At 45.2% G+C, this 57,671-nt stretch carries 51 protein-coding genes, 11 pseudogenes and 3 riboswitches (1 of these 65 only partly in view); of the genes and pseudogenes, 29 read left to right on the forward strand and 33 right to left on the reverse strand.

What is annotated here, in order from left to right:
• Positions 1-67 precede the first annotated feature (67 nt).
• From RE628_RS21120 to RE628_RS21135, 4 genes are all read right to left on the reverse strand, one after another.
• Positions 68-1,021, reverse strand: coding sequence for a TDT family transporter (locus tag RE628_RS21120; protein WP_309154879.1), 954 nt, complete (start codon positions 1,019-1,021; stop codon positions 68-70).
• A gap of 192 nt (positions 1,022-1,213) precedes the next feature.
• Positions 1,214-2,389, reverse strand: coding sequence for a hypothetical protein (locus RE628_RS21125; protein WP_309154880.1), 1,176 nt, complete (start codon positions 2,387-2,389; stop codon positions 1,214-1,216).
• A gap of 121 nt (positions 2,390-2,510) precedes the next feature.
• The gene (locus RE628_RS21130; protein ID WP_375142953.1) at positions 2,511-3,632 is read right to left on the reverse strand and encodes a nitric oxide synthase oxygenase; all 1,122 of its coding nucleotides are present in this window, start codon (positions 3,630-3,632) and stop codon (positions 2,511-2,513) included.
• A 53-nt stretch (positions 3,633-3,685) separates the two neighbouring features.
• On the reverse strand, positions 3,686-3,922 hold the full coding sequence (locus RE628_RS21135) for a hypothetical protein (RefSeq protein WP_309154883.1): 237 nt from the start codon (positions 3,920-3,922) through the stop codon (positions 3,686-3,688).
• A 211-nt stretch (positions 3,923-4,133) separates the two neighbouring features.
• Between RE628_RS21135 and RE628_RS21140 the strand changes: the two genes are divergently transcribed.
• Positions 4,134-4,547, forward strand: a complete 414-nt coding sequence (locus RE628_RS21140) for a YjdF family protein (protein WP_309154884.1) — start codon at positions 4,134-4,136, stop codon at positions 4,545-4,547.
• A 132-nt stretch (positions 4,548-4,679) separates the two neighbouring features.
• Here RE628_RS21140 and RE628_RS21145 read toward each other — a convergent pair.
• Positions 4,680-6,460, reverse strand: a pseudogene (locus RE628_RS21145) (B12-binding domain-containing radical SAM protein).
• Positions 6,461-6,475: 15 nt separating this feature from the next.
• A complete protein-coding gene (recQ, locus tag RE628_RS21150) occupies positions 6,476-8,317 on the reverse strand; it encodes a DNA helicase RecQ (RefSeq protein ID WP_309154885.1) in 1,842 nt (613 codons plus the stop codon).
• 228 nt (positions 8,318-8,545) lie between these two features.
• Here recQ and RE628_RS21155 point away from each other — a divergent pair, with 228 nt between their 5' ends.
• The 5 genes and pseudogenes from RE628_RS21155 to RE628_RS21175 all read left to right on the forward strand — a co-directional run bounded on the left by RE628_RS21155 (position 8,546) and on the right by RE628_RS21175 (position 14,273).
• Positions 8,546-9,994 carry an MFS transporter gene (locus RE628_RS21155; RefSeq protein WP_309154888.1) on the forward strand — a complete coding sequence of 483 codons (1,449 nt, stop codon included), beginning with the start codon at positions 8,546-8,548 and terminating at the stop codon, positions 9,992-9,994.
• A gap of 253 nt (positions 9,995-10,247) precedes the next feature.
• A complete protein-coding gene (locus RE628_RS21160) occupies positions 10,248-10,847 on the forward strand; it encodes an acyl-CoA-like ligand-binding transcription factor (protein WP_309154889.1) in 600 nt (199 codons plus the stop codon).
• A gap of 177 nt (positions 10,848-11,024) precedes the next feature.
• Positions 11,025-12,505: pseudogene (rlmD, locus tag RE628_RS21165) on the forward strand (23S rRNA (uracil(1939)-C(5))-methyltransferase RlmD).
• 24 nt (positions 12,506-12,529) lie between these two features.
• Positions 12,530-13,399, forward strand: a complete 870-nt coding sequence (locus RE628_RS21170) for a PhzF family phenazine biosynthesis protein (RefSeq protein WP_309154890.1) — start codon at positions 12,530-12,532, stop codon at positions 13,397-13,399.
• A 370-nt stretch (positions 13,400-13,769) separates the two neighbouring features.
• Positions 13,770-14,273: a DUF2798 domain-containing protein gene (locus tag RE628_RS21175; protein ID WP_309154892.1), complete on the forward strand. Its 504-nt coding sequence runs from the start codon at positions 13,770-13,772 to the stop codon at positions 14,271-14,273.
• A gap of 62 nt (positions 14,274-14,335) precedes the next feature.
• On the opposite strand, the pseudogene RE628_RS21180 reads toward RE628_RS21175, so the two are convergent.
• Positions 14,336-14,819, reverse strand: a pseudogene (locus tag RE628_RS21180) (GNAT family N-acetyltransferase).
• A 53-nt stretch (positions 14,820-14,872) separates the two neighbouring features.
• On the opposite strand from RE628_RS21180, the gene RE628_RS21185 reads away from it, so the two are divergent.
• The 5 genes and pseudogenes from RE628_RS21185 to RE628_RS21195 all read left to right on the forward strand — a co-directional run bounded on the left by RE628_RS21185 (position 14,873) and on the right by RE628_RS21195 (position 17,123).
• Positions 14,873-15,235, forward strand: a complete 363-nt coding sequence (locus RE628_RS21185) for a hypothetical protein (RefSeq protein ID WP_309154893.1) — start codon at positions 14,873-14,875, stop codon at positions 15,233-15,235.
• A gap of 376 nt (positions 15,236-15,611) precedes the next feature.
• Positions 15,612-15,728 (forward strand): cysteine-rich KTR domain-containing protein, encoded by a 117-nt coding sequence (locus RE628_RS29765; RefSeq protein ID WP_375142955.1) that lies wholly within the window; start codon positions 15,612-15,614, stop codon positions 15,726-15,728.
• Between the two features lie 12 nt (positions 15,729-15,740).
• Positions 15,741-16,187 (forward strand): putative iron-sulfur cluster-binding metallochaperone, encoded by a 447-nt coding sequence (locus tag RE628_RS21190; RefSeq protein WP_309154894.1) that lies wholly within the window; start codon positions 15,741-15,743, stop codon positions 16,185-16,187.
• 110 nt (positions 16,188-16,297) lie between these two features.
• Positions 16,298-16,378, forward strand: a pseudogene (locus tag RE628_RS29770) (DUF4256 domain-containing protein); the annotation flags it as partial.
• A gap of 28 nt (positions 16,379-16,406) precedes the next feature.
• Positions 16,407-17,123, forward strand: a complete 717-nt coding sequence (locus RE628_RS21195) for an MBL fold metallo-hydrolase (protein ID WP_309154895.1) — start codon at positions 16,407-16,409, stop codon at positions 17,121-17,123.
• A 79-nt stretch (positions 17,124-17,202) separates the two neighbouring features.
• Here RE628_RS21195 and RE628_RS21200 read toward each other — a convergent pair whose 3' ends face one another.
• A complete protein-coding gene (locus tag RE628_RS21200; protein ID WP_309154896.1) occupies positions 17,203-18,126 on the reverse strand; it encodes a GNAT family N-acetyltransferase in 924 nt (307 codons plus the stop codon).
• Positions 18,127-18,493: 367 nt separating this feature from the next.
• On the opposite strand from RE628_RS21200, the gene RE628_RS21205 reads away from it, so the two are divergent.
• From RE628_RS21205 to RE628_RS21220, 4 genes are read left to right on the forward strand one after another with little or no spacing between them, the layout of a single operon-like run.
• Positions 18,494-19,024: an alpha/beta fold hydrolase gene (locus RE628_RS21205; RefSeq protein WP_309154897.1), complete on the forward strand. Its 531-nt coding sequence runs from the start codon at positions 18,494-18,496 to the stop codon at positions 19,022-19,024.
• A gap of 27 nt (positions 19,025-19,051) precedes the next feature.
• Positions 19,052-20,248 carry a hypothetical protein gene (locus tag RE628_RS21210; protein WP_309154898.1) on the forward strand — a complete coding sequence of 399 codons (1,197 nt, stop codon included), beginning with the start codon at positions 19,052-19,054 and terminating at the stop codon, positions 20,246-20,248.
• A gap of 57 nt (positions 20,249-20,305) precedes the next feature.
• A complete protein-coding gene (locus RE628_RS21215) occupies positions 20,306-21,112 on the forward strand; it encodes a pentapeptide repeat-containing protein (RefSeq protein ID WP_309154899.1) in 807 nt (268 codons plus the stop codon).
• Between the two features lie 33 nt (positions 21,113-21,145).
• Entirely contained in the window at positions 21,146-22,069 is a 924-nt protein-coding gene (locus tag RE628_RS21220; RefSeq protein ID WP_309154900.1) for an AraC family transcriptional regulator, read from the forward strand.
• A gap of 102 nt (positions 22,070-22,171) precedes the next feature.
• Here RE628_RS21220 and RE628_RS21225 read toward each other — a convergent pair whose 3' ends face one another.
• The 4 genes and pseudogenes from RE628_RS21225 to RE628_RS21240 form a co-directional block, all read right to left on the reverse strand.
• A complete protein-coding gene (locus tag RE628_RS21225; RefSeq protein WP_309154901.1) occupies positions 22,172-22,459 on the reverse strand; it encodes a hypothetical protein in 288 nt (95 codons plus the stop codon).
• Positions 22,460-22,587: 128 nt separating this feature from the next.
• Positions 22,588-23,267: pseudogene (locus RE628_RS21230) on the reverse strand (GNAT family N-acetyltransferase); the annotation flags it as partial.
• 557 nt (positions 23,268-23,824) lie between these two features.
• The gene (locus RE628_RS21235) at positions 23,825-24,460 is read right to left on the reverse strand and encodes a cyclodeaminase/cyclohydrolase family protein (protein WP_309154902.1); all 636 of its coding nucleotides are present in this window, start codon (positions 24,458-24,460) and stop codon (positions 23,825-23,827) included.
• A complete protein-coding gene (locus tag RE628_RS21240; protein ID WP_309154903.1) occupies positions 24,453-25,316 on the reverse strand; it encodes a bifunctional 5,10-methylenetetrahydrofolate dehydrogenase/5,10-methenyltetrahydrofolate cyclohydrolase in 864 nt (287 codons plus the stop codon). Before RE628_RS21240 ends, RE628_RS21235 begins: the two co-directional genes overlap by 8 nt.
• Positions 25,317-25,419: 103 nt before the next feature.
• A riboswitch (ZMP/ZTP riboswitch) is annotated at positions 25,420-25,507 on the reverse strand.
• A gap of 302 nt (positions 25,508-25,809) precedes the next feature.
• On the opposite strand from RE628_RS21240, the gene RE628_RS21245 reads away from it, so the two are divergent.
• Entirely contained in the window at positions 25,810-26,391 is a 582-nt protein-coding gene (locus tag RE628_RS21245) for a 50S ribosomal protein L25 (RefSeq protein WP_309154904.1), read from the forward strand.
• A 62-nt stretch (positions 26,392-26,453) separates the two neighbouring features.
• Here the strand turns inward: RE628_RS21245 and RE628_RS21250 are convergent, their stop codons facing one another.
• Together RE628_RS21250 and RE628_RS21255 are read right to left on the reverse strand one after the other, a co-directional pair.
• Complete coding sequence (locus tag RE628_RS21250; protein ID WP_375142957.1) at positions 26,454-26,654, reverse strand: GNAT family N-acetyltransferase; 201 nt, start codon at positions 26,652-26,654, stop codon at positions 26,454-26,456.
• A complete protein-coding gene (locus RE628_RS21255; RefSeq protein ID WP_309154906.1) occupies positions 26,597-27,187 on the reverse strand; it encodes a GNAT family N-acetyltransferase, cg3035/Rv0428c family in 591 nt (196 codons plus the stop codon). The genes RE628_RS21250 and RE628_RS21255 overlap by 58 nt, the downstream gene beginning before the upstream one ends.
• A gap of 174 nt (positions 27,188-27,361) precedes the next feature.
• Here RE628_RS21255 and mscL point away from each other — a divergent pair, with 174 nt between their 5' ends.
• From mscL to RE628_RS21275, 4 genes are all read left to right on the forward strand, one after another.
• Positions 27,362-27,766, forward strand: coding sequence for a large conductance mechanosensitive channel protein MscL (mscL, locus tag RE628_RS21260; RefSeq protein ID WP_309154907.1), 405 nt, complete (start codon positions 27,362-27,364; stop codon positions 27,764-27,766).
• A gap of 137 nt (positions 27,767-27,903) precedes the next feature.
• The gene (locus RE628_RS21265) at positions 27,904-28,359 is read left to right on the forward strand and encodes a protoglobin domain-containing protein (RefSeq protein ID WP_309154908.1); all 456 of its coding nucleotides are present in this window, start codon (positions 27,904-27,906) and stop codon (positions 28,357-28,359) included.
• Positions 28,360-28,372: 13 nt separating this feature from the next.
• Positions 28,373-29,656, forward strand: coding sequence for a methyl-accepting chemotaxis protein (locus tag RE628_RS21270; RefSeq protein ID WP_309154909.1), 1,284 nt, complete (start codon positions 28,373-28,375; stop codon positions 29,654-29,656).
• Positions 29,657-29,828: 172 nt separating this feature from the next.
• The gene (locus RE628_RS21275; protein WP_309154910.1) at positions 29,829-30,440 is read left to right on the forward strand and encodes a DUF2087 domain-containing protein; all 612 of its coding nucleotides are present in this window, start codon (positions 29,829-29,831) and stop codon (positions 30,438-30,440) included.
• A 102-nt stretch (positions 30,441-30,542) separates the two neighbouring features.
• On the opposite strand, the gene RE628_RS21280 is transcribed toward RE628_RS21275, so the two are convergent.
• Positions 30,543-32,027, reverse strand: a complete 1,485-nt coding sequence (locus RE628_RS21280) for a copper amine oxidase N-terminal domain-containing protein (RefSeq protein WP_309154911.1) — start codon at positions 32,025-32,027, stop codon at positions 30,543-30,545.
• A 204-nt stretch (positions 32,028-32,231) separates the two neighbouring features.
• Positions 32,232-32,275, forward strand: a riboswitch (PreQ1 riboswitch).
• A 95-nt stretch (positions 32,276-32,370) separates the two neighbouring features.
• Here RE628_RS21280 and queC point away from each other — a divergent pair.
• From queC to RE628_RS21305, 5 genes and pseudogenes are all read left to right on the forward strand, one after another.
• Entirely contained in the window at positions 32,371-33,054 is a 684-nt protein-coding gene (gene queC / locus RE628_RS21285; RefSeq protein WP_309154912.1) for a 7-cyano-7-deazaguanine synthase QueC, read from the forward strand.
• Positions 33,035-33,418, forward strand: a pseudogene (queD, locus tag RE628_RS21290) (6-carboxytetrahydropterin synthase QueD); the annotation flags it as partial. The gene queC and the pseudogene queD, both read left to right, overlap by 20 nt.
• A 102-nt stretch (positions 33,419-33,520) precedes the next feature.
• The gene (queE, locus tag RE628_RS21295; RefSeq protein ID WP_309159523.1) at positions 33,521-34,264 is read left to right on the forward strand and encodes a 7-carboxy-7-deazaguanine synthase QueE; all 744 of its coding nucleotides are present in this window, start codon (positions 33,521-33,523) and stop codon (positions 34,262-34,264) included.
• Between the two features lie 54 nt (positions 34,265-34,318).
• The gene (queF, locus tag RE628_RS21300) at positions 34,319-34,816 is read left to right on the forward strand and encodes a preQ(1) synthase (protein WP_309154913.1); all 498 of its coding nucleotides are present in this window, start codon (positions 34,319-34,321) and stop codon (positions 34,814-34,816) included.
• Positions 34,817-35,018: 202 nt separating this feature from the next.
• Positions 35,019-36,001 (forward strand): annotated as a pseudogene (locus tag RE628_RS21305) (2-hydroxyacid dehydrogenase).
• Positions 36,002-36,119: 118 nt separating this feature from the next.
• On the opposite strand, the gene RE628_RS21310 reads toward RE628_RS21305, so the two are convergent.
• Positions 36,120-37,649: an MDR family MFS transporter gene (locus RE628_RS21310; protein WP_309159524.1), complete on the reverse strand. Its 1,530-nt coding sequence runs from the start codon at positions 37,647-37,649 to the stop codon at positions 36,120-36,122.
• Between the two features lie 228 nt (positions 37,650-37,877).
• Between RE628_RS21310 and RE628_RS21315 the strand changes: the two genes are divergently transcribed.
• Positions 37,878-38,141: a DUF3949 domain-containing protein gene (locus RE628_RS21315; protein WP_309154914.1), complete on the forward strand. Its 264-nt coding sequence runs from the start codon at positions 37,878-37,880 to the stop codon at positions 38,139-38,141.
• 141 nt (positions 38,142-38,282) lie between these two features.
• The gene (locus RE628_RS21320; RefSeq protein ID WP_309154915.1) at positions 38,283-39,371 is read left to right on the forward strand and encodes a M24 family metallopeptidase; all 1,089 of its coding nucleotides are present in this window, start codon (positions 38,283-38,285) and stop codon (positions 39,369-39,371) included.
• A gap of 87 nt (positions 39,372-39,458) precedes the next feature.
• On the opposite strand, the gene RE628_RS21325 is transcribed toward RE628_RS21320, so the two are convergent.
• Complete coding sequence (locus RE628_RS21325) at positions 39,459-40,160, reverse strand: queuosine precursor transporter (protein ID WP_309154917.1); 702 nt, start codon at positions 40,158-40,160, stop codon at positions 39,459-39,461.
• A gap of 351 nt (positions 40,161-40,511) precedes the next feature.
• Here RE628_RS21325 and RE628_RS21330 point away from each other — a divergent pair, with 351 nt between their 5' ends.
• Complete coding sequence (locus RE628_RS21330; RefSeq protein ID WP_309154918.1) at positions 40,512-42,200, forward strand: methyl-accepting chemotaxis protein; 1,689 nt, start codon at positions 40,512-40,514, stop codon at positions 42,198-42,200.
• Positions 42,201-42,257: 57 nt separating this feature from the next.
• Here RE628_RS21330 and RE628_RS21335 read toward each other — a convergent pair.
• From RE628_RS21335 to RE628_RS21390, 12 genes and pseudogenes are all read right to left on the reverse strand, one after another.
• Positions 42,258-43,852: pseudogene (locus RE628_RS21335) on the reverse strand (cobyric acid synthase).
• A gap of 294 nt (positions 43,853-44,146) precedes the next feature.
• A complete protein-coding gene (cobS, locus tag RE628_RS21340; RefSeq protein ID WP_309154919.1) occupies positions 44,147-44,773 on the reverse strand; it encodes an adenosylcobinamide-GDP ribazoletransferase in 627 nt (208 codons plus the stop codon).
• Positions 44,770-45,362 (reverse strand): annotated as a pseudogene (cobU, locus tag RE628_RS21345) (bifunctional adenosylcobinamide kinase/adenosylcobinamide-phosphate guanylyltransferase). The gene cobS and the pseudogene cobU overlap by 4 nt, the downstream one beginning before the upstream one ends.
• Positions 45,359-46,438: a nicotinate-nucleotide--dimethylbenzimidazole phosphoribosyltransferase gene (gene cobT, locus RE628_RS21350; RefSeq protein ID WP_309154920.1), complete on the reverse strand. Its 1,080-nt coding sequence runs from the start codon at positions 46,436-46,438 to the stop codon at positions 45,359-45,361. The pseudogene cobU and the gene cobT overlap by 4 nt, the downstream one beginning before the upstream one ends.
• Positions 46,439-46,492: 54 nt before the next feature.
• On the reverse strand, positions 46,493-47,152 hold the full coding sequence (locus RE628_RS21355) for an ABC transporter ATP-binding protein (RefSeq protein WP_309154921.1): 660 nt from the start codon (positions 47,150-47,152) through the stop codon (positions 46,493-46,495).
• An 8-nt stretch (positions 47,153-47,160) separates the two neighbouring features.
• On the reverse strand, positions 47,161-47,289 hold the full coding sequence (locus RE628_RS21360; RefSeq protein ID WP_309154922.1) for a hypothetical protein: 129 nt from the start codon (positions 47,287-47,289) through the stop codon (positions 47,161-47,163).
• Positions 47,286-48,331 (reverse strand): annotated as a pseudogene (locus RE628_RS21365) (FecCD family ABC transporter permease). Before RE628_RS21365 ends, RE628_RS21360 begins: the two are co-directional and overlap by 4 nt.
• Positions 48,328-49,340 (reverse strand): annotated as a pseudogene (locus RE628_RS21370) (ABC transporter substrate-binding protein). The pseudogenes RE628_RS21365 and RE628_RS21370 overlap by 4 nt, the downstream one beginning before the upstream one ends.
• Entirely contained in the window at positions 49,261-49,542 is a 282-nt protein-coding gene (locus tag RE628_RS21375; RefSeq protein ID WP_309154923.1) for a hypothetical protein, read from the reverse strand. The pseudogene RE628_RS21370 and the gene RE628_RS21375 overlap by 80 nt, the downstream one beginning before the upstream one ends.
• Positions 49,533-49,739: riboswitch (cobalamin riboswitch) on the reverse strand. (Overlaps the previous gene by 10 nt.)
• Positions 49,740-49,865: 126 nt before the next feature.
• A complete protein-coding gene (locus RE628_RS21380; RefSeq protein WP_309154924.1) occupies positions 49,866-50,819 on the reverse strand; it encodes a TRM11 family SAM-dependent methyltransferase in 954 nt (317 codons plus the stop codon).
• A 115-nt stretch (positions 50,820-50,934) separates the two neighbouring features.
• The gene (locus tag RE628_RS21385; protein WP_309154925.1) at positions 50,935-51,546 is read right to left on the reverse strand and encodes a histidine phosphatase family protein; all 612 of its coding nucleotides are present in this window, start codon (positions 51,544-51,546) and stop codon (positions 50,935-50,937) included.
• 20 nt (positions 51,547-51,566) lie between these two features.
• Complete coding sequence (locus RE628_RS21390; protein ID WP_309154926.1) at positions 51,567-52,220, reverse strand: TetR/AcrR family transcriptional regulator; 654 nt, start codon at positions 52,218-52,220, stop codon at positions 51,567-51,569.
• Positions 52,221-52,566: 346 nt separating this feature from the next.
• Here RE628_RS21390 and RE628_RS21395 point away from each other — a divergent pair, with 346 nt between their 5' ends.
• Positions 52,567-53,832, forward strand: a complete 1,266-nt coding sequence (locus RE628_RS21395; RefSeq protein WP_309154927.1) for a Gfo/Idh/MocA family protein — start codon at positions 52,567-52,569, stop codon at positions 53,830-53,832.
• A 441-nt stretch (positions 53,833-54,273) separates the two neighbouring features.
• Here the strand turns inward: RE628_RS21395 and RE628_RS21400 are convergent, their stop codons facing one another.
• The 4 genes from RE628_RS21400 to RE628_RS21415 all read right to left on the reverse strand — a co-directional run.
• Positions 54,274-55,167, reverse strand: coding sequence for a cohesin domain-containing protein (locus tag RE628_RS21400; protein WP_309154928.1), 894 nt, complete (start codon positions 55,165-55,167; stop codon positions 54,274-54,276).
• A 178-nt stretch (positions 55,168-55,345) separates the two neighbouring features.
• Entirely contained in the window at positions 55,346-56,413 is a 1,068-nt protein-coding gene (locus tag RE628_RS21405; protein ID WP_309154929.1) for an NHL repeat-containing protein, read from the reverse strand.
• The gene (locus RE628_RS21410; RefSeq protein ID WP_309154930.1) at positions 56,334-57,479 is read right to left on the reverse strand and encodes a two-component regulator propeller domain-containing protein; all 1,146 of its coding nucleotides are present in this window, start codon (positions 57,477-57,479) and stop codon (positions 56,334-56,336) included. The genes RE628_RS21405 and RE628_RS21410 overlap by 80 nt, the downstream gene beginning before the upstream one ends.
• Positions 57,476-57,671 carry the 3' end of a dockerin type I domain-containing protein gene (locus tag RE628_RS21415; RefSeq protein ID WP_309154931.1) on the reverse strand. It continues 1,313 nt past the right edge of the window, so 196 of the gene's 1,509 nt are visible here — the last part of the coding sequence; the start codon falls outside the window, past its right edge; its stop codon occupies positions 57,476-57,478. The genes RE628_RS21410 and RE628_RS21415 overlap by 4 nt, the downstream gene beginning before the upstream one ends.

The raw sequence follows: 57,671 nt of genomic DNA on the forward strand, positions 1-57,671 counted from the left end.
AGTGAAGTGTTTTTCAAACAACTTCTTCACTAGCTCCTGACTATATTTTTGGAAGGTATCTTCATATTCATTGGGCAACCTCGTTGTTATAAGTAGTCTCGTATACCACGCTGTACATAAATTGTGCATATTTAATTAGGACAAATAGAGACACGATAATCGCAATGGACAACTCGACTAAAGAAATGTAATGCAGAAACGGGATGGATAAATAATTCGCAGATAGATTGCATGCGATTCCTGATATGACAAGTGGGAATGTAAAGGCCGCAAAGCTAGGATAAAAGTTCAATCGTAATAAGAATCTTAAGTTAAATATTGAAATAAGATATAGTCCTTGTGAAAGTACTAAAAATATAAGAACAAATATACTATTGGCCTCACTTGTGTATAAGGATAAATAGCCTGCTAAAATAAGTGAACCCGGTGCACCGATAATTGTAATAAGTGGGAACGTAGCTTCTTGATCATATGGGCTGAAAAAAGTTCGCTTAATAATTATCGGGAGTAGTATTACATAGTTCAAAATGGAAAGCCAAAGAAAGAATTGTCCAATCGAGTGATTAAAAGCATTCGCAGTAAATGTAATAACTCCAATGCCTACAAAGGTAATGAACCAGCTGGGCAAGATTTGTTGAACATTCATATTTTTAGAGAATACAAACCGTACGGTAAAATAGATCATTACTACTACGTGTAATAATACGGCCAAATACCAAATGGATGTACTAATATGATTTTGAACAAAAAAAGGAATATTCGATAAATATTTAGCGATCCCCATTAAAGTCATGGTAAATGTAGGAGATACAGAGGCAATCACAATATTCTTTAAGTCATGCATAACCATAGAAGGGATTACAGCCAATTTAACAAGAAGTGTGAAAATAATAAGAGATGCTAGAGAAAAAAACACAAAACTAACCGTATGCCAGTGAATGTTGATAAAAAAGTTTCCTAATGATATGAGAGCTAAGCTTAACCCGCAAATAGGAATGGGGAGTGATTTTAAGAGATTCATTTCAAGTACTCCTTCTTAATGTCTTTATTAGTGTGTTATTAAAATATCAAATTAAATTCCATCTATCCAATATAAATAAGTAATGCTAATCATTAGAATTTATAATGATAAATAAAATCAACTCAAATTTTGAGGCAATAGCGTTATGTAGTTTCGTCAGAATTAAATAGGGGAAAGTCTTTGAGAACAGGCCTACTTCGCCCACTCAAAGGATTTCCCCTCGATTTGTTGCCGCATCGTATTAAATAACCAGGTTACCCCGGTCCACCATTCCGGATCCTCCGCATAGGTCTTATTCAACCATTGAATAGGATGCTCATCTCTCATACGGCGGCTACTTATGTTCTTAACTGTCTTGGCGGCAATATCAGCCGAAACCTCGATGGTTGTGTTATAGCTCTCCCAGCTGCCGAATACGTTGAATGGATTATTCGCTATTTGCTTCGCTTGCTTTTGATCCTTCGGCACGAAGCCCTGCTCCTGTCCCGTAATCGCAAATAACAGCAAAGGATGAATATCATATCGCTTCGCCGATGCAATGATCGCCGACAGATATGGTTCTTCAGCAAGTAAAGAATTTCTATCCTGTAAAAATTGTGCTAACCGCTTCTTGTCTACTTTCACATAGTGAAGATCGTCAGGGATGCCGCCGGCTCTCTGTAAGCTCTCCCGCTCGCGGATATCGCGCAAGACGATCTCCATGACGCTTGGATATGACTGTACTTCAGCCGCAGGTTGCTCGTTCCAGAAGCTGTTCATCCTTATCACAAGAATGGTCACAGCAGCAAGACACCCTAGTGTGACCGACACAATGCTAGCCTGGTAGTGGACAAACCACTTCCAAATGGCTGTTGCTGGTGAATCTAAAAAATCGGCTACAGTAGCCGTCTCAACCGCAGCCGCTGTCTCTTCAGCAGCGCAGCCGGACTCATTCATAAGCTGAAGGGCTTCGGAAGCTTGCGACCTTTCTTTCACTAGCACCTTCAAGGAGATCATATCCGGTGAATGCTGAGACCATTGTTTCAGGGTATCCCTGACTCCTTTATCGTCTAAAGGGATGACCGATCTACTGCTTACCCATACCGTCAGGGCATTCAGTAATTCTTCCTGATTCAAATCCAGAGTCAGGCACTCAGCGAGCGCATCATCCTGATGGATGACCAGCGTATCCCTATGCTTATTCAGCAGCTCAAATCGCAACTGCTTCTTCACTTCATCCGGAAAAGAAGGAAGACGGCTATCAATGACCCGATGAGCCGCATCTGACCAGATCGCCAATCTCTGTTCTGAGTCAAGGTTCACATACTTCTTCTCTATGTACTTCTTTAGCCGAGCCGCTTCACCCTCGGATAAAATATATTCTTGCATATATACCCAGCCTATCCTATGTTCTTCCAGACAGAAAATATCCTTCTTGAAATGGATTCCATTTTTAAGCTGGGGATTCCTGCTTTTTGAACGAAGGTTCACATCCCTCCACGATACGGAGCTAATAGCATTTGTCTTGCATATAGAAATTGGGAGAGACGTACGAATTATCGTACTGCTTATGCCAGATATGCGTTGTTGCCGGTGACATCGGTGGGATTAACCAGGTCCAGTTCCCTGTGACGGCGCGTTCCTGCTTCGCTTCCCTTTGCTCGAACAGTGCGAACTGCTCTGCCGCTGTATGATGATCGACGATGCTCACACCTGCTTCACGGTAGGAATGCAGAACAGCAACATTCAATTCGACCAGGGCTTTATCTTTCCATAAGGAGCGATTGGATGTCTTGTCTAGTCCCATCGCCTCAGCCATCGCGGGTAACAAATTGTACCTACCTTCATCGGCGAGATTGCGGGCACCAATCTCGGTCCCCATATACCAGCCATTAAAAGGTGCAGCCGTAAAATGCAAGCCTCCGATCTCCAAACCCATTTCCGAGATGATCGGAACAGCATACCACTTGATGTTCAATTCGTTGAAGCGAGTATATTCAGGATGCCTGATCGGAACCTCCAGTATCAAACCGTCAGGCAGGGCAAACACCTGCGGTTGTTGCTCATTTACCTGCACAACAATAGGCAGAAGATCGAAGGGAGTCCCTCTTCCCATCCAGCCTAATTCCTTGCATTGATTCGTAAATGAGACGGAGGCTGGATCGCCGATGACTTCTCCCTCTTCAGCATAGCCTGCATAACGAATCAACTGATGGTTCCAGATACGAATATGGAGATCGGTCGTTCGTTGATGGAGTATCGTAATGGCTGGGCGAATTTTCCCGCCGTTCGTCGCATAATCGATATGCTGCAGCAAAGCCTCCGAGATTTCCTCTGCTGTGGACAAACTTCGTGCATCGATCACATTCAATGAGTCCCAGAACAACCTGCCGATACAGCGGTTGCTGTTCCTCCAAGCCATTTTTGCCCCGTGCTCTAGTTCTTCATAAGTTAATTCATAAGTTCCTATGCGCTCAATCTCCGCTTCAATCACAGCCAATCTACGCGTGGCCTCTTCTTGCGATTTATTCAGCTCGCCATAGCATTGATGGATGAACTCCTCAGCTTTCACATAAAGGAGACGATCACTCTCTTTATCCCGCTTCTTGATCTCCGTATCCGTGATGCTCAATGATGACATCTCCTTTTACCAATTTTCAACTACTCGCACCCGATCTTGGTCTGTTAATTCAGTCCTTCGATCGTTCCCTCATTCAAAATGAAGAAACCTTTTTGAGCGAACGCGATAATCTTACTCACGCTGATTCCTGTTTGCCGGGATATGTCAATCACCATCGTATCCGGTTTAACCTCAACGATACTTCGTATTTTGAAATAGTCTACCTCACAGCTCTCACACATCTTTCGGCTTCTTCTCTCGGATAAATTACCGCAGAAATCACAAATCTGATAGTTCCCCATGAAATCTCCTTTATAGTGTGTATCCAAATAATTTATCAGTAATGAAAATGATCTTGAAATGAAAGACACATTTATGAATAATGAAAATAGAGTGTAAAAACACTGCTCCGGTCGGTAGTCCGGACGTAAGAACAGTTAGTTCTGTTTCTTATCAGTAACCTTCCCCCTTGGGATGTCCATCACTCTGAAACAAATCAAAGGGGGCGGTTGCATGAAGCTAACCGTATTTTTTAATAGTCAGTTTTGGGTTGGTGTTGTTGAGAACCAAATCGGTTCCAATCTAAAAGCCTGTCAACATTTGTTTGGCACTGAGCCCAAAGATACTGAGATTCTAGACTTTGTATGCCACAAAATGCTGGATCTCGTCGCTGCAAGTAGACATGGTGTGGAAGCATGTCCAAGTATCGATAATAAGAGAATCAACCCCAAACGGATCGCCAGACAGGCGGCAAAGGAAGTCCACATGAAAGGAATCTCCACCTGGGCTCAAGAGGCGATAAAACTGGAGACAGAAGCAAGAAAGAAGGAACGCAAGACCCAAAGCAAAGAAAGACTGGAGGAGTTAAAGGAATATAAATACTCACTTAAACGTCAGAAGGCCAAAGAGAAGCAACGTGGAAGATGATTATCTAAGGCCCTTCCCTCCTGTGAATAGGTTATCATGTTGAAAAAAGGTCGCTCCAAAGCGGCCTTTTCCAGTTCGCGTTCAGATCAGTCTCTACTAAATTTCAAATTCGTCTCCCCTCTTGAAGTCATTCTACTCCCACCCAACTACCGCCGTTAAGGGCAGCGAGTAGTACACCGGAAGCTGATCAGCTTCCTGCTGATAGAGAACGACAAGCAACGAGCCGTTACTACCCTTGGCTTCCGCGCCTACGACAGATTCGCCTCCCAGAACATCGGTAAGCGAGAACGGAAGCTCCTCAATGACCGCATATTTCATAAGCTCACGCTCATCCATATTCCGGGCGGCTAGTTCTGCAGGAAGCTGTATCTCTCCTGAGGTTAGAGTCTTGAAGTAGTTATTACGCTCATGCTTGTGCAAGCGATCTTCCCACCATATTTTACGAGGCTTATACTTATGCCCCAAATAATAATCGAGCTTCATCAGGCCAAGTACGGTCTCCGGCTGTTTGAGCCCATGCTGGGCCAAAAATTCTTGCAGCCGCGAGAACAAATCCTCCAGCTGATGGCCGATCCGCTGCCAACCTCTCTCTTCCCAATAGTCTCCAAACTCCTGGAAGAAATCGAACGGGGACGTAAACTCATTCGTAATCAAGTATTCGATTGTATGATCCATCCGGTGATCGTTCCAGTACTTCTCCAGCACGTCCTCAAGTCGCTTGAGCCTGATCACATCGCTAAAAGGCAATATATTATTGCTCAATATTTCATAAGGCGCATGGTCCATGAATGTATATCCGTACTTGTCAGCATCATTACGAAGTCCGGTACCACGCAGCATCTTCAGGAATCCAAGCTGCAATTCCTCGGGACGCATCTCAAATACATCGTTGAACGTCTTGCGGAATGTCGAGTAGTCCTCTTCCGGTAGCCCGGCAATCAAGTCAAGATGCTGATCGATCTTACCGCTGTCTTTAATCTTGGTCACGGTACGCGTCAGCTTGGTGAAATTCTGCCGCCGCTTCACCAGCAGATTGGTCGGATCGTTCGTCGACTGCACGCCGATTTCAAAGCGGAAGATTCCTGGAGGTGCATTCTCCGCTAGGAAATCTAGCACTTCCGGTCTCATAATATCGGCGGTAATCTCGAACTGGAACACACAGCCGCGATGATTATCGATCAGGAATTGGAACATCTCCATCGCATATTCACGGTTAATGTTAAAGGTCCGGTCGAGGAACTTGATGACTTTCGCCCCGTTATCAATCAGATACATAATATCCGACTTCACCCGTTCGATATCATAATATCGCACCCCTACCTCAATGCTGGACAAGCAAAATTGACAGTTGAACGGACAACCACGGCTTGTCTCAAAATAAATAATCCGTTTACTGATATTCGGAATATCCTCGGGAAAACGATGCGGAGACGGGAGCGTGTTCAGATCTGATTTCGGTCTACCCGGATTGACGATCACCTCGTCGCCCTTGCGATAAGTTGCGCCGAACACGTAATGCAGCTTGCGCTCACCAGCGAGCTCCTGCAGCAAATGATGGAAGGTCTCTTCCCGTCCCCCATCACGATCGCGTCGATGTTCGGACAGCGCTTCATCCAGTACTCTGTATCGTAGGACACCTCGGGACCACCGAGCACGATGAACGTGTCGGGCAGCACTTTTTTTAAAAGGTCCACAAGCTTGAGCGTCTCTTCAATATTCCAAATATAACAGGAGAACCCGATCACATCAGGCTTCCGCTGATACAGATCAGATACGATATTCATCGCCGGATCCTTGATCGTATACTCTGCCAGATCGATATCGAACTCATTGCCGCTGTAAGCTTTAAGCAGTCGAATTGCCAGCGAGGTATGAATAAATTTTGCGTTTAATGTAGCTAGGACGACTTTCATGCTCTGTTCACAACCCTATTCCATATTTTGAAAAAACTCTAAAAAAGGTACGCCATATTTGCGGAACTTCACTTCGCCGACGCCCTTTATTCTTAGCATATCCGTCTCTGAGGTCGGACAGACTACGCTCATTTCCCGTAGGGTCGCATCATTAAAGATAATGTAGGACGGTACCCGTTCCTTCTCTGCCAGATCGCGGCGGATCAAGCGCAATTGCTCGAATACCGTCTCGTTAACTGCTGATGGTCCATCGTCGTAATTGCGGCCTTTTCGCTTTGTACTGCTCGATCCCGTAGCCGCCGTCTGTGATGGCTCCGGTGCGCGCAGCATCACCTGCTGCTTGCTCTTCAGCACTTCAATCGCTAGCGGTGCCAGCTTCACAACGGGGTACTGGCCTTCGGACAGCGATAAATATCCCTCGGCGATCAATACGTTGATCAGCTCGGAAATCTCCTTCTCCGTCCGGCGTCGCATCATACCATAGGTGGATAGTTGCTCGAAGCCGTACTGGAGCACCTTCTTGTTCTGGGATCCCTTCAAGACAGAAGACACCAGTGCTACCCCAAATCTCTCCCTCATCCGGTGAATGCAAGAGAAGATAATCTGCGCATCCGTGGTGACATCCACCAGTTCGCGCTCATCCCGGCAATTACTACAAATGCCGCAGAGCGAATGATCATGCTCCTCGCCAAAGTAATCAAGCATCCCCCAACGCAGACATTTCGTTGAATAGCAATATTCAATCATTTGCTGCAGCTTGCGATACTCATTGTGCTTACGGACCTCATCCTGAGGATTCTGCTCGATCAGAAATTTCTGAGTCATAATATCCTGGGCACTGAATAATAGAATACATTCACTCGGTTCACCGTCCCGCCCGGCACGACCCGCTTCCTGTACGTAAGCTTCCATGTTCTTAGGCATGTTGTAGTGAATTACATAGCGGACATTGGATTTGTCGATCCCCATGCCAAAGGCGTTCGTCGCTACCATCACGCGAATATCATCATAAAGAAAAGCCTCCTGGTTCTCCTCCCGCTCCTGATCAGGAAGTCCAGCATGGTAGCGGCCTGTTGGAACTCCCGATTCTCGCAACCGCTCATACAGATCATCCACGTCCTTACGTGTCGCGGCATAGACGATCCCCGGTTGGCTGCCGTGAGTATGGGCGTAATTCAGCACGAATTCCCGCTTATTCTCACCGCGCAGCACCGACATGGCCAGATTGTCACGGCCAAGACCCGTTACGAATACCGAAGGATCTTTGAGCTTCAATAATCCGGTCATATCGTCCATGACCTCCGGCGTAGCCGTCGCCGTGAAGGCTGCGACGATCGGGCGGCGCGGAAGGTCTGCCACGAATGGCGTTATCGCCAGATAGCTCGTCCGGAAATCATGCCCCCACTGCGATACACAGTGCGCCTCATCGACCGCCAGCATCGAAATGGTGAGCTCCTTCATTTCCTCGCGGAACCAATCAAGCTCCAGCCGTTCGGGAGCAACATAGAGCAGTTTCAGCTCGCCACGCTTTGCAGCGCGAATCCGTTCATTAACTTCCTTGCCGGACAAGGTGCTATTTATATATGCAGCGGATACTCCTGCCGCAAGCAATGCATCCACCTGATCCTTCATTAATGAGATCAGCGGCGAGATGACTAACGTAAGCCCTGGCAACAAAAGTGCCGGAATCTGATAGCAGATCGATTTCCCGCCTCCGGTCGGCATTATACCAAGCGTATCCACCCCTGACAGCACGCTCGCTACGATCTTACGCTGGCCCTCACGAAAATCGGGATAGCCGTAATATTTTTGCAGCAGTTGCTTGGCCTCTTCCATACTATGAAGCTCTGTTCTCATATCATATCTCCTTATTGCCGTTCATGCCGCGCTAGGTAGCGTGGCCTAGTTTCTATAAATTAAGTTTACTGGGCTTTTAGAAAATGAGCAACCAAGCAATCCTCGCTTCAACCTTTCATCAGCGGCCCCGAATCTTATCAGAATACGGATTCCATAAATATTTTGACATTAACTATCAAAAGATATAATCTGTCATTAGATTCTCAATATCGAAAGGTGGTAACTGTCATGATTAATCAAAGAAATCGAAGATGGTGGGTGTTGGGTGCTCTCGCAGTGGGAATCCTTGCGGTCGGGCTCGATATGACAATTCTTAACCTCGCCCTGCCTGTTCTTGCTACCGATCTGCATGCAACGAATAGGGATCTGCAATGGTTCGCAGATGCGTATAACCTAATATTTGCTGCCATGCTTCTGCCAGCAGGTTTGTTAGGTGACCGATTGGGGAGAAAGAGACTGCTGATTATTGGCTTGCTGGTGTTTGGATTAGCTTCTGCTGGATGTGCTTACGCTAGTTCATCCTTGGAGTTGATCGTAGGACGTGCGCTTCTAGGCTTGGGTGCTTCATTATTGGTACCATTATCTATGTCGATCATACCTGTGTTGTTCTCTGAGGAGGAGCGTCCTAGAGCAATTGGCGTATGGATGATGGCGAATGCGCTTGGCATACCACTGGGGCCAATTGTGGGAGGCTGGTTGTTAAATAACTACTGGTGGGGCTCCGTATTCCTTATCAATATCCCATTAGTCATCATTGCCTTAATTGCCGTTTCAATCTTGTTGCCTGAATCACACCGCGAAGTAAATCCAAAAGTAGATACAATTGGGATCCTTGCTTCGAGTCTTGGTTTGGTCAGCTTGACATACGGAGTCATTGAACTTGGTGAAAAGGGATGGGAAAACATCGCAACATTATCTACAATCATTGGCGGGATATTGTGCTTAGTCGTTTTCATACTATGGGAAAAACGCAGCAAACAGCCACTTATTGATCCATCTTTATTTCAGTCATCTAAATTTACATGGGGTTCGATATTGGCTGCCGTCATATCCTTTATCATGTTTGGAGTATTGTTTGTAACACCGCAATATTTCCAAGCCGTTCAAGGTGTTAACGCATTAAATTCCGGATTACGCTTATTACCATTAGTTTTTGGCCTATTAATTGGAGCCCCCGTATCCGATAAACTACAATTCAAGCTGGGTAGCCGATCCACTATAGCTCTTGGTTTCTTAATACTGTCTGCCGGTCTTGTATTTGGGGCTAATACTGGCATAAATAGCGGGTACGGTTTTACCTTAATATGGGTTGCTATAGTTGGTTTAGGGATTGGATTGGCCTTACCCGCGGCAATGGACGTCGCAATGTCGCCATTATCAGCGGAACGCAGCGGCGTAGGCTCAGCATTAATTATGTCATTACGACAAGTAGGGGGAACGATGGGGATTGCTATTCTAGGGACAGTCCTTAGCACCAGCTATCGAAATAACCTTAAGTTGCACGGATTTCCGGAGGATGTTACAGAAATTGTGCAACGAAGCGTATCTGCTGGTACAGCCGTGGCCCAGAAAATCGGTTCGACAGCTCTATTGAATTCAGTACACGTTTCCTTCATTACTGGAATGGAAAAGATGCTGCAAATATGCGGGGGGCGTCAGTCCTTGGCTTATTGCTAACATTAATCTTTATCCAAAAGAAAACAGACTCCAGCAAAATGCTGAAGCATGAACAAAATTCGATTGGGGAATAAACAATTAAGGGGGAGTATCAACTATTGTCGGAACTTGCCTACCCTTCTGAAGACATGCTAAACTTATCGGTATGACATTGCTCGATTTTCATGTCCTTTGTTTGGCAGGACTATAATATAGAAGTTTTAGACGAAGTGGAGAAAGAGTTCGAGCAAAATACCTTTGGGGAGTGAACAGGGTGTCGGCGGATAACCATAAAACCATTGGGTTGCGAGAACGCAAAAAAGCGAAGACCATGGCCGCAGTTCAGATGCACGCGCTGCGTTTATTTAAAGAATTCGGTTACTACGAAACTACCGTAGAGCAGATTGCTGAGGCCGCGGAAATATCACCAAGTACTTTTTTTCGATACTTTGCAACTAAAGAAGATGTGGTTACTACTGATAATTACGATCCCCTTCTTATCTCAGCTTTTGAAGATCAGCCCACTGATCTTAACCCGCTTCAAGCTATACGTAATGCAATGAAATCTGCAATGGCTCAAATGTCTGACGATGAGTTTACGACAATGAATGAACGGAACCAACTTATCATGACTGTACCAGCACTCCGGGCAGCATCATTAAATAATATGGCCCAAACCATGGAAATGCTTGCTAAAATTATTGCAGAAAGAATGGATCATACGCAGGACGATTTGGCTATTCGAACGTTAGCCGGCGCCGTTATGGGAGTCAATATGTCAGTAATGCTTTATTATGCTGAACATCCTGAAGCAGATTTCGCAAAACTGCTGGATGAATCTCTAACCCTGCTGGAAAAAGGATTGCCACTATAAAATTATATAAATACAGGAATAAAGTCCAAACCTCGTTAATTGGGTTTGGGCTTTTTAATGTTCTTGATGTTGATTTACATGTGTAGTTTAAAATGACTGATTAGCGATTCATTGACCATGGACATGCTACACTGTATCATTTGCATTAAACAAACTGAAGCAGGATGGAGATATTAGATGAAAGGCAAACCTTATCATAAAGCAAATACAACCTCAAAACCGAATTCAAAAAGTGAGCCAAGGCAAAATACGAAGCAAAAGCGGCCTGCGCCAGACCGAGTCACCAACCGCGATTCAGCGGAAGAACTGAGTGCGGGAGACCGTATCGTCGTGACGATTAAACGCCTTGGGATTAATGGCGAAGGGGTCGGATATTACCGGCGGAAAGCGGTATTCATTAACGGGGCCTTGCCAGGAGAGGTCATCAAGGCAGAGGTCACTAAAGTGGAGCCGAGATTCATCGGAGCCGAGATCAAACACATTGAGAAGCGCTCAGCTTACCGCGTCGACGCCCCTTGTCCGGTATTTAACATCTGCGGCGGATGCCAGATTCAGCATTTATCCTATGAAGGGCAAATAGCCGCTAAGGAGGACATCGTTCGTGAAGCCTTCTCGCGCTATGCAGGACTTGAAAAAGTACGGATGAAGCCAATCCTTGGAATGGATCATCCCTGGGGATATCGTAACAAGGCACAGCTTCAGCTTGGAATGGGTCCAGATGGTATGATAGCCGGTCTATATGCGGCTGACTCTCATCAATTGATCGACATTACGGGCTGCCCAATTCAACATCCAAGGGTAAATGAAGCCGTCGATCAGGCCCGCAAGGTTCTGCAGCGGTTGCAAATTCCCGTTTATAAGGAGAAAAGCAATCAGGGGCTGGTTCGTACTATTGTGGTTCGCTTCGGTTTTCAGTCCGAGGAACTGCAAATTACACTCGTGACGAGCAGCGACAAGCTGCCAAAGCAAGAGCAATTAATCCAGGAATTGCGGCTTGCGATTCCTGGACTGTCTAGTATCGCGATGAACATTAATCCGAAGAATACCTCGCTTGTGTTCGGAAATCGAACTGTAAACCTGTGGGGTGAAGATAGCATTCAAGAATCGCTTGGCGATCTGGAGTTCACTCTGTCCCCTCGCGCCTTCTTCCAGCTGAACCCGCTGCAGACGGTGAAGCTGTATGAGACGGTACGCGCTGCCGCCGGGCTCACCGGCAAGGAGACGGTCGTCGATGCTTACTGCGGTACGGGCACCATCGGACTGTGGCTGGCTCCATACGCCCGCGAGGTGCGCGGAATCGAATCGATCCCGGAGGCGGTCGAAGATGCCAAGGCCAATGCACTTCGCAACGAGCGCTCTAATGCCGCGTTCTACGAAGGTTACGCCGAGGAGCTACTACCTCGCTGGGTGAAGAGTGGCTTCTCCCTGACGTAATCATCGCTGACCCACCGCGTACCGGCCTTGATTCCCGCTTCATCGAAGCGGTGCTGCGCACGAAGCCGAAGCGCTTCGTCTACGTCTCTTGCAACCCGTCTACCCTAGCCAAGGATTGCAAGGAACTCCTGGACGGCGGCTACTCGTTAGAGTGGGTACAACCGGTGGACATGTTCCCGCAGACGAGTCATACAGAAGTAATTGTCAAATTAGTTTATTCTTAAGTGAAGTTTGGAGGTTGGGGATATATGAAAATAAACGTATACACATTAAATTCTTTTGCTAAAACAAAAGAAGGGGGAAACCCAGCAGGCGTTGTTATGAATGCAGATTCATTATCTGAGGAAGAAATGAAAAAAATTGCTGCTGTTCTTGGATTCAGTGAAACTGCTTTTGTATTACAATCAAACGCGGCAGATTTTAAAGTGAGATTTTTTACACCAAATGAAGAAGTGGACTTATGTGGTCATGCTACGATTGCCACCTTCTATGCAATGTCAAGTCTAAATTTGTTAAAACAAGGTAAGTATGAGCAGGAAACCAGAGCAGGAATACTTGGCATTGAAATTCATAACGATAATTTTGTTATGATGGATCAATCTATTCCTATATTTTCGGAAGTTATAGATAAAGAGGAAGTAGCAGATTCCTTGAACATCAGTACTTCCCAAATTACAGAAGACTTGTTGGTTCAAGTTGTATCAACAGGGCTTCGGGATATTATGGTTCCTGTAAGAAGCATTGAGATTTTAGATGCGATCAGACCGGATATGAAAAAAGTAAAAGAAATCAGCCAGAAGTACAATGCTGTTGGATACCATGTTTTTTCTTTGAAATCATTACATGGTGCTAACGCCTATTGTAGAAACTTCGCTCCCTTATATGGTATCCCGGAGGAATCTGGCACAGGAACATCAAGCGGTGCACTTGGTTGTTATTTGTACCATTATGGAAAAATCAATGAGGAGCAAGCTTCACATATTATTTTTGAGCAAGGTTATTCTATGAAAAGGCCATCTGAAATCCGAGTGTCTTTAGCTATAAAGGAAAATAATATTTTTGAAGTCAAGGTCGGAGGGAAAGCCATGAATTTAACCTTAATGGAAGTCGAAATATAAAATAAGAGCAAAGCGCCTTTCCTCCAAGGCCCCGCCAGGCTCAAGCGGCATCTTATTTATACACTCAAGACATGTGGAGTGTACAGTGTTACTTAAATGGGCGGGGGATTGAATTCCCCACTTGATTTATGCCCCGAAGGAAGCGGGGCGGATGATATTGTAGTGAATCTAAAGCCTGATGCACTCCTATGTGAATCAGGATTTAATTATTGGCTCTTTTCTTAAAGATTGTTGCTACTCATTTATTTAAAAAGTTGTTATAATTATTAAATCAGTGTGTAGAGATATTGGTGTTAGTTTTACTAACCACCAAAAATATATGTCGCATGATACGTCTACCATCTGAAATTTTTATTTCGGAGGGTAATTCATGCATAAAGAAGAAAGACTGCCTCAAAACGCAAAAGAGGGCCTATTGTTTTCATTAATTGTTTCCATTATTTCAGTAAACACGATCGCCCCGACTATTATGGGGTTAGAACGTGGCTTCAGTAAAATCAATTATTTGGAAACGCTAAAGATTATTCCGTTTATGTGGATTATCGTTATTTTGTTAGTCCGATTGGTTGCGGCACCGGTAGTTGGTAAAGTGATGCCAAAATTCGTAGGACAAACAGATGGATTTAATGCCAGAGTTTTATTGAATACTTTATTGAACGTTACGGTCTTATCTATTCTTCTAACAATTATAGGAACTTGGGTTGGTACGAAACATATAAGCCTTGAACCTTTTCAGAACTTCTTTCACATTTGGTTTAGAAATTTTGGCGTAGCATTATGGATTGAGCTATTGGTTGCTCAGCCAGTAGCAAGATTTGCAATGAAAAAATTACACGCAAGACAGGCTAACAGAGTAAAGAGTGTAAATCCATAATACCTACAACAGAACCCACCAATTAACGGTGGGTTCTGTTGTATTAATCTGTCGGCTTGTTTTTATTCAGGCATCTCTTCAAACTTTTTAACCATCTTGAAATTAATGAGCAAAACTCCCCTGCGTTCTACGGTTTGAGATTGAATCGTTTGGTATCCATGACGTTCAAAAAAGGTCTAGCGGTAATACTTGCATTTGTACTAATTTCATCAAGTTTAAGACTCTTTGCCTCTCTTTCAAGTACTTGTACTAAAGCTGAAGCAGCCCCTCGTCCCTGAAAGTCTTTATGAATATAAAGTCTGTCTAAGTAGCCTGTGACAGTCATGTCGCAGAAACCGATGATTTTACCATCAGATTCTGCGACATACGTTATGTTATTGCTTAAGGACTCCTCCCAGTTTGCAATTTCCGCTTCTTTTCATCCTTTGGTGCCCAAGCTTCAAGTTGCTCTTGAGAGTAATCCTTTGCATTTACTGTATGAACTGTTTCATAGAAAAGGTTAACAATCTGAGATGTGTCAGAGTTTTTGAACTCTCGTATTTCCATGACCTCTCCCCCTCCTTAACTCACAATTTATTTGTATATAATAACTCAATTTATTGAAAAATGGGTTATGGGAAATTGTTGGTGGTGAAAAAGGAAAAGCTGGATTTATAAAAGCTATGGTATGGCATTTTCAAGAATATGATAAATACCCCTTCTTATACAATTCGGCTACTCCTGACTTCTTGGCTTTTATGAATAAGCTGCCTACAGACCGTATAGAAAAACTTAAATTTTATAGTGTATCTTTCTTCTACGATACTATTGAGCTTGCTGACCTTACTCTTAAAGTTGATAAAGAGAAAGCTTACGCTGTAATAAGCACCTTGTTATTAACAGTGACTTTAAAAGAAAGATATGACCGTATTAAAGTATTTGAATTTCTCTTAAATAGTGTCATTGAGGAACTGTTTGAATAAAGACTAGGAGGTTTAGTAAAAATGATAAGTGAAATATTTGGAAATATAATCGACTATTTAAAAAGTACCGCGCCAATAGCTATAATTTCGGACACGATAATTTGTGTAATATTGCTTATTGTAGGACTGTTATTATTATCGAAAAAACAGCAACAAACTAGAGTTAAGAAAATTGGTGGGTGGGTTTGTGTGTCCTTTTCCACTTTAGCATGTCTAGGGGCTATATCTAATTGGATTTTCTCGTATTTAGTATTCTAAGGTGGTGAATATCTATTAATATTCCAAGACCAAGTACGTGCGCAATAAAAATCAGTGCATTTACGAATGGATTAGTAGGCATAGGTTTTACGATATTCGGGGTTTTATCACCCCATAAATGGACATTATTATTAGGAGTTTTAGGTCTTATAAGCTGTTTAATAATGATTCGTCATACATACTTGAAAACTTCCCTCTATTCTGTCCGAAGTGCAAACAAGAAACAAGAAAATAAGGAGTGATTTTATTGGACTGTTGTTCTCATACGCCATCCACTCAGGGTTCATCAACTTTGATCTGCCCTGTCTGTGAGCAAAAAGGCAAAAGCGTTAAACTCATTACGCTCAAGGCATTACTTAAACCATCAGCATTAGAAACAATCAATCCAGAATCGCCATACACATTTTGCTCTAATCCATCATGTAAGATTGTTTACTTTAGTGATAGGCAAACTTATAGTAAAGATGCTCTCAAAGTATCGGTATTTCAGAAAGATAAGGAGCTTAACGTTCCTGTTTGTTACTGTTTTGGTTGGACAAGGGAACGCCTAATACAAGCCATTGAAGAAAATCAGCGCCCCAGTGATCATATTCGTGAGCAAATGCAAGCCAATCGTTGTGGTTGTGAGATTAATAACCCACAAGGGGCTTGTTGTTTGGGGAATGTCACCACATTCGTTCGGGGTATTGATTAGAGTTTACATAGATAAATCATCTCTAACGAAACTACTTGTGGTTAGTAGATAGCGAAATGTGTTTACTTCTTTGCCGATAGAAATAAGGATAAGGGGATTCTCAATCTGCGTTCATAAGTCTCTTCATTTATCATAACGGTGCGGATTGTTACTATGCTGGCAGAGGGTTCCGTGGCTCGCTAAGGGTGTAAACTTGTTTTTAATTGGAGGATCTATTATATGGAGTTAAGACACATAACAGATAATGTATTTTATACTATGTTCAGCAAAGAGTCTGACAGGCCCGTACTTGGCTATATAAATGGGCAAAAGCGTTCCTTGATGGTAGACTCAGGCAATTCTAAGAATCATGTAGAATGGTTCAATGAAGCTGCACGAAATGAGGGTTTAAGAACACCGGAAATTATTGCGATTACGCATTGGCACTGGGATCATACTTTTGGGATGCATGCGGTGAAGGGGACTACCATTGCCCACCAAACAACGAATGATAAATTAGCGGAAATCGCAAATTGGAAATGGACAGATTCTGAAATGAAAAAGAGATTAGACGCAGGGATTGAGATTGAATTTGCGGATACCTGTATTCGGAATGAGTATCCCATGTTATCGGAAATACGTGTGGTGACTTCCGATATCTCTTTCGACGGTTATATGGAAATCGATCTAGGTGGTATTACTGCAGAATTGCATCATGTACCCTCACCGCATAGTGACGATTCTGTTTGCATCTTTATACCTCAAGAACGAGTGTTATTTATAGGCGATGCGGTTGGAGTGGATTATTATAATAATTGCTACTTAGATAAAGATAAATTACGATCTTTAATTACAGCGATTGAAGGATTTGATTTTGATACTTGTGTAGTAGGACATGCTGAACCTGTAAGTAAACAAAGCATTGTTAATATCATGAACTCTCTTATGGAACGTTAAAAGCTGCATTTTTCATCGCTGTATTCCCATCAATAGCGGATATAAGTAAAGAGGGGCGAAGTCCCCTCTTTTGTTTTGTCTAATTCAGTTTTATAAAGTGCCTTATTTCTTCATGATCCGCGCTGAACCCAACCGATTCATATAGAGACAAGGCAGATTTATTTGTAGTTAATACCATGAGATTAGCACATTGTAGCTGATTCGCTTTGAAATATTTCAAAGCTTGCGTAAGCAAATACTTGGCAAAGCCGTGCTTTCTCCATGGTTCGCGGACAAAAACGTCCTCTATTTCACCATGCTCAGCTTCTTGCCATGCCATCAGACCGCCAACAATAGTGTCTGTTTGACGTATGACCATGGATGTCCATAGTTTGTTATTCTTGTATTCAGATAACCTATTAAGACCAAGCGGAGTATCAGGCCAAATTTCAGCTTCAATATCAAGGTAATTTTTTTCCTCGTCAGGGGTCTCCATCTTCCAGTATGAGAATTGAACCCCCTCTTGTAGCTTTAACTCAGGAATCGGTTCATTCAAATCTCGTTGCATACGGTACAAACTATTCAGATGAAGGTAGCCTTTTTGAATAAAAAACTGATTGTTTGCTGTTTCTGTTGAATCATTACCAACACAAAGTATTGATCCATATTCTTTAGGCAGAGTTTCCTTTAATTGATTTGCTCTATCGAAAAGATACTGATAGACGTTGTCGAGCAAAGAAATGTCATTTTCTCTCTCGGGAACGGTTTTAAGATTGATATATATAGAGTGATTGTTCTCTTTTGAACGACCGGGAGGTACAACGTTAATGATGCTAACTTGCCCCTTAGCGACCATCTTTCCAGCTTCAAATGCGCAATAAACGTTACTCCAGTTATCCTCGTCCCCAACCCACCAAAATACTGCATTATCGTTTGCTGTTACTGATTGGTACAACTCGCCAAGCAATGGCATGTCTTCATGCTGGAAATTACGTATGAAAATTTCTGTTGATGATTGGCTCAAAATAATACCCCTTTCAGATATAAGGGATTTCGCAGTTTAGAGGGCTAGCTATACGAGTTCCCCTTCATAAATTTGCCCTTTGCTAACAATTGTTTACTCACAACAAACGCCTCCTTTAACTTTATTACGATTGACGTTAACATACCTTGTCACTTGCATCAAAATAATTTACAACTATAATTATTTTCTCCAATGGCTTACATATATTTATTCATTTACACCAGCTTGAATTAATAATGACTATCACCATATCAGTGTCCCAAACTCTAACAGCGATCATTAGTTATTATTGTCAATATTTCCCGCATCATGTACATTGGTAGAGCAGATACACATATTTAAAATCAATAAAAGGTGGGCAAATTCAATGACTGAAGAGCAAGTAGTTATTGGTGCTGAAACAAAGTTCCCTCTTAATGGAATATTGACACTTCCTAAAGAAAATGACCGATTGCTTCCTGCTGTCGTCCTGGTTCACGGCTCTGGTCCTAATAATATGGATGAAAAAATTGGAAATAATTATCCATTTAAAGACCTCGCTGAGGGCTTGTCCGAACAAAGAATTGCCGTGTTACGCTATGACAAGAGAACATTCGTGTATAGCAAAGAAATGGGTGAACATCCAGCTAGCAGTTTTCTCAAGACTTTGAATAAACCCGTATTCATTTTGCAAGGAGATAAGGACTTCCAAGTATCAATAGAGAAGGATTTTAATAGTTACAGAAGTCTATTGAACGATATGACCCATATAACATTTAAGAGATATGAGAACTTAAATCACTTGTTTATGCCTTCCGTTTATGGAGAGAAACTGAAAGCCAAAAAAGAGTATAAGGTTGCACAACTTGTTGATAAACAAGTTATAGATGACGTTGCAAACTGGATTCTTTCAATATAGAAAATACCAATAGAAGGGATACTCTTAATGGATACATTATTCAGTCAATTCATCGACGGGATTGCGATGCAAATTGTATGGGCAACCGTTGGTGCTGTGATCGGAATCATTATCGGTACATTTCTGCCTTACATCGCAAGATCGTTGAAGAATTATTACAAGCGAAGAAAGGTGAAACAGCGGATCGAACGACAATTTAATCTGGATCAGCTAAACATTGTGACACTCGCCAGCGGCGTTCCGGATATAGAATATCGAAACATTAAGATTAAGCTGACAGATAAGCGACTGATTGTACCGTTTCCCGCAGAACTTCGAGCGATGTTGGATCCGGATGTAGATGCAACTTTTGGCAAAGCCTGCTCTTTTGACGGAGGAAGCAGTTATGAAGATATAGCAGCAAAGACAGGAATCAAGGAGTTGCCCGAACTGATTGGTAGACACAGTCGAATCGTTGCCCAGCATTTTATTCACCAAACAGAAGGTTGCTACTTCAATGGCACCAAATATGGTGTGTATCAGCTTGACACGCATAATCGAATTGGGATTGTTGAATCACCTGAAATCAAAATGCAGATGTTTCTTACCGACTACTTTACACACAAAGTGTTCCGCTCCATTTATGAGGAGCTGAGAGCAGAGCAGCACGCCATAAGCATGGTTACCTATGAGAATTTGAATCAATACAATTGCTTTACGACTTCATTTGGTTTAAATGTTTTCTTATTCGTTGATTCCGTTCATGGGGAGTCGATTGTGTTTAGTAAGAGGTCTGTATTTGCCACTGGTTCAAAGAATAAGCATAAATATAATGTCACCGTTATGGAAGGCATGTCGCAGACGGACTATGATGAATACGATAAAGCTATTCGAGTTGATCTTTGTTTGGACCGAGGCCTCAATGAGGAGATTGGCTTGCCTCTCGCTTATCGAGATTTATATGACACAAAGATTCATTACTATGATCTGTTCTTGGAGAGAAACAACTTTGAACTTGGTATGACAGCGTCCGTCCATTTGGATACGATTTATGAGGACACGATTAAGGATTTGCCTGCCCAGGACAAGGGACTTGAAATTGCCGAAATGCAGGTCGTCCCCTTTAAACGAAAGGCACTGGAGAAGTTTGTTCAGGAGTCGTCCTTTATTCCACAAGGGCTCTATGCATTGAAGATGATTTGCATGCGTGCAGGAATCAATATTCAAGTTTCGCAGATCAAATAGATTACATACGGAGATACATACGGAGATACATACGAAACTACATAGGAAGTGTTCTCTATGAATATCAAATTACAGTCTGATTGTGAACAATGCTTTGGATTATGTTGCGTGGCATTACCGTATGCGAAATCAGCAGATTTTGCATTTAGCAAAGCAGATGGGGTCCCTTGCCGTAACTTGGGTCCAGATCATCGCTGCAGCATTCACAAGCATTTAAGAGAAAAAGGATTTCGTGGATGCGTCACCTATGAATGCTTCGGTGCTGGACAACATGTCTCACAGGAAATTTTCAAAGGAAGGGACTGGAAGGTTAATCCCGAGCTGTCTAAGGAAATGTATGGCGTATTTCCTGTTGTTCAACAATTGCATGAAATGCTCTACTATTTAGATCAAGCGTTAGATTTGGAAGAGACACGCCACATTAAGACTGAGCTGCAACGTATTTATGACATGACGCTATCTTTAGCGAAGCTTGATACCGAGGATATTCTACTACTAGATGTACCTGCTCATAGAGAAATGGTTAATCCCCTGTTGCTAAAAACAAGTGAACTCGTTCGAAAAGAATTTGCCCAGCGTGGCAAGACAAGCATGCTACACCTGGATCTCATAGGAGCAAATCTACAAAGCGCTAACCTCCAAGGGATGAATCTGAGAGGCGTGTTATTGATTGCATCGAATTTAAAGAACGCTGATCTAAGAAAAGCGGATTTTATAGGTGCCGACTTACGAGATGCTGACTTATCGGATGCAGACCTTACTGATTGTATTTTTCTGACCCAGGCTCAAGTGAACTCGGCGAAAGGCAATAAAGATACCCGGTTACCTCGTTACTTGAAGGCTCCAGATCATTGGATAACGTAGTTTTTTATTACCGAGACACCGGAGGTGAACACGTTGAACCATGATTATGTAGATAGAATGAACAAGGTTGTTCAGTACATCAAGGATCATAGCGACCGCAAACTTACTCTAGATGAACTGGCCGAATACGCCAATTTCTCGAAATATCATTTCAGTAGGATCTTCACTTCGATGATGGGCAAGACTCCTATTGCTTATGTGAACGAGGTACGTCTGCTTAAATCGATCCATTACCTAACAAGCACAACCGCGAGCATTACGGATATAGCGCAGCTCTGTGGATTCGAATCGATCACTACTTTTAACTCCGCCTTTAAGAGATATTATAACAAGACCCCAAGCGAGGTCAGAGCAGACTGCAAACATCGCAATTTCTTGCAAGAATACAGCAATATTCCGGCAGAGCTTCCAGCTCCCCTTAGTTACTATAAAAGTAACGAAAATAGCTTTTTAAGGAGGATCTGGAGTATGAATATATCAGTGAAAGAACTACCGGAATACGAGGTTGCCTATGTAAGGCATGTTGGCAGCTATCTGGACACCCATTATGCATGGGCAAAAATCGGGACTTGGGCAAGTGAACATGGTCTTTCCCCTGCCTATCAATATTTTATTGGAATTTCTCTGGATGACCCCGGTGCTGTAGGCGAATTCGCCTGCCGCTATGATGCATGTATTACATTGCCCGACAATTTCGAGAAGCAAGCGCACAATGGCATTAGCTTCAAGAGGCTGCCCGGCGGACTGAATGCCTTGTTTCAATTCTATGATACAGTCGATAAGCTCGGTATAACCTACCAGAGTGTATTTGGGAAATGGCTACCAAATAGCGAATATGAGCCCGACGAGAGGCCGTGTCTAGAGTTCTGCATGAATGACCCTGCAACCGATCCGGAAGGAAAGTGCAAAGTCGATTTATATATCCCGATAAAAAAGAGGGCGACCCCTATCACTTAGAAAGGAACCGCCATTCTTAACCTCGATATGAATGAAATTAACGCTAGTATGTATCATAAACGTTTAGGATCTGCAGCCCAGCGGTAGATGCTAAGCGTTTTTTTAATCCTCATCCGACCAGCGGTCGAGCTTCTTGCCAATCTTCCTCGCCCTCTCAATAATACCACTCACGAAGCCCAATCCATGACCGATGACGCTCGCTCCTATAATCACACCAAATCGTTCAACGGTTTGATCACTCACACTTAATTTGATACCAATAAAAAAGAGTGCCCCAAAAACGATAAACAAGGTGCAAAAGCTAAGTGTCGGAGAATTCATGGACAGATTAGCATACACAAAAAATGCAATGATTGCAATTACATAGAAAATTACCGGTATGTCCGACATAATCTCCTCCATAATGATAAATATAAAATTAGCAAAGTTGTTTCAAATTATTAATTGATCCTAAATTCGTAGCCTATGTACCGATATGTAACCTGAAATCCAAGGCGTTCTGCAACCGTAACCGAAGGTTTGTTTACCTCCATGCAATCCCAATATGGAACCTTACCCTGGTTCAGACAGTCTTTAACCAAACAGTGAGCTATCTTTTGCCCCAGCTTCCTCTTCTGATGTTCTTTGACTGTCTCGATATCGATACAGTGGATGTTCTCAACCACGAAGCCTGAGAAACATACGCTAACGACTTCTTTTGGTAAACGATACAGTAGCCAATACCTTTATTGATGAAATCCTCAGGAGTAGACCAGAATTCATCAATTTTTGAGCGCAGAAAATCAGTGTTTATAGTTGTCCTATTCGCTAGAAGGTCAGCGCTTATTTTTACCACTTCATACCCTTCTTCAAGCTCAGGCTCATTACTGTTGTGATAATCATCCGGTTTCAGCCGATATACCCTCTGATTCCAGTTCCCTAAATTTCGATGTGCAAATATTCTTTCAATCGTACTATGCCACTTATCATGATTGCCCAGTGCTTCGAACCACTCTAATCCTACTTGCTGCGCTTCGGGAATGATAATTGAATCTATAAAATGGTTCAATTCTTGATTGAACCGCTCATTGCTCTCATAGCCAATAAAGATGAAACCATCGTTATTTCCTAGCCAGATCATCCCGGATGTCGGAGACCTTAGGTCATCAACAAATATCCTCCCTGGATTAACTCCCTCAACAACGGCTGCTGCCTCCATTTGTCCTTGTGGATTAAGCAGATGCCTGCATTTTATGAAATCACTTCTATCCAGTTCCCATATCACTAGACTTCCCGCCCTTTTCTTTTATTCAATACATATGAAAATCCCCAATAAATACTGGCGATTACTACAGACGTTAGCACATTGTACAGGAGACCGTTAGGTATTTTATGGTTATAGTTCTTCTTGACATATATAGACGCACAAATATCGTGGCTGGTGAGTTGAATTGAAATCTAACGGATATGAGAGACGTTATTAGGGCGAAAAAGTGACATTTGAAATTCTAACGGATATGAGAGAACTTAATACGAGGAATTACAGTAAAATAAGGTGGTCAGCTAGCAAATAACGGCGCTGATATCCGTTACAATCTCAAAATGGCCGAAATCTTCAAAATAAGGGCTGTGGCATCCGTTAGAGCTCGAACCTCATGGTCAAGCCAAAGAAGGCAGACTGCATAAATGCAGGCTGCCTTCCCAAGTTTTGCAAACAATTTGCACGCTACTGCTAAGAAAGGCAGCGCACGTTGCAGATGGGTCGACCCTGACGGATCATCCCTGAATCCTCTCCTGAATAATCAGCGACGCTTGATTCTTCAAATCGCTAATTTCCTGCATTAATGAGGACACCTTATCAGCATACTGTTGCTTCAATTCCAGATCCTTCAACGAGGCTAAATTGATTTCAACAGTCAACAAAGCCGATTGGGCGGCCGCTTCGAATAGGATGGCGCTGATACCGAGATCGGAGATGACATTTTTGTTCGAGGTCTCTGCGATACCATAAGCACATTCAATACCAGTTCTGCACACTTCCATAAGCTGAACCGGGACTTCGATCGCATTGATCGTGGCTTCATAGATCGCCTGCTTGCGGGCTAGCTTTTCTTCCTCTGTCTCCTTCGGCAGCTTCAGAGCTTCCATATAGTTGTTGAAAGAAGCGATATCGCCATCAAACAACTCCCTGCACTCCTCATTCAGGTGATTCATCGTATGGATCACTGCGAAAATTTGCGGCTCGATATCTGCGAACTTCTCCCCCTGCGACAAATTTCCCACCATCGAGGTCATCGCAGCGCCGAGTACAGCTACAAGTGCAGCGACACTACCACCGCCTGGCGTAGGACTTGAGCTACTCGCTTGATTAACAAAACTATCAATTGAATCTTCCCATGTTATTTTATTCATAAATGACTGCCTCCCCTAATTGGATCTCAACGGCCTTCAGCAAATTCTCGTATAAAATAGCAGTCGTTAATGTACCAACACCGCCCGGTACAGGCGAAATGGCTTGAACATGGTCGGCCACGTCAGTAGCAACATCGCCTACCATCTTCCCATCCTCCGTTTCATTAATCCCCGCATCAACAACAACCAAATCGGCATGAACCATGTGCTTGTTCACAACTTCAGCACGGCCGACAGCCACGAATGCGATCTCGGCGTGACTCAAATGCGAAGCAATGTGCGGAGTACGAGAATGACATACAGTTACTGTTGCATTCTCTCGCTGCAGTAAATGAAATAACGGTAGTCCAACTGTCTGCCCTCGGCCAACCAATGTAACATTCTTACCTTCCAAGCTATAGCCGTAATGCTTAAGCAGCTTGATGCAAGCCTGCGGTGTAGCAGGATAAAGCCCAGCTTCGCCGGTCACTGTAGCTAATTTATTCGCTGGTGTTACGCCATCTACATCCTTCAGCGGAGAGATCGCACGCTCGATTTCAGCCGCAGAAATCTGTTTAGGCAGGGGCAACTCCAGCATAATGCCATGTACCTTCGGATCTTGGTTCAACTCGGCAATCAGTCGCAGAACCTCCTCTTCCGTTACATCCGCACGAAAATCATGAAGTGTGAACTGAACGCCCAGCTTCTCGGCGATTCTCTGCTTCGCCTTGGCATAATAGGCAGAGGCAGGATCTCCTTCAACCAGAATCGTTGCTATCTGAGGCTGAATCCCCTTAGTCTTCAGTTCCTCCACTTTCTCCCGAATCATCGCATATACTTGATCCGCCGCCTCTTTTGCTTTCATTAGCAATGTCATTTTAAGCATCCTCCCCATCATTATGTTGGACTTATCTACTTAACCGCAAAAAGCAAAAAAAGCATCAGCGAACGGCCCGTCAAATTGACGAGACGATCGAAGATACTTTTCCCCAGGCGAACGGAAACGAATATCAGCCGTATGCTCCCTCGTGGTTAATTCCACTCGCTTCGCCAGTCACATACAGCACTATTTCTTTCATATTAGCAAAAATTTGAACGAATGAAAACCTGCACACCATAAATCCAAATTAATCCAACACGTGGTCGACAGAACCATTTTTCTATGTTATCGTACCTATTAATAAGGCATTTCGTTCCACGGGGAACGAAGTGCCTTAGCGCGTATTTATGCGACTTTTACATTAAATGTATTAAGGAGGGTGATGTGATGGTGCTCATGCTTCCCCAGCTACGGGGGCGAAATCCGTAGTCATATAGACGATAGATTTTGAGGGCATTGAATACCAACTATTTCAGAGGAGTGTAGTATAATGAGAACATGTTTTCAAGTTGAAGAACGTATACCTATGAATCGAACGGGATTGAAGCATCTAAGGAATTCGGGACGGCTTCCTGCTGTAGTATTCGGCTCTGGCACAGATAATCAGAATATCCATCTGTCCACCAAGGAATTTGGAAAATGGATAAGACGAGGCAGCGGCGGTATTATTGAACTGAATCTTGAAAATCATGACTCGATTCCTGTTCTTCTGGAAGCGATTCAGCGCGATCCGGTAACACAGGAATATATTCATGTGGATTTCCTGCGTGTCAAGAAAGATGAACTTGTACGGACTAAGGTCAATATCGAGTTCGCTGGTACTCCGAGAGGTACGAAGCTGGGTGGAATCGTCCAAACCCAAAGTACCTTCATTGAAATCGAATCCTTCCCGGATAAGATTCCAGGTTCGATTGTCGCAGATATCAGTCATCTTGAAATCGGGGATTCCTTCCACGTTGGCGACATTGAGCTTCCAGATGGGCTCGTCCTGATCTCGGCCACTAATGAGTTACTTGTCTCAGTAGTTACTCCGAAGGTCCATGAGGATATCGAGGAGACCGTCGAAGCTTAATATATAAATCAGGAATATTACAATATATGTATACCAGCCCTTCGGATTTCCGAGGGGCTTAGTTATTTTACCCTATACCAATACTTATAAAGCTCCTTATACCCAATCTTCTCATAGAGTCGTAGAGCGGGCGCATTATTAGCAACCACCGCCAGATAGCTGTGCCTGGCACCATGCTGCTTGCCCCATTGTAACAAATGGAGAATCATCTGTTCAGCATAACCCTGATTCCGGTAATCCAGGTCCGTAACAATATCGAACAAACCAAGATATCTCTCTCAATCACTGCGTAACCGCAGGCCACGGCCCTTCTGTCGACATACAAGGTGATGAAGCCCTTACGGGTTTTAATATTACCTAGAAGTCTCTCGATCGTCGGTTCATGCTGCTCTTTAACCTGACTCATTCGGCAAAAATCACTGATCCACTCCGAGTCAGCCTCTTCATTTAACTTTACCGATTCCAGTCGTGGCTGTCTAACATGCCCCAGTTCCAGAACCTGAACACTCGTGATATCAAGCTGTGAATATCCCTGTTCTGCTAACAATGTATCCAAATGATCCGGGTGCACAAATGGGGTTATTTTATAAATTACAGGTAGCTGCTCATTCGCATACATTTTCTCGCACTCTACTATTTTCTGCTGTATATCATAGGTAGAGTCATAGATCGGACTTATCGAATTGGCCCTCTTCGTATAACCATTCGCGAACCGCAGTAGCCATCCGTCATACAAGAGTGTCGATAACGACGGCCAATGATTCAAGTATAATTCCTCGATTCGTTTGCTATCCATCGATATCCCCCTTTCATTCATTTGAATTATAATACTATTATATGAATAAACATTCAACAAAATGAAGCATCTTCTCTCCCTGAAAACTTGCATATTCTAACATTTGCTGTTATATTACCAAGGATGGATTCTTAAATAGGAATCATTATTTTTAAACAAGCAGGTGAATGAAAAATGAGTATTCTCAAAGAATTTAAAGAATTTGCCCTTAAAGGCAATGTACTTGATCTAGCGATCGGTGTAATTATCGGTGGCGCTTTTGGTAAGATTGTCGCTTCTCTTGTAAGTGATATCATTATGCCGCTGGTAGGTATCCTTCTTGGTGGTGTCGACTTATCCGGATTAGCATTGACGATTGGTGATGCCCCATTGACTTACGGTGCATTTCTACAGACAGTTATCGATTTCCTAATCGTCTCAGCCGCTATCTTTCTGTTCGTCAAGGCTATTAACAGATTTAAGCGTAAGGAAGAGACTCAGCCAGCACCGGAGGAAGCTCCTAAACCATCAAATGAAGAGGTATTGCTAACAGAAATCCGCGATTTGCTCAGACAGCAAAATAACAAAGCGGCCGAATAACGATCAATTTGATAAGAGAGAGGATACTTGCCATAATTAGGTGAGTATCTTCTTTTCATTTCGATGAAAAGTAGGTTATTAGTAGAAGCAATAAATAGGTGAATAGCAAAATTACATATGAAAAGGGGTTATTTATCATGTTCCGTATGCGCCAAAAAACAGCTCCCGGAGCACCAACACCTATTACCGAATCCAATCTCACTTCTGTTTCATCACTTCAGCAGAGTCTATACTTTCTGCAAATCGATCAGGCAGACCTAGACAATCTTCGTAAAATTACGAAATTGATAGATAATCTGGCAAAACCGATCACAGATCGCCACTATGATCTGCTATTTCAAATTCCCGAAATGCTCCATATTATCAATGATCACAGCACAAAAGAGCGTCTGTCGGTAACATTTATTGACTATTTGAAATCCATACCCCGTATTAAGTTTGACGAGAGCTATATAGCTTCACGTAAAAAAATCGGATTGATCCATAATCGTATTAAGCTTTCTCCAGAGTGGTTCATCGGCTCGTATACAAGAATTTATGAAATTTTGGTTCCTGCCATCGTCCGTGAATTCTCGTCAACCGAAAGCCGGTAAAATTATCATCTCCTTGCAACGAATCATTACACTAGATTCCCAGCTTGTGCTAGAAGCCTATAACGAGGCCCATGACTTCCAATATATTGAGACGAACAGTCAAATCATCGAAGAACTGATTCAAATGGATAAAGTTAAACCGTTAATTGATTCCGTTAGCCTAACTCTGCAGGAAACCATTAATATTAGTTCCGCTACCCAAGAATTAACTGCTTCAATCAATGAAGTAGCCGATCAATCGGTTCAATTGAGCGACCAATCCGATGAAATGATGAAACAAGCTAAGCGGGTACAGCATACGATCCGTGAAGCGCTAAATGATTTTTCGGTCTCTGCGCAAGAAGTATCTGATGCGAGCCAGCAATTCGAAGAGTTCCTGCAATACATCTACAATATTACAGATATCATTGACCTGATTCGCAATGTCGCCGACCAGACTAATTTATTAGCCTTAAATGCATCTATAGAAGCAGCCAGAGCCGGAGAGCAAGGGCTTGGCTTCGCTGTTGTAGCAAGCCAGGTCCGCAAGCTGTCAGAGGAGACGAAACAAGCGGTTGGGCAGATCACGCAGGTCACCTCGAAGGTCCTCGAGACGGCAAATACGATTGGTGAGGGGACAAAATTGATGGGGTCACAAATTGCTAAGCGTGTAGAAGTCACGAACGGTGCAATTAGCGGTCTAGATCAGATCATGGATCAAATCGAGAGTTTCAGTGAGTTTACGGCCAACGTCGCTTCGATTGTTGAGCAGCAAGCAGCCGCTACAAGCGACATAACAGATCGAACCACCATTATGCTCGGCCATCAAGAAGAAATTCAGCAGTATGCGATGGCGACGGGAAGTGATATTTATAATGTTAGCAAAAAGGTAAATTCCCTCCGTATGGAGTCGCTTAATATTAACTCGCACCTTAGTGACATCCAAATACTTCGCACCGTTAAAACCGATCACTTGCTTTGGCGCTGGAGAGTATATAATAGTCTATTAGGTCTCCATCATGATAATAATGAATCAGATAAAGACGGGAAGCTATGCCGATTAGGCAAATGGTATGAGCAGAATAAGAATAATCACAAACTGGCCTCCCTCCCTTCCTTCCAGGCTTTGGTCGAGCCGCATGCGCGCGTACACCATTTGGCTGAAGAAGCGTTGGAATCCATTCGGATTAACAGACGAGATCAGGCGGAAAGCCTTATTATCGAGCTTGAGCAAGCTTCACAGAATGTAGTTCATGTATTGGAACAGCTTAAGCAGGAAATGATTAATCAATTTCGCAGCGTATCCAAAGATGCTTGATCCAATCAATTTCTTCTTAGCCAATGCAAATATTTGATATGAACGGTCTGGCAAGAGCTTTTTGCCAGATCGTTCTATTTTTTTGACGTGTTATTAACTTCAGGCTTTTAATCTAATTAGACATATGTTAAATTAGACGTATGTTAAATCAATTATGACAGAGGTGATTGTTATGCAACTAGATAAAGTCGTTGCTTATCATAAGGCACTTGCTGATCCAACCCGGATAAAAATATTGATCCTGCTCGCTGATGGTGAGCTTAACGGGCAAGTCCTAGCCGAGAAACTATACGTCACTCCCGCTACAATTACACATCATGCAGCTAAACTACGGGCGGCAAGTCTCATTAATGAACGCCGTGAGAAGAATACGATATATTTCTCATTGAACCACTATTTCATCAACGCCTACGGAACAGCAACGACTGATTTGATCTACAGAAATACCAACCGCCTGTCTAAAGGAGATGTAAATCTGATGGAAGATCGAAATCAAAAACTCAAGCAATCCGTCCTATCCAATTTCTTCACAGCAACAGGAAAATTGCAGCATATTCCAGCTCAGCTAAAGAAAAAGCTTATTGTGCTGGAGCACATGATCAGCCAACTTACGCAAGGGTATAGCTATTCTGAGAAAGAAATCAATGAATTCATCAAGCAATACCATGATGACTTCGCTACGATCAGGCGGGAGTTCATCATGCATCAATTCATGAGCCGTGAGAACGATATTTACATCATGAACCCTCCAGAAATGTGGATGAAATGGGAGACGCTGAGCTAAAGTGGGACCTTCATTTCAAACCGCGCCCAAATGCTCCGAAACAAAAAACAACCATAATCCCCTAAACAGGACTATGGTTGTTTTTTGTTTTAAAAACCTCTACTATTTACGATCAATAATAATCCAGCCATCTGCATCCTTCGTTACTGTAGCACCTAGTGATTCAGCGATAAAACGAAGCGGTACATAGGTAGTGCCGTAGGTATCAACGAATACAGGTTGCGGCAGTGTAACTGGGTGACCGTCGATTGTAGCCTTGTCGGAGCCAACGGTTAGCTTAATTTCCCGACCATTGAGGTCATCGGTAATCACGATTTCTTTGGAGCCCTTGGTCCATTTCACTTCTGCATCTAGTAGTTCGGACACATAGCGGAGCGGTACAAAGGATACATTCTTATTGGAAACAATACCGTCGTACTTATCCTCTGGATCAAGCCAAATGTTCTTCTGCGTGATCTTCAAATCGTTCTTGAGGGTCTTATACATCAAGGAGTCTGCTTCGAAATTGCGAAGCATTTGTCCAGGTGTAACATCTCCCTCTGTCATATCGAGAACTCCTGCGCTCGTATCAATCTTGTCGATCTTGACCTCAGTACCAATATTCCAGAGCTCGCTCTCTGTATGAAGCTTGATAGCTGAGACTGGTAAACCCTCACTTGCCGGAAGAGCAATAGCAAGATCCAGATTTTGTTTGCGAATATTTTGTTTGCTATCGAAGTAGAGATCCATGCTAAACGTAGAACTTTTACCGAGAACCGTCGTCAGCTCTGGAGTTTGCTTCAGGGCTTTATCCAGACTGGCATCATAATTGTTCAGGAACTCATTCAGGCTCTCAATCAATTGACCATGGATTGCTCCAACTGTAGCGCCTTTGGAGTCAACTGGAAGACCTGTTCCTACATCAATGCCCTCTTCTTCCATCGAAGTGTAAAGCGGATAGAAAGCATCGTAGAAAGCGTTGATCAGTTCCTTGAGACCCGCTTCATCTTTCACTACTTCTGTCAAGAATGGCTTAACCATTGCCAACAGCTCTTCACCATTCACTTCTACGTGAAGATTGGTCAAAGCCAACGATTCTCCGTTCACTTTATCTTGAACCTGCTTCACGGAGAGCTTCGTCGGATTTGGAGCATGGTTGATGGCGAATTGGACAACCTTCTCGGAGAGGCCTTGAATATTCTCCTGATATTGGCTCATATCAGGGTATCCTATTTCACTATTATCCAGTGATATGTAGAGCGGTTGCTTAGCCCCTTCCAGCTGAATAACCATTCCATCTTTGTCCATGGACAATTGATAAGGCAATTCCTTGCCTTGGAATCCGATAAACCCTTTCATCGATGCAGTATTTTTATCTTGAACTTTACCGCTATCGATAGTAATAGACAATGAATTAATCAGATCTATCATCTTCTGGTCTTCAGCAGTAATGCCGGCCGTAGGTATAAGTTCGATCGAGAGCTTCTGTTTCGACTCGCTGGATGATGGATTCATACTATTTGTGAGCGCTTTGTTGATATCAAGCCCCCAACAGCCTGACATCCAGTCAGCATAACCAACAGCAGCGCCATTGGGATCGCTAACCATTTCATTTTTTTGATCATTATTATGTGTCCCCTTCCTAGTTAATATATTCCATTATGTTTCAACGATCTTTACTTGTAAATAGATTTTCGAATTTTCCGTGACCATATGCTAGATTCCGATTTTATTACAGTCTCTGCTGAACTAAATATGCTATAATAGCTGGGTATCATCAATAAAATATGAAGAAGTTCATGCAGCATTTGCATGAGAGAGGTTCGCGAACTCCCTCTATAAAAAACTAATGGCGCCCAGCCTCTTGTTTAGCATGGGTTTGTTTTTTGTAACGCAGTTCAAGAACTCTCTTCTTCCGATTCAAAATTCAAGAAGAATGAGAGGTTTTTTTATGCTCAAAAACGAAAAAGCCGTCGTCGTTTTCAGCGGCGGACAAGACAGTACCACCTGCCTGTTCTGGGCACTACAGCAATTCCGCGAAGTGGAGGCCATCACCTTCGATTATGGCCAGCGCCATAAGCTGGAGATTGAATGTGCCAAAGAAATCGCTGCCGAGCTGGGTGTAAAGCTAACCGTACTAGACATGAGCTTGCTAGGCCAAATTACACAGAACTCGCTCACGAACAGCGACATGCCGATCGTCCAAGAGGAAGGCGAGTTACCAAGCACTTTTGTCGAAGGACGTAATCACCTATTCCTGAGTTTTGCAGCAGTATTCGCTAAAGGTCGTTCCGCTCGGCATCTTGTTACCGGTGTATGTGAGACTGATTTCAGTGGTTATCCCGATTGCCGAGACGCCTTCGTGAAATCGCTCAATGTGACGCTTAACCTGGCTATGGACTACAACTTCGTCATCCATACTCCGCTGATGTGGATCGACAAGGCCGAGACATGGAAGCTGGCCGATGAACTCGGAGCTTTTGATTTTGTTAGAGAACGTACACTGACCTGTTACAACGGTATCATCGGTGATGGCTGCGGGGAATGCCCTGCCTGCAAGCTTAGAAGAGCCGGACTAGAGAATTACTTGGCCATGCGCCAAGGGAGATGTCCTCATGACCCGGGTCCCTGGTGAATTCCGCATTGTAGACCGTCTGCAAAAATATGGACAGGATATACAGCGTGAACAGCTGAAATACCATCAACACCGCGTGCTGGTGAGCAAGGAATTCACCTTCGATGCGGCTCATCATCTGTATGCCTATGAAGGCAAATGCAAGAACCTCCATGGACATACGTACAAAGTGGTATTTGGTATCAGCGGCATGCCAAATGAAATCGGCATTACCGTTGATTTTGGAACGATCAAGACGATCTGGAAAGAAGAGATTGAATGTTTCCTGGATCACCGTTATTTAAACGAGACGCTGCCGCTAATGAATACGACGGCTGAGAATATGGTCGTCTGGTTATTTGAACGGATGGAGAAGGCCCTGCAATCCGAAGCCTACCGCTCCACTATTCTCGGAGGACGTACGGAATTCGTCCGGCTGTACGAGACGGGACTAGCTATGCCGAAGCAAGACGGGAGTGGATGTATGATGAATAGTGCACACCGTTCCTTGATTCCCGTTCTAGAGATCTTCGGACCGACCGTTCAAGGTGAAGGCATGGTTATCGGTCAGAAGACCATGTTCGTACGTACCGCCGGCTGCGACTACCATTGCAGTTGGTGCGACTCTGCCTTCACTTGGGATGGAAGCGCCAAGAAAGCGATACGGTTGCTGACTGCGACAGAAATTTGGGAAGAACTGCGGCAGATTGGGCAAGACCGTTTCTCCCATGTCACCCTATCCGGTGGTAACCCGCTTCTACTGCCACAGCTCCAATCGCTAATTGATTTGCTGCATCAACAGGGTGTAACTGTCGCTGTCGAGACACAAGGCTCGCGTTGGCAGGATTGGCTAGCCGAGGTCGAACAAGTCACAATCTCCCCGAAGCCGCCAAGCTCTGGGATGAACACAGACTGGTCTAAGCTGAGCGAGATCGTGTGTAACCTTAACAATCGTCCCGCTTCCTATAGTATGAGTCTGAAGGTTGTCGTATTCGATGATCTTGATCTGAATTATGCCAAAGAGGTACACCAGCGTTATCCCGAAGTACCTATGTATATACAAGTAGGAAATCCAGATGTGCATCGTATGGACATCAATAGCCATGCTAGTGATCTGCTTGAGCGCTATGAGCACCTAATTGATCAGGTCATGGATTCGTCTGAGCTCAACAACGTTAGAGTGTTGCCGCAGCTACATGCCTTAGTATGGGGGAACAAACGCGGCGTTTGACAAATAACACCAGAATACTTCATTACATGATTCATTTTAAGGAGGATGTTCTCTATGTCAGGAAGACAACAGGAAGAAATGCAGGATATTACCCTGCTTGGCAACCAAGCCGTTAACTATCCGCTGACCTATACACCGGAAATTTTGGAGAGCTTCGACAACAAGCATCCGTACCGCGATTATTTTGTTAAATTCAACTGTCCAGAATTCACAAGCCTCTGTCCTATTACCGGGCAGCCCGATTTCGCCACGATCTATATCAGCTACATTCCCGACCTGAAAATGGTTGAGAGCAAATCGCTCAAGCTGTATCTGTTCAGCTTCCGCAACCATGGCGATTTTCATGAGGATTGCGTCAACATCATTATGAATGACCTTATTAAGCTGATGGATCCTAAATACATTGAAGTGTGGGGGAAATTCACCCCGCGCGGCGGCATCTCCATCGATCCGTACTGCAACTACGGACGCCCGGGTACGAAATATGAGTCCATGGCTGATCACCGATTGATGAACCATGACATGTATCCCGAGAAGGTCGATAACCGATAATTTAGAGAGAAGCCCCTCGTGGATTCGTAGCATCCCGACATTCAAAACGAGCCTTAGAATAAAATTCTAGAGGCTCGTTTTTTTATGGTATCTATTTGATTATCAAATCAACATTTTGTATCCAATCCTCACCGAGTCTCATCTCATTGCAATATTTTGCTACAATATAGATAAAATTCATTAACCGGGAGGATTCTCAGCTATGAAACCACGGGTTTATATTGCCAGGGAAATACCGAAAGATGTCGAAGCTTACATCGGAGAACATTGTGACTACTCGATTTGGGACCAGCCGGGATCAATTCCTCTTGAGTTGCTGTACCAGAATATCGGCAACGCCGCAGGGTTGCTCACTTCCGGAACAAGTATCAACAAGGAACTACTGGAGCATGCCCCCCAATTAAAAGTCGTCAGCAACATCAGCGTAGGCTACAACAACTTCGACCTTGAGGCGATGCGAGAACATAAAGTTCTCGGTACCAATACCCCGAGGTGCTTGATGATACCGTCGCAGACTTGATCATCGCTCTAATGCTGTCCGTAGCCCGCCGTGTACCGGAACTTGATAAGTATGTCAGGGCTGGTCGATGGCAGCGTGATGACAACGAACAGCTATTCGGCCTGGATGTTCACCATAAGACGTTGGGAATCATCGGTATGGGTAATATCGGACAAGCCGTAGCCAGACGGGCAAAATGGGGATTCGGGATGAACCTGCTGTACCACAACCGCGGTCAGAATCTTGCTGTCGAAACTGAATTAGGCGCTGAATATCGCTCTAAGGATGAACTACTGCGGGAGGCCGATTTTATCGTACTGATGACGCCTCTTACTCCAGAGACCCAGCATTATATCGGAGCACGTGAATTCGCGCTAATGAAGCCTACTGCTGTGTTCATCAATGCATCACGCGGGGCCACAGTCGATGAATCCGCTATGATTGAGGCGCTGAACACCAGGCAAATATACGGCGCAGGACTGGATGTATTCGAGCAAGAACCTGTTGCACCCGACAATCCGCTATTATCCATGGACCATGTTGTAGTCCTGCCGCATATCGGTTCGGCAACAGCTAAGACAAGACTGAACATGGCGATGCTTGCGGCGAAGAACCTCGTTGATGCCCTCTATGGTAGAAGACCGGCACAATTAGTCAAAGAGCTGCAAGATATATACGAACCGTAAGAAGATGATCGAAAATAAACAAGCCCGCCTATTCCGCGCACCTCCGATTCGCTTTTAAAGCTTCGGTTAGTGCGGCAGTCAGGCGGGCTCTGCTTATTTATAGAGGTTGTTCATTACATTATCCATGCTGGTTCGTAACCTCAGCACTCTTCGCCGCTTCTTTTGGCTTAATGCGATCCTTCGGCATCATGATAACAACAACTACAGCTAATGCAGTTGGAATCAAGGCCCACATAAAGGTATGAGTGATCGAAGAAGATAGCGCACCTGTTATTTTTTCTAAAATCGGTGCCGGAATTTGAGCTCTCTTCTCCGGACTAAGCATATCCCGTGTGTCTCCGAAGCTATGTCCAGATTGCCCCATTCCTGCAAATGCATCAGCCATATTACTCGCCAGCAGATTACGCTGAACAATCCCGAAAATCGTAATGCCAAGCGTCATGCCCAGCGATCTCAGGAATGAGTTCGTTGAAGTCGCTGCTCCGCGCTGCCGAGCATCAAAATGATGTACCGCAGCCATGCCAAGTACGGAGAACGAGAACCCTACGCCAAATCCGGTCAAAATACTATACACAGTCAACAGCATACGAGATGAATCGCTAGTCAGTGTACTCAGAGCAAAAATACCGCCCAAGAAGAACACCGCAGAGATCATCATTATACTCCGGTAGGACATTTTCGAAGATAAGATCCCACCCAACATACTGCCAAATACAGATCCCAACATCATCGGCATCAGAATAATTCCTGAATTCGTCGCTGATCCACCGTATACCCCTTGCACATAGATTGGAATATATACCGTCGCAATAATAAACACACTACCATAGAACAGCGCAAGCAAGCTGCTTGTAGCATACAATGGAATTTTAAACATCGAGAACGAAATGACCGGTTCCTTGGCCCGTACCTCCACTAGCAGGAAGGAAACGAACAATACGGCAAATCCAACAAATAAGCTGATAATCACAGCAGAATTCCAGGCATATTTTTGCCCGCCCAGTTCAAGTGCAAACATCAGACAGATAACAGCACCAACCAGTGTAAACGCTCCGCCCCAGTCAATCCGTTGTTTCTCATGTGTCAATGATTCATGATAGAACACGATAATCAGGCCAAGCGCAATAATACCAATAGGTACATTAATATAGAAGACCCAGTTCCAGCCCCAATGGTCCGTAATGAACGCACCGAGCAACGGGCCGAAAATGCTCGAAGTCCCGAATACAGCCCCCATTAGTCCCGTCATTTTACCACGCTTCTCGATCGGGAAGATATCGTAAATAATCGTAAAGGCAATCGGCATCAGTGCTCCGCCACCGATCCCTTGAATCGCACGGAAAATGCTAAGCTGAACGATACTTGTTGCAATCCCGCACAGCACTGAACCGAGAATAAACATCACGATACCAAAAATAAAAAATCTTTTCCGTCCGTACATATCGGACAGCTTGCCGAAGATCGGCGTCCCTGCCATAACTGCTACCATATATGCGGAGGTGACCCATACGAACTGATCCATCCCGCCTAGCTCGGAGACGATCGTTCCCATCGCCGTTGTTACGATCGTATTGTCCATGGCTGACATTAAAATGCCGAGCAGCAAGCCGAACAATATGAACTTTGTCTTGTCCTTTTTCTCAGCGATCACAAAGCGACCTCCTATGACTAAAATTTAAATAACAATATAATTGTATGAAGGAATGCAACAAATGTAAATAACTTTCAAACATTTTTTGTCAATCTCTATGACCTATAACATGATGCATTAGAACTACATCCAACTATCCCCGCACATCCCATCATCTCCCTAAAAAACGCAGTATCATTGAAATATTTACCAATTATGCTAAAATGAAATCAGGAGGGATCAACTATGGAAAGCTGGATTATATGGACAATTGGCAGTTGTCTCGTCGCCTATTTCATTTTCATGGTTGTCATTCAGTACCAGTACCTTGGTGAACTTCGCAAGAAGCAGCATAAGAACGGTGAAGAGCAGAATGCGTATTATGAAAAAATGTCTTTCGAAGAGGAGCAACTGCATTATCGCATGCAAAGCTTCTGGCCTGCCGCAGCGGTTGCCGCACTCATCTACAAAATGGTACGGCTGTTCAAGAAGAACAGTACAACGGCTTAATACGATAGATATTTAGAAGAGATGCTCGGGATACTAACCTGGGCATCTCTTTTGTCGCCAGATTCCTTCTGCCGAACTATCGTTAGCGATTCAATTAGCCTATAATAGTAATGAATAGTATTAGAAAGGAAGTAAAAAACCATGAACCCTAAATGGTCCGGACTTGAACAAAATATGAAGCAATCTGGGATCGACACCATGCTCATTACTGATCCCAAACATGTATATTACTTAACTGGCTTTCTGAGCGACCCTCATGAGAGATTCCTGGGAGCTGTGCTGCAGACAGGCCACGAGCCATTCATGCTCGTTCCCGCCCTCGATGAAGAGGCTGCCCGCGCGGCGTCGGATATTACCGACATTATCACACATCAGGATACGGATAATCCTTATCAAATATTAGCAGCAAAAATAAAAGGAAATATCGGTACAATCGGACTCGAAAAAGAAAACCTGTCCATGGCACGTTATGAAGCGCTGCAGGAAGCGCTCTCCTTCTCAGCAAGCTTCGATCTAGGTCCTTGGCTTCGAGAGCTACGGATGCACAAATCTCCTGAGGAAGTGGGCAAGCTTCGCCACGCCATTTCCTTAATCGAGCAAGTATTGCAGGAGGCGCTCAAGCAGGTGAAGGAAGGCGTTTCTGAGAATGAACTGGTAGCTGAAGTCGAATATCAGATTCGCAAGCTTGGGGCAGACGGACCTTCCTTCGACTCGATGGTATTGTTCGGCGAGAATGCTGCACTTCCACACGGAGTACCGGGCAAAAGACAGCTGCGTCGCGGTGATTTGGTCATGTTCGATATCGGGGTCTACGCAGACGGTTACGCTTCAGACATTACCCGTACCTTCGCTTATGGGGAGATCACGGACGAACAGACTCGGATCTACAATACTGTACTAGCTGCTAATGAAGCGGCAATTGCCCAGATTCGACCTGGGGTCACCTTCGCCTCCATTGATAAAGCTGCCCGAGATTTGATTACCGAGGCGGGTTACGGAGAGTACTTCTTGCATCGCCTTGGTCATGGGCTCGGCATCGATGTCCATGAATTCCCGTCCGTACATGGCTTGAATGAGCTCACGCTCTCAGCTGGCAACGTATTTACCGTCGAGCCAGGCATCTATGTCCCTGGTATCGCCGGCGTCCGGATTGAAGACGATGTGCTTGTTACCGAATCCGGCGTTGATGTACTGACTCAATTTCCGAAGCAGCTTACTTTTATCGACTGAGTTTATAGCTAGCAAGAGCTGCTGCACTCTATCTCCAACAACAAAACCTCCAAGTCCGCACAATTGCGGTCCTGGAGGTTATTTGTTTTATTTCACATGCTCTAGTTCCGGCTCACCATCTGGATGGAAGTTGCGTGCAATGTATAGAAATGGCGTTCCCACCGCAGTCAGCGCGAATTTAATAATATAAGTAGTGAACAGGATTTCCAACCAAACGTCAAAGCTGTATTTGCCAATGAAAGCAATGGTACAGAAGATCAACGTATCTACAAAAGAACTCACCATCGTACTTCCGTTATTGCGGATCCAGAGTTGATTGCGCAGCGGGTAGAAACGACGGATCCAAGCGTACAGTCGGACATTGAGAAACTGACTCACAAAATAGGCTGTCAGACTTCCGAGCGCTAGCCTTGGCATCAGACCGAAAATCGTATTGAGCGAATCCTGTGCTAGATCACCCGGCTGCGGCTGGAATACAAGAACCATCTGCATAAGAATCGTCGTCATAATCAAAGTGAAGAAACCGAACCATACCGCCTTCTTCGCCTCTTGACGACCATACTTCTCATTTAGTAGATCGCTCGTCAAATATAGGCTTACATACATCGTATTGCCGAGCGTCATCACAATCCCAAACATATCAATCGTCTTAACGACTTGAATATTGGCTATGACGGTAGCAACCCCGATCCATGCGTATAGCCCCTTCTTTCCGAACCAGCGATAACAGATTAGGAAGAAGGTCAGATTCACGAGCATATATACAAGACCCCAGAAAAAGTTAAACATAGCGTTCCTCCTAGTTTTGGTTACGCGGGATGGTTACGAACCGCGGCTGATTTCAATCAGCATTTCTTACAATAACATAGCTCTCCGCAAGTTGCCACCCTATTATTCCTTCCATTATAAATGTTGTTCAAAAAGTTCACTTTTAATCCGAAGTAGATCAAGAAACAAACTCGTCATCTCACCCTGAATTCACTTTCTTGAAACAATGAAAGCGCTATTATATAGAAAATAAATAATATCATTGTTTATACGTTTCATTTTGTCTTACAATACTTTTATATGTCCTTTTAACCATATACATAAAAACAAGAAGAAAATCACTAGATTGATAGGGAGAATCAGAAATATATCATGAGAAAAATAAATCAATCCATTGGTCGCAAATTTATGCTGACTTTTGCGGTCATCACAATCCTGTCGTCCATTTTGTTCAGCGCAAGCTTCTATTTTATCGCTATGGGCATTATTAAAGAGAATGTACTGCCTCAATTCGATGAGGTTCTGCATACAAGTTCTAAAGATATTTACAAAGGACTCGATAATTCTCAGGCCCTACAGCTTATTAAAGGAAACGAAAATTCACGTTTTGCTGTAGAGTCCTATCTCACCAAAAAGGTTGACGAATTCCATCTACATACCGCCTATATTCTCGATATTAAAGAAGATAAAGCAATCGTGATTGGAATTAACAAAGATTCAATTATGAAGGTTGGCGACGAGCTTAGCATCCAGGATGGTATGAAGGTTCAAGATCCTGGAAAATTGAGTATCAGTGATCTGTATAGTGATCAATACGGTGTACACAAAACGGCGTACATTCATCTGTCTGGAAGCACAGCAGTTCTGGCTGTAGGCATGGACGCAAACTTCGTCAAACAGAAGGAAGATCAGATTCTATGGACAGGAACTGGGCTCGCTGCCGTTGTTATCGTCTTGGCTCTGATCGCAGCTTATCTGAATAGTAGACGCATTGTTAAACCAATTAAGAGATTGGCTGTAGTAACTAAGCAAATGGCCCAGGGCGATTTAAGCCAACAGATTACGATTACCGGCCATGATGAGATTGCTGAACTCTCAGCCAGCTTCCAGACGATGATTACCGAGCTAAAAGAAATGATCACCAAAGTTCAAAATAGCTCCCACGGTGTAATCCAAGGTTCTGATCAGATTTATCAGTCGGTGAGTACCTTCCAGCAATTGATCGAGCATTCCGGCAACTCGATGCAGGAAGTTGAAAAAGGCAGCACCGTAATCGCAGGAGCGGCTGAAGAGAATGCCCGCGCCATGGAAGAGATATCACAAGGGGTCCAGCATATCGCCAGTTCCTCGGCAGAAGTCACAGAGCGAATCAGTCAAGCTTCGGAGGAGGCTGACAACGGTAATGAATTGGCCAAGTCGGCAACCGAGCAGATGCGCCAAGTCGAGCAAGCCGCAGCAGCATCGTTGACGCACATTTCAACATTGAATGAACGTGCTGCATCTATTATTCAAGTTGTGGACCTAATCACAAACATTACGAAGCAGGTTCATATTTTGGCCCTGAATGCGGCGATTGAAGCAGCACGGGCTGGAGAGCACGGTAAAGGCTTCTCCGTCGTCGCCGATGAAATCCGTCTGCTCGCAGAGCAGACGAAGGATGCGACTACGAAAATCAGCGAGTACCTGCTAAGTATCCAGGAGGAAACCGTAAACTCGATGCAGACGATGCAGCGCGCTGCTCATGAGATTAGTTCGGGTACGGAGCAAGTAAGCCAGGCAGAGATAGCGTTCAGTCATCTGACCGAATTGATCTCAGAGATTAACTCCAGCGTTCAGTCCGTCTCGGCGGCAACCCAGCAAATCTCGGCCAGTACGGAGGAAGTGACTGCTTCTGTTGAAGAATCAGCTACTATTACCGGGAAGTCACTTCGCAGAATCGAGGAGATCTCCAATAACTCCAAGCAGCAAGTTGATGAAATGAAGAACCATGTCCAAGTGATTGAACAACTCCATCAACATGCTCTTTCCTTAAGAGAATCCGTTGATAAGTTTAAAGTTTAATTCCTTCTTCATAAGAAGAACCGCCGGAATGTGCTTCCGGCGGTTCTTTTATCAAAGTCAAGACTTCTCAGCGAGGCCTATCATTTTATAAATTTTATTCATATCCAGATGTTCCCTCACATGAACAGCTAGTCGGTCATACGCCTTCTCCCGCCTTACAGCAGCGGAAAATGTCGTAGCTAGAGGCTCCATTCCCTTAGCTGCTCTTATGCCATCCAGCCAAGCCCTTCTATAGCTATCACTATTGAACAGACCGTGCAAATATGAACCGAACACTCGCCCATCGACACGACATACTCCTTCTGTCCGTTCCCTTCCATCATCGCTTTGAACCAGGAATAAAGGCACTACGCCCTGCTCTTGACCCGTTCTCTTCACTGAGCCATCTGCTCTAGATGTTTCTAACGTAACACCTGCTAGGCTTGAATACACCGTCTCCCGGAGTGAATTTCATATCCACCGATAGAGATCACAGGCTCCGTAGAATGTAAGATGAGCGGGGCATTGGGTAGAACATGTCCCACGGTGCGGACTGTCGTTTTGCCAGGAAGAAATGTCGTCGTCAGCGGCAGCCAGCCAAGTCCACTCGATTGCTTCACTTTGCCGGACTCAACCGCCTCTGGATCAAGGAGAGTATCTCCAAGCATCTGATAGCCACCGCAAATACCTACTAACTGTGTATGGACACTTCGCTTCATATTCTGCTCGATCGCTCGGTCCAGTCCCTGTTCCCGTAGAAATGCCAAGTCGCTAATCGTATCTTTGGAGCCTGGCAAGATGATCACATCCGGCTCTCCGAGCTCCGATGCTCTCTGGACATAACGAACAGACACGTCCGGCTCTACGGCCAGCATATCGAAATCCGTAAAATTAGAAATGCGCGGATAACGAATAACGGCAATATCGATATCACGGCCCTGCTTAGGCGTAGATGCGTAAGAGTCAAGAATAACTGAGTCCTCCGCCTCGATCTCCAGATCAGGCAGGAAGGGTAGTACACCAAGCACAGGGATGCCTGTCCGCTGTTCCAGCCAATCAAGCCCTGGCCGAAGCAGTTCCAGATCGCCTCTGAATTTATTGATGATGAAGCCTTTCACCCGGGTTCTCTCCTCGGGCTCCAGCAATTCAAGCGTCCCGACCAGAAAAGCAAACACACCTCCGCGGTCGATATCGCCCACTAGAATGACCGGAGCTTCCGCCCACCCAGCCAGATTCATATTTACAATATCGCGCTGCTTTAAATTGATCTCCGCCGGACTGCCCGCACCTTCCATTACGACGAGTTGATATTCATCTCTCAGTCGATTCAAAGCATCCATCACAACCGGCTTCGCCACAGGCAGGAAATCCTCGCGATATTTCATCGCACTCAGATGCTGATAAGGCTTACCGTGAACGACGATCTGCGAGTGCATATCTCCTGTCGGTTTAATCAGGACAGGATTCATATCTGTCGTCGCCTCGATTCCACAGGCTTCAGCCTGTACTCCCTGGGCGCGCCCAATCTCCCGGCCATCGGCGGTTACATAGGAATTAAGCGCCATATTCTGTGATTTATAGGGAGCCGTTCTGATTCCGTCTTGGACGAAGATTCGGCATAAGGCAGTCACGATGACACTTTTGCCGACATCAGAAGCAGTACCCTGCAGCATAAGTACAGCACCTTTATTCCTGGAGTCTGTGCTATTCCTTTTTGCTTCTATTTCGGTAGTATCATATTGCTTCATTAATAAGTCCTCTTCCTTCATCGATCGAACCTCCACTTCACTCATTGAAAAAGCAAGCAGGCCAGCAGCAGCAATACCACTTCCAGCCCTTCATTCATAGCGCCGTAGGTATCCCCGTTAAGCCGCCCAATCTTGCACTCATCCGGCTGGCCATCCAAGAACCGACGCCCCAAGCGAGTAGAGGGGCAAGAACATAATAAAACATGGGAATTGTGATATTCATATCCCCCACTGCGGAACAGCGGCAAGCAGAAGTAGCCCTGCCGACAACACAAGGGCCAGCAAGGTTGCAAGTAGCGTATCCTTACCGCTCTGTCCCCGGAATCGTCCGGCTAGGCCTTCCCCGCCGCGCGCAGTCGGCCAGTGGCGCATAGCGAGCGACATAAACCAACGGCTCCACACAGGGGCCGTCATCATAGCAGCTCCGGTTACATACAACCCACGGCTCAGAAGTGTCGCGAGCAGCGACATTTTGAAGAGTAGCAGCAGCACGCAGGCCAACACTCCCATTGCTCCAACCCGACTGTCCTTCATAATCTCCAGCATCTTCTCACGAGGACGATAGCTCAGGAACGCATCCGCAGAATCCATCCAGCCATCCAGATGAAGCCCACCAGTCAGCCAGACCCAAGCGATAAGGAGAATGACCGAGACTGGCAGCACAGGCAGTGCCAAGCTAGCGACCACGCCAATGATCCAAATAACAAGGCCGATCGCCGCTCCGACGAGCGGATAATATTTGGCGCTTCTTTTCAGCAGCTCCGGCGTAAAATCAAGCTCTGCCCGTACTGGAAAACGCGATAGAAATTGAAAAGCGGCCAGAATCGGCCGTCCTTTTTGTCTCATAATCGATACTCCCTGCTCTTAAGTTCAATCGGAATTCCCGCTGTGACGAGAAATACCTGCTGCGAAATCTCAGCCATTCTGCGATTCATGATTCCTGACAGATCCCGGTAGACTCGCCCAAGCGATATTCAGGCACGATGCCATCCCCAACCTCATTCGTCACCAGCACCAGATCGCCGGAATAGGCCGAGACGACCGTAACTAAGCGCTCGATCTCATCCAGTACCTGCTTCTCAGCCTCCGGCCCGTCGCCGGACGCGAGTAATACATTAGAAAGCCATAATGTGAGACAATCAACCAGTACAACCGGTTTGTCTCCCACAGGCTCCTCGATAAAGGAAGAGATGCTAGTATTCGATTGTCCCAGATCACTTAATAGTGCTGCAAGCCGCAGCGGCTCTTCTCTCGTCTCCCAAGGGAATCCACTATCCATCCGGACACTCTGGTGCAGCCTGATCCGCTCACGCATCTCATCGTCGAATGCCTGAGCCGTAGCAATATATATCCCTTGCTCCGCATGCTTCATACACCATCTCTCGGCAAAAGAACTCTTCCCACTGCGAGCCCCACCGGTCACCGTAATGATCATACGGTTGCCCCCGGCTCTGAAGCTTCACCCGTAGAGACTCCAGCGCTCTCAAAGGTTGCCATCTCGGACATCACACGGCAGATCGCATCGATCAGATGTAGCGCCAGTACGCCGCCGGTGCCTTCGCCTAACCGCATGTCCAGGTGCAGCATCGGGGCAAGCTCTAGTTCGCCGAGTAGTTGCTCATGCCCCTGTTCATGCGAGGCATGCGAAGCAATCATATAATGTACAATCTCTGGAGCAAGGCGCTGCGCGATTAATGCTGCTGCACTAGAGATGAATCCGTCAATTACGACCGGACAATGATGAGCGGCAGCCGCCAGAATCACTCCAGTCAGTCCAGCGATTTCAAGTCCGCCGACCTTAGACAACACATCCAACGGATCGTTCGCATCCGGCTGGTTAACATCAATAGCCTTCTGTACGACAGCAATCTTATGCTGAAGACGTTCGTCATTGAGACCCGTTCCCCGACCAACACATTCCTGTGGCGATTTCCCGGTTAGCACACTCATTACAGCTGCACTAGCTGTCGTGTTCCCGATTCCCATCTCTCCGGTAACAAACAGCTTTGAACCACGTTCGATTGCGTCCTCAACGGTTTCGATTCCCGCCAGCAAGGCCGCTTCCGCTTCCTCACGGCTCATCGCCGGACCTATGGCCATATTCGCTGTTCCATAGCGGATCTTCTTCATGACAAGCTCCGGGTGTGACAATTCGGCGTTGACTCCAATGTCCACGCACATCACTTCAGCTCCAGCTTGACGAGCCAGTACATTTACTGCCGCTCCGCCGGCCAGGAAGTTATGTACCATCTGCGGCGTTACCTCCGCTGGAAAAGCACTGATCCCTTCCTCACACACACCATGATCAGCGGCCATTACGATAACAGAACGCTTAGATAGGTCGGGATGCACTTTCCCTGTGATTCCCGCGAGCTTCACTGCCAGGTTCTCCAGCTTCCCGAGACTCCCCGGTGGCTTGGTTAACTGATCGAGATGCTCTGCCGCTGCTGCCGAAGCAGCTTGGTCTGGTGCTGAAATCTTGGCGATAATTTGTGCGATTAAATGATTCATGTGTATCCCCTTCCTGTTGTAATGGACTCTATCATCTAGTTTCGTTAGGACAAATTACTTATCATTTATATAGGTAGTTTCCTTACGCAGCAATAACTGTGGCTCTCCATAATCCGGATGCGCAACGATGTGAGACTGTACGTGGAATACCGATTCAATCAATTCGGAATTAATGATTTCTGCTGGTGTACCTTCTGCCACAATTCTACCCTGATGAAGCACAAGCAAGTGATCGCAATACAGAGCTGCCAGGTTGAGATCATGCATGACAGATACGACCGTCAAGCCCGCTTCACGCTGCCAGCTGGCAACCAGCTCCATGAACTGCGTCTGATGCCGAATATCCAAATAGGTAGTCGGTTCATCAAGCAGAACGATCTCAGGCTGCTGGGCCATGACTTTACCCAAGGCAACCCGCTGCCGTTGTCCTCCGCTCAATACATGTAGCGGACGCTCAGCCAAATCGTTCAGTTCGAGCTTATCCATAATGCCTTCCATGAGACGCCGAGCGGCTTCACTATCCTCTCTACCGCGCCAATTCTGGAACGGAAAACGCCCCATCTCAATCACTTCCCGGACAGGGTATGCGATTGGTGGAAGCCCATCCTGCTGCAGTACCGCCAGCTTACGCGACAGCTCCTTGCGGCCATAGTCAGCTAGCAATCTACCACCTAGACTAATCTCTCCGCTGTTCGGCTTCTCTACTCCGGACAAAAGACTGATCAGCGTTGACTTCCCGCTGCCATTCGGACCGATAATCCCCAGAATTGTCCGCGCTGGACCTGCCAGTTTACGTCCTTGAGTACAGACAGGCTTCCATATGATTTATCAATATGCCGTACTTCGATCAACGCATCTCCACCTCTCTCTCCTTCTTCTTGCGGTACAACAAATAAGCGAAGAAAGGTGCTCCGACGAAGGCGGTGACAATCCCTAGCGGTATCTCAATCGGCGCCAGTAGCGAACGTGCCGCAAGATCGCTCCACATCATGAAGATGCCCCCGCCGAGCGCGGAGAGCGGAATAATCAAGCGATAATCGGGCCCCGTTATAAGACGGATAATATGCGGTACCACCAAGCCTACAAAGCCAATCACCCCGGATACCGAGACAGCCGCTGCCGTGAGCAGGGTGGCGACGAACAGCACCGATAATTTGGTAAATTCCACATTGAGTCCTGTATGGGTTGCCTGCCGCTCACCAAGTGCGAGCAAATTCAGCGTCCTAGCCCGGCTCCAGAGAAATATAAGCCCAAGCCCCATATATGGCAACAGGATGGCCGTATACGACCATCCTCGCAAGCTTAAGGACCCCATGGTCCAATATAAAATTTCATTCACCGTCTTCTTAGACATCGCTGTTAGAAAGAGACGACAGCCCCCAAGAAGGACTGCATAACAACGCCAGAGAGAATTAAATTCTCGATCGGTATTTTACCGTTCTCTCGAGCTAGCCACATCACAATCCACAGCGTTAATGAACCCGTCAGAAATGCGACCGCAGGCAGTGTGAACACTCCGATCACCGAATACTGCCAACCGAGAAAGATCAGTACCGCAGCTCCCAACGCTGAACCCGATGACACACCGAGGGTGAACGGGTCGGAGAGCGGATTGCGCAGCACTCCCTGGAAGGCAGAGCCCGCTACCGCGAGCGAAGCTCCGACTAACAGGCCAAGCATCACTCGCGGCAGGCGGACCTTCATCACAATCTGTTCGGAGGCCGTGCTCCAATCCGGCGTGATATGATCTCCAATCCACGGAATATGATGTGCAAGAATGGCGATTATCTCTCCAGCCGGCAAATATACCGAGCCAACCCCGATACAGATCAAGACGGTGATTGCGAGCAAAGCAAGACCTATGATTCCGTATCCGGCCAGCTTCTTCCTCATGGCTTCATCAATTCCGGATAGATCGCCTTGGCTACTTCAATCAGTCCTTGGGTTACGCGCGGTCCCGGACGGCTGAGCAAGTTGTCATCCAATCCAATAACCTGGTCATTCTTCACCGCCGTAATTTGATCCCAACCGCTGCGTTCTTTAATAATCTCCGCCAGGGTTTTGTTATTATCAATGACACTCTTGGCATACAGGATAACATCAGGATTTGACTTAATAATATTCTCTTCGTTGATTTGACTCCAACCTTCTATATCGGAAGCTACGTTAACGCCTCCAGCGAGCGTAATCATCTCGTCCATGAACTCACCTTTACCAACAGTCCAGCCTGGCGAGAATTCGATATATACCTTTTTCTTATCTTCTTCTTTAACCGATTTAACAGCTTCAGTTACTTGATTCAGCTCATCCTGCATTTTCTTAACAACCTGCTCTGCCTCAGCCTGATGATCCGTGATCTGTCCGATCGTCTTAATATGATCCATTACTTCAGTTACCGTCTTAGGATTAGATTTAAATACCTTAATTCCAAGATCGGTCAAGCTCTTGATCGTCTCTTCTTTGATCATTGTCCCTGAGACAACGACAAGATCCGGCTCAGCCGCTACAACGGATTCTACATTCACTTGGAAACCGCCCATCTTCGGCTTGGACAGCGCAGCTTCTGGGTAATCATCATTATCCGAGACACCGACAATCTCCTTGTCCAGCCCGATCGCGAACAGACCTTCTGTCTCCGATGGGGACAAGAGACAATCTTCTGCGGAGCTGCATCAAATTGAATCTCTGTGCCAAAATCATCCTGTACAGTTAGTGGATAAGCCGTATGCTGTGCTTCCCCTACATTTCCGCTATTGCTGCTCTGTTCAGCAGTCTGATTCGTACTATTATTTGCCGCCCCATTCGTAGCATTATTCGTTGAATTATTGGCGCCACATCCCGCAACGACCATAATTACGAGCGTCAGCAGCGCAGCCGCCCATATTTTTCTCCAGTTCCTCAAGTTTTCCCTCTCCTTTTGAATAAGTTCTTGTACGCCATTGCTTGTGCTTGAAGCCTCGATAAAATAAAGAAAACCCAATCCGAATGGAATGGGTTACGTCTACAAAGTTATGCACGATCAATCGGAACAAAATATCTCCATAGGTATAGATCGGCAATTTTAGCTTGCAGAACGTCATCCTTTCCTCGAAGGACCGTCTCATATACTTGCGGCAGGTCTCCTGACTCACAGGTTTAGACTTCAAGCCCGCCTTCCCATCAACCTGGCAGTTGACAGTGGCAAATTGGACTTCATCCCTGTTTACAGTGGCGGGACCGCGCCGGACTCACACCGGCTTCCCTTTTCACCCGAGTATATGGCGTCATGCGCCAACTCAGGACCAGCAAATATTTATTTAATTAGCTTGTAGCAAGGCTATCTTCTCTATTGGATTATAGGGGAAAAGAAGATTGAACACAATAATCAAAACCGTTCATGGACCATTATCTACTGTTGTAAAGCTGCAACAAGATAGTCTTATCCTGTTCATTCGCTCCTGCACAGCCACACATTACGGATAAAAGAACCTTTAGCAATTTTTCCCTGATCCATAATCATCAGACCGACCTCACGAATTTCTCCCTCAAGCGGTTCTGAAGAGACAACGACTGACCGATAGCTAATTCGCTTCAGACTGGTCAGCATCCGGATTCGTTCCTCACGCGGAAGTACTGAACAGAGATTATAAGGCATATCAAGAACAGCGGCGTCATAGTGCTCATCTATATCGTTCATATCACCGATCTCTACCAAGTCTTTCGAATCATAGCCAAAATGGTGCAAATTCACACGCGCTCCCTTAATCGCGAGCGGATTAATATCCCGGCCTGCGATATCGATCCCCATCGACAATGCCTCGATCAATACGTTCCCCATGCCACAGCATGGATCGATCATGCGAAGTCCGTCCGTCCTAGGTGCCGCAATATTAACTAACGCGCGGGCGACAACTGTACTCAGTCCGGTCGAGTAATTTTGCGGCTTATGTTTATGCTCGAGCCAGACCGATTGAGCTTGATAGCAGATTCCCAGCGTCCAGCACCCGTCATGGAATAGCAATCCATAGATTAGATCAGGCGTACGCATCTCGGCCTTGCCGTGAATGATGCCCCCGACTTGGCGCTCGATCTGCCGCTGCTCCTCATAACTTCGTGGATCGCCATTTTTGATATACTTCACTTTAAATGTTCTATCATTAAGCTGCAGCTTAGCAGCCTGCTGCATCATTTCCTCCCAGGTGACCTCACCAATTAAAACATCCATTCTCAATGACAGAAACGGGCTGCGACTCGGATCAATCCTTATGGGAGTATCCACGAACGAATGTGGGCCTACTGGACATCCGAACAGCGCCTGCAGCTCCATCCTACAAAAATCGAGCTCCGTCTCATGACAGGCAAAGGGATAAATATAGCGCTCTGAACGTTCCGTTTGCTGCATGAATCTCTCATTCCTCTCCGTGAAGTAGTACCTCAGAGCACTATAATACCCTTTTCCGATGTAAAAAGAAAAGAAGAGGCTACTCAATAGGGGCTGTAGGTTCCGTTAGAGGCTGTCACTTCCGATCCAAATCGTTACAATGAATCTTTAGTTTCACGATCTCTCCAGGCGAGACTCTACTGTCCCAGAAGCTTGTACCTGGATTCATGAGCGTGTTCAGCATCGAAATCACACCTCCATGGGTCACGATGAGCATAACTTTCAGATTAACATCACTCTTAGACGCAAGCTCTTGTGATATCTGCACCAGTTCCCTGTAGAAGGTGGCGACTCGGCTTTGGAACTCTTCCCATGACTCCCCTTCGGGTGGTGTATGCAGCTTAGGATCCTCAATCCAGGCACGGTAGAGTGGGTCATGCTGCAGCATTTCGTAGGTTTTACCTTCCCAAGCGCCAAAGTTCAATTCCCGGAGTCGCGAATCGTAGACAGCTTGTCCGATCAGGTCAGGACGAATGAAGTCCAAAGTCTGGCGGCAGCGCTTCAAGTCACTGCAATATATACGTGCAAAGGATACCCCGGCCAGTTGACTCCGTAGCGGGGTAAGCCCGGAAGCCTCCCCTGGCAATAAATCCTCATCGCTATGACCTTGATATTTACGCTGCAAATTCCACTCTGTCAATCCATGCCGGATTAACCACCACTCCACTCCCTCGAAGCTTTCATTCATTGTGTCATTCCCCCTATTTATTATGCCTGTGATGGGGTAGCAGCCAGTGAAGTTGTTAAGAAATCCGCTAAATAATTGAGCATTTCCTCAGAGTCGACCTTACTCTCCGTCTTGTATATTTCGTTGCGCGCAGCAACTCTCTGTGTTGTTCCCATCATGATATGAGAGAGGATTTGCGCCATCATCGTCGGGTTCGTCTCCGCACGAATTGATCCGTCGACCATTCCTTCCTCGATGATTTGTTCAAGCAAATCGATTCCCTGCTTCGTAAAGCTCTGATATCGCTCTTCCAACTCAGGGGTTGGATAGGAAGACTGATAAAATTGGTCGAACATCGCGGCAAAGCGAAAATAATCCGGACGAGCATGGTACATGCGAACGAAGGTAGCGAAATAATCATGTAGCTTCTCCAGCCCATCCTTGCCCTTGAGCTTCTCACCCAGCAGTTCGCTCATCTCATTCAAAATCTTGATCTGAATATCAAACACAATCTCATGAATCGAGCTGTAATATTTATATAGGGTTACCCGGCTAATCTCCGCTTTCTTGACGATATCGACAATCGTGATAGAGATCAGCCCTTTCTCTAATACAAGCTCATAAGCAGCATCCATAATTTGCTCCCGCCGCGACTGACGCATTAAATCCAATTCCTGCTCCCATTTTGTACCCAAGCGAATTCACTCCTATCTATTCTAAATAAGTTCTATGTCCAATGTTCATAGTGTTTCCATTGCGTAAACAGCCTTTATGCAGATTAGCTTACTCCATCTGGTATCTGAAATCAACTGGATAGAAATAAACCTATTCCCCTACGACCATGTTCGACATTAATTCCAGATGTGGTTGACACTGTGTAAACACCGTAATATGATAACAATATAACAGCGAATTACACAGTGTAAATATACTTTATCTCGTGTATTCCCTATGCTCAATCCAAGTACTTTTTTTCACTCTTATGAACTTATAACATCAACATTTCTGAATGAATGACTATGGACTATGGAGGAGAATTTTATGAAAAAGGTTACAGCAGTACTCATCGGAGCGGGAAATCGCGGCGCCCTGGCCTACGCCACCTACGCTTTGGAGCATCCAGATGAGCTTCAATTCGTCGCGATCGCGGAACCGGACCAAGGTCGAAGGGAAGCCTTCCAGAAGGCCCATAACCTCCCGGAATCCGCTTGCTATACCTCGTGGGAGGAGATGCTTCGCGAGCCGAAGCTTGCCGATGCTGCCCTGATCTGTACCCAGGATCAATACCATTTCGACCCGGCGATCAAAGCCTTTGAAACCGGATATCATATCCTTCTTGAGAAGCCTATGTCGACGGACCCTATCGAGGTCGTAAAGTTAGGACAGCATGCCGTTAAATACGAACGCATATTCAACATCTGTCACGTACTGCGTTACACGGAATTTTTCGGAACGCTCAAAAAAATTATCGAGGACAAAAAAATCGGCGAGCTTGTTTCCATCCAGCATAATGAGAATGTAGCCTACTGGCATCAGGCTCATAGCTATGTCCGCGGCAACTGGAGGAATTCCAGCGAATCAAGTCCAATGATCCTGGCCAAATCATGCCACGACATGGATATTTTGCTATGGCTGGCCGGGAGCGATTGCAGAAGCATCTCTTCCTTTGGATCTCTGTCCCATTTCAAGGCCGAAAATGCGCCGCCTCAAGCTGCTGACCGTTGTACAGACAACTGTCCTCATGCTGAGGAATGCCCGTTCTTTGCCCCAAGATTTTATCTGGCTAATGAAGGCTGGCGCTATGCGTTAACTAATAATGTGAGCGAAGAGGGAACTATGAAAGCCCTTCGAGAAGGACCATACGGCCGCTGCGTCTATAAGTGCGATAATGACGTTGTTGATCATCAGGTGGTTAATATTGAATTTGAGAACAATGTAACAGCAGCTTTCACCATGTGCGCATTCACGAATGAGTATGCCAGAACGATCAAGCTCATGGGTACTCGTGGAGAGGTGAAGGGCATTATGTCCTTCAATAAATGTGAAATTGAAGTCACCGATTTCCTCACTGGAAAGAAAGAACTGATCCCTATGGAATCAGGCGTTGACGACCACGGCGGCGGCGACAGCGCACTGATTGGCAACTTCACTAAGCTGGTACGCGACGAACGCATCCATGAGGGTCTGTCCTCAGCTAGCGTCTCCGTGCAGAGCCATCTGATGTCCTTCGCGGCGGAGAAATCGCGGCTCGAGAATCAGGTCGTTGTATTTAAAAACTTTGCAGATGAGATTAAATCTAGAATCTAGTATTTTAAAAAAATAGAACCAATGAACTGTAGCAATAAGAAAAAACAGCGTGATCGCACTTATCAAGCGGTCAAAAATGACCGTTAGAGCAAGATAAAAACAGCTTGACATTATTGTCCGTTACAAAGGTAGAGAACCAAGAGATCGACGCTAACGGTCAATAATGTCCGAGTAGTCAGTCAAAAGCATGGGTGTCAACATTTTTGGGCACGCAAAAGGGCGTCTCCAAGTTGGAAAATCAACTTTGGGGGCGACCCTTTTTGCTTTGCTGCCTTGTTCAGGGGGGGCAATTATCGTTGCAATTAATATTCCGAAGCAGTGTATACTATCCCCGCTTATAAAAAAACTCCCGGGACTATGCCATCTATGATAATCATAGACGATACGCATGGCCACCAGGAGGAGAATATGATATAAGAGGTTATTTTTTGTTTACCTATACTACTGCAGCGATTTCAGCACAACCAGCGCAAGATCAGTAATATCAATTATACCATCACCGTTCAAGTCAAACATCCGGTTGCTATCATCAAGTGGCTTGCCTAATTGCTTGGCAATGAGTGCAACATCCTGAGCATCAACCTTATGGTCTTTGTTAAAGTCTTCTGCTGCGTAACCAAACTGGACACCGAGCTTCACATCATCAGACATGACATATGATAGCTTGGTGATGTCCGCATTCTTATCCGTAAATAACGATTGTTTACTTACAATCAGATTCGCAGGATCGGCAAATTGCTTCGACTTCATTGTAATTTGGGCAATGTCTACACTGCCGCCAAGCGCTCGGTCTCCTAACAGAGTGGCAATAATGTTGATCTTACCCTTCGTATTATCCTTGTTCCAGCCTAAATAGGCATTCGCAGTCGAGCCCAAGCCGCTGGCCATTTGAACATCAACAACTTCGAAGAGTGCTGGATCAAATTCGAGTGCTGCCTGCACAGCATACAGGTCAGTAACATCCTTAGCTTGCAAAGTAACGTTAAAGGTGTCACCAACGTTGATCTCACCATTCGCCTTCAGCAGCAAACTTCCTGGTGATTGCCCCTCAAAAGTAACATGATCATAGTATCCGATCATCATATTCCATGCTGAAGTAAACAGGCCAATTCGTGCATATACTGCTTGCTCCGGGGCAACGCCGGTCGCAGAGATATCAACCCATTCTTTTTGCGGCATACCTTTGATCACCGTGCCCACTACTGAACTAACTTGTTTACCTGACTTATCATAAAAATATAACATGATGCCTGAATCATCTGTTCTTGTACCTTCAATGAGTCCCTGCTCTATATACAGCTTGGCTGCGGCCGTATATTCGCCACCCCGGATCACCGGAATCGGATCGCTTAAGTAGCTGTTTTCACCTATATTACCTTGAACTTTATCAATAACCTTTAGGCTGTGGCCAGGCTCTCCACAATAACTCTGCTCATCAGAAAGGCTGTACTGAATTTGCTTGGTTGTATCGGCATTGCTCCAACCCGGAATCGATCCATCCGCATTAAGCGGCTCATCGAAGCAGCCGTTTCTTACCTGGCAACTGCACGCTGGTTGACTCGGTAATTGGAATCATCATTAGCTTCGTGTTATCCGTGTAATATATTTGCTCATGCCCCTCAGCATCCTTTGCTAGCGTCATGTAGCTCATCTCGAAGTTGCTCGGTGTAAGGGAACGATAATCCAATGTATTCGGATCGATAACGGTCATCCGATTTGCCAATCCAGCATAGAGCAGGCCGTCCTCGCCCCAGTGGAAGTAGTATGGACGCCACATTCCGTAATCCTTCACATCAGGATAAATATTCTTCTGCTTCACAATGGAGAGATCATTCGGATTCAACGCGAATACAATCCCGTCAACACCGCCCCATAACAAACCGTCTGGACCAAAAGTAAGGCCACTGATCATGCGGTGAGTTCCCAAGTCCTTTAACGCAGTTAACGGTTTGTGCATCGTCATTGTTTTTTTCTCAATATCCCAGACGAATACTTCAGGATTATTCGTCGGCGGATCCGTGTTCAATCCACCATACTTTGTAGTTGAACCATAGATTTTCCCGTCCTTATAGGCAAGGCCTACAATGCTGTGATCTTTGATAATATCACGGTAAACCTGCTTATCACCCGTAGCTATATCGTAAATGGTGAGCGCTCCGCCCAGTTTACCGTAATCCGGAATCGTCCCGATGAGCAACTTGCCGTCGGCGTACTCCATTTTATAAGGTCTATCCTGATCCGACCCAATCTTGAACAGCAGCTTGGGATCGCTCATCTTCCCGCCGGTAATATCTACTTCATAAATGTCTCCACCAGGATATATGCCGTAATACACTTTATTTCCGACAGAGATAATCCCCTCTGCCTGACCGAGCAAGAAGCCTGTGGATTGATTCGTTCTAGGATCAAATACTGCGCCATTTCCACCGGATAAGCCGACATATATAATCGTCCATCCGTTCCACGTTCCATGCTGTGAATCGGAATGGGTCCACCCTTGGCTACAACACCTGGCAAATCCTTGCGGATTCCTTTTTAACGTCCAAGGCCGACAGTTTTCCGTTACCCTGAATTGTAACAATCGTGCGATCCGGGGTTAATTCAGGGTCATTCATATTTACCCAGGCTGCTCCTCGCAAAGAGGTGGCGAAGCTAATTCCTGTATTTCTTGTCTTCAGCGTCGCTAAATCGACCTCTAGGATACCTCCATGAGCAGGCACATAGGCTTTGCCGTCTGCAACCGGGATTTGATTATAACTCATGACTCCCTTGCCGCTTACGGGATCAACGCCTATAAATGAATTCTCCCACTTTTGCTCTTTAAGATTATAGTAGACCATGACAAGACCTGACTCATCTCCGCTAGCTTTGACGAATAGATATTTATCCACTACCGCCATATCATAGGCAAATTGAATCTTCTCATGTTCTATGCCTAAGATTCCCGGCACCTCATCAGAGATAACCTCTGAGTTTCCTGTCTTCACGTCCACCTTTACAACTTCGAATGGCAACGCCATACCAGCATAGATATATCCATCGACGTAGGCCATGGAGCGGATATAATTATGGCCTGGAAGCAGGGTCCCGTACTCTCTTAATTCCTTGGTCTTTGGATTGTATTGGAACAGCTTGCCGTTATCATAGGTACCAATATAGACATTCCCATCAGGGTCAGTTGTCATAGACCACACCGATTTCTCGCTGCCCATCACCTTAAGCTTCTGGACTGACTTGGTCATTGGGGAGTAGCTCCACAGTTCCCCTGTACCCGATGAAGTAATAGCACCAATATAGACAGTTCCATCCGGTGCTATAACATGTCTCCACGACTGCGCGACACCGGCCAACTCAAAATCCCGGATCCGCTCATTATTTTTCACATCAATCACATTGAAAACAGCTGGAGTCGTTGAGGCTGTCGTATAAAGAACTTGCTTCCCATCTTCGACTCCCATCACACCGTCATTGATCGATACTGAAGTGATCGGATAGCCAAGATTCACTGGTGTTTCAAATTTCATCTTTGACAATTTGCTTCCCTGCTCTGAAGCTGCTTGTGCCCATGACGGCAAAAACAAGCCCAGCCCCAGCGCACAGACAAGCAACAAGGCTAATGAACGATTTCTAACATTGCGAAAGTTCATAAACTGCGCCCTCCTTCGTTCTCATCCAGCAGCTTCGTCAAGATCGCATCAGTCAGCATTTCAACATCTGCTTGATCAATTCTACCGTCGTTATTTACGTCATATTTCCAGTTATCATTCGTCGCCATCTGACCTACCAGTTTGGCTACGGCCATCACATCATATAGATCGAGCTTACCGTCACCGTTCACA

The sequence above is a fragment of the Paenibacillus sp. D2_2 genome (assembly GCF_031199965.1).
GTDB lineage: Bacteria > Bacillota > Bacilli > Paenibacillales > Paenibacillaceae > Fontibacillus.

What these genes read in the sequence shown, in the direction of transcription:
- RE628_RS21120 (WP_309154879.1), bottom strand. Translation starts at nt 1,021, where the DNA reads ATGAATCTCTTAAAATCACTCCCCATTCCTATTTGCGGGTTAAGCTTA.
- RE628_RS21125 (WP_309154880.1), bottom strand. Translation starts at nt 2,389, where the DNA reads ATGCAAGAATATATTTTATCCGAGGGTGAAGCGGCTCGGCTAAAGAAG.
- RE628_RS21135 (WP_309154883.1), bottom strand. Translation starts at nt 3,922, where the DNA reads ATGGGGAACTATCAGATTTGTGATTTCTGCGGTAATTTATCCGAGAGA.
- RE628_RS21140 (WP_309154884.1), top strand. Translation starts at nt 4,134, where the DNA reads ATGAAGCTAACCGTATTTTTTAATAGTCAGTTTTGGGTTGGTGTTGTT.
- recQ (WP_309154885.1), bottom strand. Translation starts at nt 8,317, where the DNA reads ATGAGAACAGAGCTTCATAGTATGGAAGAGGCCAAGCAACTGCTGCAA.
- RE628_RS21155 (WP_309154888.1), top strand. Translation starts at nt 8,546, where the DNA reads ATGATTAATCAAAGAAATCGAAGATGGTGGGTGTTGGGTGCTCTCGCA.
- RE628_RS21170 (WP_309154890.1), top strand. Translation starts at nt 12,530, where the DNA reads ATGAAAATAAACGTATACACATTAAATTCTTTTGCTAAAACAAAAGAA.
- RE628_RS21175 (WP_309154892.1), top strand. Translation starts at nt 13,770, where the DNA reads ATGCATAAAGAAGAAAGACTGCCTCAAAACGCAAAAGAGGGCCTATTG.
- RE628_RS29765 (WP_375142955.1), top strand. Translation starts at nt 15,612, where the DNA reads ATGGACATTATTATTAGGAGTTTTAGGTCTTATAAGCTGTTTAATAAT.
- RE628_RS21195 (WP_309154895.1), top strand. Translation starts at nt 16,407, where the DNA reads ATGGAGTTAAGACACATAACAGATAATGTATTTTATACTATGTTCAGC.
- RE628_RS21205 (WP_309154897.1), top strand. Translation starts at nt 18,494, where the DNA reads ATGACTGAAGAGCAAGTAGTTATTGGTGCTGAAACAAAGTTCCCTCTT.
- RE628_RS21210 (WP_309154898.1), top strand. Translation starts at nt 19,052, where the DNA reads ATGGATACATTATTCAGTCAATTCATCGACGGGATTGCGATGCAAATT.
- RE628_RS21215 (WP_309154899.1), top strand. Translation starts at nt 20,306, where the DNA reads ATGAATATCAAATTACAGTCTGATTGTGAACAATGCTTTGGATTATGT.
- RE628_RS21225 (WP_309154901.1), bottom strand. Translation starts at nt 22,459, where the DNA reads ATGTCGGACATACCGGTAATTTTCTATGTAATTGCAATCATTGCATTT.
- RE628_RS21235 (WP_309154902.1), bottom strand. Translation starts at nt 24,460, where the DNA reads ATGAATAAAATAACATGGGAAGATTCAATTGATAGTTTTGTTAATCAA.
- RE628_RS21240 (WP_309154903.1), bottom strand. Translation starts at nt 25,316, where the DNA reads ATGACATTGCTAATGAAAGCAAAAGAGGCGGCGGATCAAGTATATGCG.
- RE628_RS21245 (WP_309154904.1), top strand. Translation starts at nt 25,810, where the DNA reads ATGAGAACATGTTTTCAAGTTGAAGAACGTATACCTATGAATCGAACG.
- RE628_RS21255 (WP_309154906.1), bottom strand. Translation starts at nt 27,187, where the DNA reads ATGGATAGCAAACGAATCGAGGAATTATACTTGAATCATTGGCCGTCG.
- mscL (WP_309154907.1), top strand. Translation starts at nt 27,362, where the DNA reads ATGAGTATTCTCAAAGAATTTAAAGAATTTGCCCTTAAAGGCAATGTA.
- RE628_RS21265 (WP_309154908.1), top strand. Translation starts at nt 27,904, where the DNA reads ATGTTCCGTATGCGCCAAAAAACAGCTCCCGGAGCACCAACACCTATT.
- RE628_RS21275 (WP_309154910.1), top strand. Translation starts at nt 29,829, where the DNA reads ATGCAACTAGATAAAGTCGTTGCTTATCATAAGGCACTTGCTGATCCA.
- RE628_RS21280 (WP_309154911.1), bottom strand. Translation starts at nt 32,027, where the DNA reads ATGGTTAGCGATCCCAATGGCGCTGCTGTTGGTTATGCTGACTGGATG.
- queC (WP_309154912.1), top strand. Translation starts at nt 32,371, where the DNA reads ATGCTCAAAAACGAAAAAGCCGTCGTCGTTTTCAGCGGCGGACAAGAC.
- queE (WP_309159523.1), top strand. Translation starts at nt 33,521, where the DNA reads ATGAATAGTGCACACCGTTCCTTGATTCCCGTTCTAGAGATCTTCGGA.
- queF (WP_309154913.1), top strand. Translation starts at nt 34,319, where the DNA reads ATGTCAGGAAGACAACAGGAAGAAATGCAGGATATTACCCTGCTTGGC.
- RE628_RS21315 (WP_309154914.1), top strand. Translation starts at nt 37,878, where the DNA reads ATGGAAAGCTGGATTATATGGACAATTGGCAGTTGTCTCGTCGCCTAT.
- RE628_RS21320 (WP_309154915.1), top strand. Translation starts at nt 38,283, where the DNA reads ATGAACCCTAAATGGTCCGGACTTGAACAAAATATGAAGCAATCTGGG.
- RE628_RS21325 (WP_309154917.1), bottom strand. Translation starts at nt 40,160, where the DNA reads ATGTTTAACTTTTTCTGGGGTCTTGTATATATGCTCGTGAATCTGACC.
- RE628_RS21330 (WP_309154918.1), top strand. Translation starts at nt 40,512, where the DNA reads ATGAGAAAAATAAATCAATCCATTGGTCGCAAATTTATGCTGACTTTT.
- cobS (WP_309154919.1), bottom strand. Translation starts at nt 44,773, where the DNA reads ATGAGACAAAAAGGACGGCCGATTCTGGCCGCTTTTCAATTTCTATCG.
- cobT (WP_309154920.1), bottom strand. Translation starts at nt 46,438, where the DNA reads ATGAATCATTTAATCGCACAAATTATCGCCAAGATTTCAGCACCAGAC.
- RE628_RS21375 (WP_309154923.1), bottom strand. Translation starts at nt 49,542, where the DNA reads ATGAGACGGTCCTTCGAGGAAAGGATGACGTTCTGCAAGCTAAAATTG.
- RE628_RS21380 (WP_309154924.1), bottom strand. Translation starts at nt 50,819, where the DNA reads ATGCAGCAAACGGAACGTTCAGAGCGCTATATTTATCCCTTTGCCTGT.
- RE628_RS21385 (WP_309154925.1), bottom strand. Translation starts at nt 51,546, where the DNA reads ATGAATGAAAGCTTCGAGGGAGTGGAGTGGTGGTTAATCCGGCATGGA.
- RE628_RS21395 (WP_309154927.1), top strand. Translation starts at nt 52,567, where the DNA reads ATGAAAAAGGTTACAGCAGTACTCATCGGAGCGGGAAATCGCGGCGCC.
- RE628_RS21410 (WP_309154930.1), bottom strand. Translation starts at nt 57,479, where the DNA reads ATGAACTTTCGCAATGTTAGAAATCGTTCATTAGCCTTGTTGCTTGTC.